Here is a 57,507-nt window from a genome sequence, read left to right on the forward strand (position 1 = left end):
CTGGCCTCTGGGGCCGCTATTTTCTGTGCCGGTGGCAGACTGTTGTGATTTTCAGGTCGGGGGTGTTGTACATTTGCCGCTGCTATTTTGTGTACCAATGGTACACATCTGTAATTTTCGGGCCGGGTGCTGGCCTCTGGGGCCGACTATTTTCTCTGCCGGTGGCAGACTGTTGTGATTTTCAGGCGGGGGTGTTGACATTTGCCGCTGCTATTTTGTGTACCAATGGTACACATTTGTAATTTTCGGGCCGGGGTGCTGGCCTCTGGGGCCACTATTTTCTCTGCCGGTGGCAGACTGTTGTGATTTTCAGGCGGGGGTGTTGACATTTGCCGCTGCTATTTTGTGTACCAATGGTACACATCTGTAATTTTCGGGCCGGGGTGCTGGCCTCTGGGGCCACTATTTTCTCTGCCGGTGGCAGACTGTTGTGATTTTCAGGCGGGGGTGTTGACATTTGCCGCTGCTATTTTGTGTACCAATGGTACACATCTGTAATTTTCGGGCCGGGGTGCTGGCCTCTGGGGCCGCTATTTTCTGTGCCGGTGGCAGACTGTTGTGATTTTCAGGCGGGGGTGTTGACATTTGCCGCTGCTATTTTGTGTACCAATGGTACACATCTGTAATTTTCGGGCCGGGGTGCTGGCCTCTGGGGCCGCTATTTTCTGTGCCGGTGGCAGACTGTTGTGATTTTCAGGCGGGGGTGTTGACATTTGCCGCTGCTATTTTGTGTACCAATGGTACACATCTATAATTTTCGGGCCGGGGTGCTGGCCTCTGGGGCCGCTATTTTCTGTGCCGGTGGCAGACTGTTGTGATTTTCAGGCGGGGGTGTTGACATTTGCCGCTGCTATTTGTGGTACCAATGGTACACATCTGTAATTTTCGGGCCGGGGTGCTGGCCTCTGGGGCCGCTATTTTCTGTGCCGGTGGCAGACTGTTGTGATTTTCAGGCGGGGGTGTTGACATTTGCCGCTGCTATTTTTGTGTACCAATGGTACACATCTGTAATTTTCGGGCCGGGGTGCTGGCCTCTGGGGCCACTATTTTCTCTGCCGGTGGCAGACTGTTGTGATTTTCAGGCGGGGGTGTTGACATTTGCCGCTGCTATTTTGTGTACCAATGGTACACATCTGTAATTTTCGGGCCGGGGTGCTGGCCTCTGGGGCCACTATTTTCTCTGCCGGTGGCAGACTGTTGTGATTTTCAGGCGGGGTGTTGACATTTGCCGCTGCTATTTTGTGTACCAATGGTACACATCTGTAATTTTCGGGCCGGGGTGCTGGCCTCTGGGGCCACTATTTTCTCTGCCGGTGGCAGACTGTTGTGATTTTCAGGCGGGGGTGTTGACATTTGCCGCTGCTATTTTGTGTACCAATGGTACACATCTGTAATTTCCGGGCCGGGGTGCTGGCCTCTGGGGCCACTATTTTCTGTATCAATGTTAGAAATATATGATTTCCGGGCATCGGGCATTGAGTGTTGACATCTGGGTGCGCTATTTTATGTGCCAAGCTTCTCCGTTTGAGGGGGTGCAGCTAGCTCCCAAACAAACTAACCGCCAATAGGCCACAGACACCCCAGCGGCTTGCCTGTTGGAGAGAGTATAAAATAATATCATAGAAATGGTGTATGTCAATAAAGAAAATATTAAAAAGTAAGGTGAAACCGGCAGTGCTGGTATTGCTGGTGGGGCTGTGGAGTGTGGCGGTGGGGTGGGGGCTGGCGCGAGCGGCAGAGATCCCGGCAGCCGGCACGGTGGACCCCATACCGGAGAGCTTCCAGCTGGGAGCCGAACTTTACCTGGAAAACTGCGCCGGCTGCCACGTTGGGCTGCCGCCGGAAGTCATGCCCAACGAAACCTGGCGGCGGCTGTTGCAAGACCCACAGCACTACGGGGTGCAGCTGAACCTGCCGGTGAACCCCCCGCGCGCGATCATCTGGAACTACCTGCGGGCGTTCTCCCGCCCCCAGGCCAAGGACGAAGAGGTGCCCTACCGGCTGGCCAAGTCGAGGTATTTCAAAGCCCTGCACCCGCGAGTCAAACTGCCCCAGACCAACCTAACCGGCAGCTGCGCCACCTGTCACCCCGGTGCGGGCCAGTACAATTTCCGCAGTCTCGCACCAGAGTGGCAAAATTCTCCATAATAAGAGAAAGATAGAAAATCCGGAATTCAGGAGCGAGCCCTCAGAATTCAGACAAGTCCTGACTTCTGAAACTTGACTTTTGGCTTCCTTATACAAAAAACAAGTCTCCCTCTCCTGCTATGCTGAAAAATTTGCTCGGCGATCCCAACGCACGCAAGCTCAAGAGATATCAGCCGCTCGTCACCGAAGTCAACATCCTGGAGGAAGACATCAAGGCGCTCTCCGATGAGGCATTGAGAGCCAAGACAGCGGAGTTCAAACAGAAGCTTGACACAGCCAAATCCCCCAGTGAAACCGCTGAAGTGCTCGACGAGCTGCTGCCGGAAGCCTTTGCCGTAGTTCGGGAAGCGGGGCGGCGAGTTTTGGGCATGCGGCACTTCGATGTCCAGCTCCTCGGCGGCACCATCCTGCACAAAGGGCAAATCGCCGAGATGAAAACCGGTGAGGGAAAAACCCTGGTAGCCACCCTGCCGTCCTACTTGAACGCGCTCACCGGCAAAGGCGTGCACGTCGTCACCGTCAACGACTACCTGGCACGCCGGGACGCCGAGTGGATGGGACAGGTGCACCGCTTCCTGGGACTGACCGTGGGCCTGATCCAGCAGGGCATGAGCCCGGACGAGCGCCGCAGGAACTACAGCTGCGACATCACCTACGCCACAAACAGCGAGCTGGGCTTCGACTACCTGCGGGACAATATGGCGACCTCGATGGCGGAAGTGGTGCAGCGCCCCTTCAACTACGCCATTATTGACGAGGTGGACTCGATTCTCGTTGACGAGGCTCGCACGCCACTGATTATTTCGGGCCAAGTAGAGCGCCCCACAGAGAAGTACATGGGAGCCGCCGACATCGCCGCCACCCTCAAAAAAGAAGAGCACTACGAGGTGGACGAAAAAGCCCGCAACGTGCTGCTGAGCGACGAAGGGTTTGCCGAAGCCGAGCGGCTGCTGGGAGTGAGGGACCTCTACGACCCCAATGACCCCTGGGCCCACTACATTTTTAACGCCCTGAAGGCGAAAGAGCTGTTTATCAAGGATAAAAACTACATCGTCCTCGACAGGGAGGTGGTGATTGTCGATGAGTTTACCGGGCGCGTGCTGCAAGGACGCCGGTGGAGCGACGGCTTGCACCAAGCGATTGAGGCCAAGGAACGGGTGGACATCCAGCCGGAAACTCAAACCCTAGCGACAATTACCTATCAAAACTTCTTCTTGCTGTACCCGAAGCTGGGCGGAATGACCGGCACGGCGAAAACAGAAGAGGCGGAGTTTGAGAAGATATACAGCCTGGAAGTGACGGCAATCCCCACCAACCGGTTCTCTGGACGCAAGGATTTGGCAGATGTGGTCTACAAAACGGAAAGGGGCAAGTGGCTGGCGGTCGCTCAAGAGTGCGCCGAGATGCACGAAAAGGGACGCCCGGTGCTGGTGGGAACGACAAGCGTGGAAAACTCGGAACACCTGTCGCAGCTGCTGCGCGAGCGCGGTATCCCCCACAACCTGCTCAACGCTAAGCCGGAAAATGTGGAGCGAGAGTCGGAAATTGTGGCCCAAGCGGGGCGCAAAGGCGCGGTGACGATCGCTACGAATATGGCGGGGCGCGGGACGGATATCATTCTCGGCGGGAACGCGGACTACATGGCGCGGCTGAAAGTGCGGGAATATTTCATGCCGGCAATTGTCCAGCCAGAAGATGAAGCGAATGTCAGCGTGCTGCGGGTTCCGGGAGCGGACCGCCGGCGCAACGCCCAAGGCTTCGCCCCCGGGAAGAAAGTCAAAACTTGGAAGGTGTCCCCCCAGATTTTCCCCACGGAGCTGTCTAAGGCGACTGAGCAAAAGCTCAAGGAGGCCGTGCAGTTCGCCGTCGGGCAGTACGGAGAGCGCTCGCTTGCGGAACTGGAGGCGGAAGATAAGGTGGCAACCGCTTCGGAAAAAGCGCCGACTCTAGACCCGGTGATTCAAAAGTTACGGGATGTTTACAATGGGATCCGCCAGGAGTACGAGCAGTACACCAAGCGCGAGCACGATGAAGTGGTGACGCTGGGAGGGCTGCACGTTATCGGTACGGAACGCCACGAATCCCGCCGCATTGACAACCAGTTGCGGGGGCGCTGCGGGCGTCAGGGCGACCCGGGCTCGACCCGGTTTTTCCTGAGCTTGCAGGATAATTTGCTGCGGATTTTTGGCGGGGACCGGGTGAGCCGGCTCATGGAGATGTTCCAGGTTGAGGAGGACATGCCCATTGAGTCGGGAATGCTGACTCGCTCTCTGGAAGGGGCTCAGAAAAAGGTGGAGACGTATTATTACGACATCCGCAAGCAGGTGTTTGAGTACGACGAGGTGATGAATAACCAGCGCCGCGCTATCTATGCGGAGCGCCGGCGGGTGCTGGAAGGTCTTGACCTCAAGGAGCAGGTGATTAAGTATGCTGAAAAGACGATGGATGACATCGTTGAGGCGCACGTTAATCCGGATTTGCCTTCGGAAGAGTGGGATCTGTCCAGTTTGGTGAGCAAGGTGAAGGAGTTTGTCTATCTGCTGGCGGATCTGGAGCCGGTGCAAATAGAGGAGCTGTCGATGGATGAGATTAAGACGTTCTTGCACGAACACGTGCGCATTGCCTACGATTTGAAGGAAGCGCAGGTGGATCAAATCCAGCCGGGGCTGATGCGCCAAGCTGAGCGGTTCTTTATCCTCCAGCAGATTGATACGCTCTGGCGCGAGCACTTGCAGGCGATGGACGCCCTGCGCGAGTCGGTGGGCTTGCGCAGCTACGGTCAAAAAGACCCGCTGATTGAGTACAAGAGTGAGGGCTATGAGCTGTTCTTGGATATGATGACTGACATTCGCCGGAATGTGGTTTACTCTCTGTTTCAGTTCCAGCCCCAAATGCAGCAGCCGGTGCAGGCGTCTACGTCGGAAATGGTTTGAGTGATATGGGAAGTGGGGACGCGACAAGTCGCGTCTCTCCCTACCGTATATGGCGGTTCGCTGTTGAGGAGTGAAGTTTATTTTTTTTATAAACCGCCCCCGTAAAGAAGCGCCAAGGAAAGAGAAGAGAGAGGGCTCTCACAGAGCATTTAGAGCTTCCAGGGTTCAGAAACCGGCTTTCTTTGCCATAAGTGACCTGTTTTTCTCGCTTCAGTCCCCAAAGAAAGCCGGTGTCTGCAAGAGGAGAGATCGCCTACCAGTAATAGTCGCTGTCATCCTCGTCATCCTCGTCATCCTCTTCGTTGATTATCTGCGCTTGGATGGTGGGCCACTCCTGGAAATAATCTGCAAAATTTTTAAAATCCAGGGATTTCAGGACGTCTGCGGCGTGGTGGCAGGGGATTTGGCCTTGCAAGATTTCGTTTTCTTGAATCAGCTTGTGCAGGTGGCGGGCTTCGCACCAAATGCGCCGATCGAGGCACTGGTATCGCATGCAATCGCATGTAATGCCGTGTTTGTCCAGTATTTGGTGGGATTTTTTCTTGGTATCGGTTTCTGATTGAATTTTGAAATAGTTCGCACTTATCCGATCTGTTTTTAGGCTAGTTGCCTTGGTAAAGGCTTCTTTGATATCATGTTCTAAATAGTCTTTGTAAGAAATAAAGGTGGAAATTCCCCAGGGGCACTCGCGCCGGATGACGTTCTTCTCCAGGCGGACGTAAACGACATTTGGCCACACCTCTACCGTTAGCTGCTGCCGGCAGGCGTCGAGCGGGCCCGCTACCTTGCCTTTGGCCGTCAGCAATGTCCAGGTGACAGCTTGCGAGAAGAGCTGATTTTGAAGGCTGGAGCTGATTTGGAACGCAGACATGATATAATCTCCTGTGTTATGATTTTTGTTCGCCCCCACCCGTGGTTCTAGCCACCAGGGGGCTTTGTTCGTTAACTGGGCTTTGGCCTGTCTGTAAACTACCTTACCGAGTCCGACTGGGATTGTCAAAAGTTTTTTTCGTCAGATTTGGATTATTCTTAAGTAAGAAAGGACAAGGATAGCGAAAAATGGCCAAACAGAAGGGAGCGCCAAAGGGAATTGTGCGGAATCCTCTTGGGAAAAACCAGTATGTCCAGGCAGCTGGGCTTGGGGAGTTCGACAAGCGCATTACACTGAGAGTTGAACCGGATATTTGGCAAGCGCTGTCTGAAATGCCGGCGGGGCAGCGTTCCGAGTGTCTCAGAAAATGGATTAGGGAAGGTTTGCAGCGTGATGGCAAGGTGGCTTGACCGCTCAATCTCTACGGATGATTGATTGGTGGATGACCGGGGCCGGTCTGCCGGTGCCTCAAGCGGGCCGGGTACTTCTCGCCCCCTGATGCGAGCTCGCCACCCCCCACAGTGACAGGATAGCGCAGTAAACTGCCCAAAAAGCTTGACTGACAAAAATTTACCCTGAAATCAGCGCTATAGTACAGTTGGACAGGTTGAGGAGGCAGAAGATGTCAGCGCCAAAGGGAAACAGGAATGGATCTGCTGCTTGGGTTGGCCAGTTTGCGCCGGCTGGAGAAAAGAAGGTGCAGGTGGGAGTGAAGGTGCCTGTCTCAATGGCTGAGCTGTTAGTTTCAATCCCGTTTCCGGGATTCAGCTGGCCAAATATCTTCTCTTCCTACCCCCTGCTGAAATCATTATCGCATTGATATGGGCTTCTTTGCACAACCGGGATGCTCCCTTCACTTGCGCCTGGGGAAACACGCGGGGAGTTTCTTCGGAGGGCCATAGCAACTGAGCTGGAAAGAAGAAAAAAAAGTGAAGTTGGTCAAGCGCCGGAAGCGAACTGAGTGAGTGTCGCTTTCAGGGCAGCAGCGGAACGACTGTTGAACCCGAGGGACCTGCCGGTGCCCTATGAGGGGCTGCCGGCTTCCAGGTCAGAAATACCGGCTCCTTTCCGTCTTGTGGCTTTCTTGACCCACTTGAACCATGTTTACATGTAGGTAATCGGTCTGTCAACTGTGTGAGCCGTTTTTTTACAAATCTTTACGTCCGGCTCACTTAATATAGCAGTATTCACGCTTGGTGACGAAATTAATCCCCGGGCCCTGGGCCTATGGCCTATGGCCTATGGCGCAGAGGGAAGACTCACAGCTTTTGCGTGATGCCCTTTTGCGTGATGCCCTTTTGCGTGATGCCCTTTTGCGTGATGCCCATGTTCTAACCTAACTGCATACTGCTATAACATTGGCTAGGATGAAAGCAAAGACATGGGGGGGATGAAAATGTCCACTCTTAAGGGCCGTGTTAAGGACCCGGAGACAGGCAAAATTAAATCGGGTTACAAGGAACCGCGAGGGAATGCCATAGCTCTGCGCTTGCCCTTGAGTTTGGACGAAGAGGTGCGCCGGCTGGCAGCGGAGCAAGGGGTGAGCGCAGGGGAGTGGATTCGAGCCGCCATCGCCGCCCACGTCAAAGAAATAGGCGAAAAAGCCAGCCCGCCAAAAAATGCCGGCCAAGACTCGGACGAATAGCCGGCCCCCACTAATACCAATTTTGGATTTTGGATGCCGGTATTTTGGATTGAAAAAGGCGGCATTAAAGCCTTTTCAGCCCCAGGAAAAAATACTGTCTATCCCAACTTGGAATAACCTGTTACGCTTTGAATTTGCTCAGTACAGAAAGGGGGCAGATCCTCCTGAACTGCGTTCCCAGGCAGAGCCTGGGAACGAGGAACTTGGGTGACAACTATCAATTAACTGTGAGCCAGAGGCAGGACAAACTGGCTCACCACCCGACCGTCATCCATCTGGGAGAAATGCAGCTCGCCGCCCATTTGCTGGAGCAAAGACAGACAAATAGCCAGATGAAGTCCCGGAGGCTGGTCCAAACTGGAGGGAGCCAGGACATCAGCAGAGCGACCGGTCTGGAGGTCGGCGAGTAGCGAAGGAGGCATCACCCCACTGTCGGTCACCGACAGATCGGCGCAGCGCAAGTCCAGAAGCCGGCACCAGATATCAATTCGCCCCCCCTGGGGCGACCGGCGGCACGCCGCCAGCAACACCTCATGGACAGCCCACTCAATTTTGAGGGCGTCGCCGGTAATATTAATCGAGCTCTCACCGTGCACCTGACACCAGAGCTGGTGCTGGTGAATCACCGGCCCCAAACGCTCCAGAACTCGCCGCAGCAGACTGGCAAGAGGAATAATTTCCCGCTCGGGCTGCAGACGCCAGCGCTCCTGTTTGAGTATGGGGTGGACCGATTCCAGGGAATTGTTTAACTGCCGCAGGATCTGTTCCAGGCGCATCACCTGCAGGGAACCGAAATTGCCCTTATGATTGGCGAGGTCCGCCAGTTTTTTCACCCCCGACGAGACGACCCGGTAGAAATCCTCATAGCGCCGGTGCTTGTACCAGTTGAGACATTCCAAATCTTGGCGCTGCGACTGGAGGGTTTGCGACAGCATCACATAGCGGCGGGACCAAGCCAGCTGCGACCCCAAAAAAGTCATCGCCTTGATCGCAGTTGCTGACCAGTGGCGCTCCGAGCCGTCCGCCACCAGGGCGATGCCGGTCGGCTGGTGTTCCGGGCCGGTGCGCAGGGCCATCACCAGAATCTGGCCAATACCGGGGCCAGAGAGCCAAGTTTTAGTTTCCAAAGGCAGATCGATCGCGCTCACCGGCAGAGGGCCTTCCGCTTGCAGCAGGGCCCACTGAATCAGGGCGTCCGTGTGCACCGGCACACTGGCCTCCAAGTTGAGCCCGTACTGCGAGCTGGCGGCGGCCTCAGCGGAGATGCGCGCCACCTTGCGACCGGCAGACCAGGTGACGAGGGCGGCGAGGGGGCAGGCGAGGAATTCAGCCAGCTGCTTGACGCCGGTGCGCTCCAGCTGCTCCAGAGTCAGAGAAGTCTGCTGCAGGGAAACAAGAGCCGACCGCACCGTATTCAGCAGGTGCTGGTCTTGCTCCCTGACGGCGTGCAGCTGCCACTGGTGCACGACCAAACCGATCTGCCGGCTGACTGTAGCGAGGAGTTCTCGCTCTGTGGCGCTCCAGGTGCGGGGAGCGTCGCAAGTCACCAACAACACCCCCTCCGGGGTGCCAGCGCTGCCGGTGGTGGCCGCCAGCAGCGATTTCGCCCCGCTTTCCAGGAGAGTGGAGCGCCAAGCCATCAACTTCAAATCCTCAGCCCAATTCTCAATGCCAATCCCTTCCGGACTGTCCAGCAGCAGCTTGGTGTCCAGATCGCTGAGCGGCAAAAGAGGCGCGGGCACCAGCCGGCGGGAAACAGGCTGGTTTTGATAGCAAATGTCATATTGATTGCGGTCGGCGCTGTAGAGCAAGACGAGAAACCGGTCAGCTTTCAGGCGCTCCAAGAGTCGCTCGCCAGCCGTTTTCAGAGTTTCGTGCCAGTCCGAGTCACTGTAGATAGCGCGGGCGATGCCGGCAGTTAAATCCCGGTCCAGCTTCACTTGCTCAATGGTGCGCTCCATCTGAGCCACAGGAGCGACCAGAGCCAGGAGTTGCGCCGCACCCCGGACGTAGCTTTTTTCTTCCTCCTGCCAGATGCGGGCGTCGCTGCCCTCCACCGCCAGAAATCCGAGGATTTCCTTCTGAAACACGATTGGAGCAGCCAGGAGGGAGCGAGCCCGAATCTGCTGCATCAGGCGAGCTGTGACCTCCGCCTTCAGCGACGAGTGAGCCTCCCCAATAGAAACGATTTGGTCGGAAAGAAGCGCTTGGTAGAAGCCGCCCAAGTCCGACACCATCAGCCCGGAAGCCGGCTGATTTTTGACACCCATTGGCGTCAATTTTTGATGATTGCTCACCCGGCACCAGAAGTAGCGCCGCTCTGGATTGTACCAGTAGATATTGGTTCGGTCAGGGGCTACGAATTTTTGGGTTTCCTCAACCGCAGCCGCCAGACACTGGTCGAGAGTGCTCAGGGCACCGCGCTCAGCGGAACCCAGCAGCTCGCGCAACTGGGCGAGCAGCTTGAGCAGGGACTGGTCGGGATGCTTAGTTTGCTGCCTGAGCCAGTCCGTCTCAATTTGGTACAGGGCTGCCGCCAGTCCGCCCAAGACGAGCGACAGCCGAGCCTTCTCCTCCGCTCTCGGCGACACCCCCCACAGGGCGGACCCCAACAGGGCGACGCCGAAACAGCGGTCTTTGTAGCGCATGGGAAAAATCAGCGTCCCCTGGATGGCAAATTGTTGAGCCACCTTGCGCCACTCCCCAGCGCGCAATTCTTCTCGCAAGTCCGGGACGCCTACGGGGCGCTGCTGGATCACCACCTGCTCCAAGAGGTCGCCTGGAGTGAGGGCAAACCGCTGCTTGAGCAGCGAGATATCGCCGTTTGGAGTCCGCCCCCCCTTGCCGAGCAGCCGGTGATCCAGGCGGTCGTAGAGGCCAATCCAAAGCAGTTTGCACTCAAACTCGGTTTCCAAGTAACTGAGGGTGGTTTCGATCAAAACATCGACATTCTCCTCTTCCCGGAGAGTCTGGAGGGTGCGCCCCAAGGCAACGAGCTGTTTTTCGTAGGACGGCGGCTGTTTTTGCTGACCCATTTTATCTATCGACCGGTACTGCCTTTCAGGGAACTTTGGATGCGTGGATTTTGGATGCGTGGATTTTGGATGCAAGGATTCGGCTTTGGGCATGGGGCAGTGGGCGATGGGGCACTGGACACTGCTGATTTCTCGCGCCGGCGCTTGCGCCTTGCGCTTTGAGCTTCTGCGTAAATCTTCCCCATGCCCTATGCCCTATGCCCTATGCCCCATGCCCCATGCGCCACGCCCCATGCCCGATACCCCACGCCCCATCAGCTGCCAGCATCTGTGATATAATTCCATCCTGGCTTGCCTACCGTGACTTTTGCCTCGACCGTTGGATATTTATCGCTCTGCTGTACGTCCTATTTTGTTTTCTGGATTGAAAGCCGATCCAGAGTTTTTGCACCATCAAACCCTAGAGACACTCAGCTGGCTGGACCGGCACCGGCTCACCCCCCCCGCCAACTGGATTCTAGCCCGTTTCCAGCAGTCCTGCTGCCTGCAAGACCCCCGCCTGGAACAAACCCTCTGGGGCGTGAGATTCCCCAATCCCGTTGGTTTAGCAGCTGGGTTTGATAAGGATGGTGCCGCCGCCAGTATTTGGCCCAATTTTGGCTTTGGCTTTGCTGAGCTGGGCACCGTCACCGAACACCCTCAACCCGGGAACCCGCGCCCCCGACTGTTTCGCTTGCCCCTCGACTCGGCTGTCCTGAATCGCATGGGCTTTAACAATCAGGGCGCTGCAGCACTGGCAGCAAAGCTGTCCTCTGTTAGGGGCTCCGCTGAGGCCGCCATTCCCACAGGCATCAATCTCGGTAAATCCAAGGTAACACCGCTCGAAGAAGCACCGGCAGACTATTTAGCTAGTTTTCAGCTTCTCAAAGACTTGGGGGACTATTTTGCTGTCAATGTCTCCTCTCCCAATACCCCAGGACTGCGCTCCCTGCAAGATGCCTCGCAACTGGCCGGCATCCTGGACGCCTTACAGCAAGAAAACCAGGGACTTAAGCCAATTTTAGTCAAGATCGCCCCGGACCTGGAGTGGGAGGCTATCGCTCAGGTCATAGAAGTGGCCCAAACCTACCGGCTGGCTGGGATTATTGCCACCAACACCACTATCAGCCGCGAAGGATTGAAGACTGACATTATACAGAAAACCGGCAATTCTGTCAAGGAGGAAGCCGGCGGCATCAGCGGAGCCCCACTGCGCCAGCGCTCAACAGAAGTCATCCGGTTTATCTGGCAAAAAACCCAGGGGAAGCTGGCGATTATTGGCAGCGGGGGCATTTTTACCGCTGATGACGCCTGGGAGAAGATTGCCGCCGGCGCTTCTGTTGTGCAGGTTTATACGGGTTTGGTTTACGAAGGTCCGTGGATGGTGCGCCGGCTTCTGGAAGGGCTGCTGCAAAAGTTGGAGGAGCGAGGATTGGGGAGTATTTCTGAGGCGGTTGGGATAGATGCGATGAATGTTTGAATAATGAACCGCCAAGACGCCAAGGACGCCAAGAGGGAAGAGGAAGGAGGATGAGGGATAGAAAAATTAATGGTTCGACAATCTAAAATCTAAACTATAAAATCGGCAGTTGTTTCGGATTTATGGTAGAGAAATGGTTGCTGCTGAACTGGCACTTTGCTCTCGGCTTTTTGACAGTGGGGGCTGTGTCAGTTCCGCTGGGGCTGAGTTGGTATATTCGGCGCAGCACAGCGCGCCGGCGTCACACAGATCCCGCCCTGGTTCCTGTGGGGGATGTGGGGATTGTGTTTGGGGCGGGGGTGTGGGAAGATGGGACTGCTACGCCGGTGCTGGCTGATCGGGTGCGGGCGGGTGTGGGGCTGTATAAGCTGGGGCGGGTTCGCAAGCTGCTGATGACCGGCGACAGCTGTCGCCCTGACTACAGCGAGGTTCTGGCGATGCAGCGCTGCGCTTTGGACCAGGGGGTGCCGGCGGAAGATATTCTGCTTGACGGTGCCGGTTTGAATACTTATGACAGCTGCTACCGGGCGAGAGCGGTTTTTGGGGTGAAGCGGGCGGTTTTGGTTACGCAGCGCTACCATCTGCCTCGTGCGGTGTATATTGGCTGCCGGCTGGGTTTGGACGCAGTGGGGCTGGGGACGCCAGACTGGGGCCGGTTGAGCAATGATGCCATGCTGTGGTATTGTCTGCGGGAGGCGATCGCTGGGTTTAAGGCGCTGTGGCGGATTCACGTCAGTCGCCCCCAACCAACTTTTACCGGCCCGTTTGAGGGGATTCAGTAGGGGCGGCATATTGCGGCTCCTTGACAAGTGTTGTGGGATGTGGTAAAATAAGATAGAAAGTTTGGGGAGCCGGTGATGCCGGTGGGGTTGGAAAGTCGGGGGGAAGCGTGTCGGCGACTGGGTTAAAAATGAACCGCCAAGGACGCCAAGAACGCCAAGAAGGACAAAGAAAGAGGAAGAGGGAGAGAAAAGTTAATTGCGGGCAATTGACTGGACAATATTGGTTCCCACGGGCAGCAATTGAGGCTGCACGACACGGCTAAGTTTTATGATATGCTGGTGAGGGGGAGGGTGCCGGTGATGCCGGTGGCTCTTTCTTCAGGTGGGTAGGGGGCGAGAGAAACCCCCGACAAAGGCAAAGCTGAATCTGAAAGAAGTCAAGTGCCTTCAGTTTCCAGATAGCTGTCAATCACAGACATAATGTTAACTTGTGTTAGGTTTAGATAGCCGTCGAGGTATTTGGGACCTAGACTGAATGCGGGTGAGTCTGGCGAATAAACTGGCAACCAAAATTCACTTGTTATGTCCCAGTCTTTTAGGGGGCTGTTAGAGTCTCGAAGATGCTTTTGGAGGAGATATTCATAAACAAATTGTTTCCTTATACTTCGCCTTTTGATTTCTTCGGCCTTCTCGGGATTGAGGTAATACTCTGGGGTTGAGTATTTAATATCGACGATCTGAAAGCGCAGACTTAATTTTTTTAAAAATAATAAGAATAGCTCGGCTATTTCGGAAATAGAACGGTTATCAATATCTTTACGAAACAGCGATTTTTCAAAAATCTTGGATTTTATACTCTGAATCCACTTACTAAACTCCTCCTTTGAAAATACTCCCATTTTCACGGCTCTGTAGAATAAATGATTCAAACAGCGCATCATGCGCAGCTCTTCAATGGTTAAATTCTCAGGCACATCCCAGAAAGAATAAAATTTATCTGGTAAAGGTGAATATCCAATCAGTGTATCTCTATTTGATGGCAAGTGCTTTTTGAGTTCATCAAAAGTGTGATCTCCTACAGGTTGAGCGGTATAACCAATTTTAATCTCACGATTCCCTGAAGGTAAAACAAGAGTAAGTTTAGTTTGATAGCCATAATCGTTCCACGTCATGTCCCAATAGTCAGCTGTTATTCTATATAAACCAAAACTTAAATTTTGGTCAGAATATAAAAGCATTTTTTCAGATAGAATAATAACAGCATCTGGGAAAACCTCAGTTCCATTTACCCTGAACACCTCTGAAAGGTCAATAATCTTATGGGCACTCTTAAATTTATTAATGATTCTGGTGGAGAGCAAACGCTCGTCCAAGTAGACAGGGAAACCCGGTTCTGTGTTTTTCACTAAATAAGTCAAACACATCGCTTCCCAAACCATGTGAAAGTTATTAATGCCCCAAATCGCGCCTTCTGCAGAATGCTCCAGTTCCCCAAACAAGAATGCCTCAATGGCATCGTAAAAATGCCAGTAGTCGGGGTCTTTTAACGGCGTGTAATTGTCAATGACTTCCAGAGCATCTTTTAAACAATTCAAAATGGGCTGATAAGATTTTTCGCTGAATAAACTGGACTCGGTTCCAATATACTGCTGTCTGAATTGTTCAGCTAGGGATTGGACTTCAGCTCGGACTTCTTCCTGTAACTGTTCCTTAATCTCAGTCAAGATATAACAGTACAACGATATCAGATGCTTCAAAGTGGATCTCCTTGCGAAGCACATCCATCGAATCAATATAGATCGCACCATTGTCCAGAAAAATACCTTTGTGCAAATAGCGATGTATCTTGCTATAATCCAAGATTTCGGATTTACCTAATCGGTGGACAAAGATAAGGATTTTTAACTCATCATAAGCATCGAGGATGCTTGTCAGGGCATCTACTTTGGAATAAAAAATTGTCTCCCCATCCTTGGAACTAATTTCCCCGCCGGCATCCTCCTTAACCACACCATCCCGATCGTCAGCTTTGGCGTCTCTCTCAAAATTCCCCTTTTCCAAGCTAGTTTGCTTAAAGACATTCAGCACCCTGTAAAATAAAAAGAATAAATCGCGCTTTGTGTCAAAGGTGTGTAAGGCGCAGATATCCTCTGGGGAGAATCCTTTAGGAAGGTGAAAGACTAACTGGCCATCCTTCTTTTCGATTCCGACGAAAGAATACTTTTCATTTATCTTGAGTTCTAACTTCCCAAAATGTATCATTTTTTTACTCTCCCTCAAACTCGTAATGTTACCATTTTTGCTCGTTTATGCCTTGTACGAACTCCTCCGCCAAGGCGACTAACTGAGAATATGTTATCAGTTTTACTTTCTCACCGCTAGTGTTTGATAAAAGAGATTCCAAAGGTCTTCTATCTTTCGATAACACACTATCCCAAAGATAGAACATGAGTTTATTTTTGATGGCATCTTCGGAAATCACGCTATCCTCTGGCTTTAAAAACCACCAACCAATCTGTTTGTCCTCAATTCTCCTTATAGCCTGATGATTGGACTTTATGAACTCATTGAGGTTTGTTACAAAATCTGACCAATCTACTTCAGTCTCTCCAACAACTAGCTTTGCCGTTTTTATTTTCTCGGGCACATCCCCAGAGTATTCACTTCCCGGAACATCCACATATTCCCAGTCCCACCGCCGCTTAAATGCACTGTCGAGGTAATAGATGGACTCGTAAGAGGTATTTATCGTTGCCAGGATTGACAAGTTGCTAGGAATGGCAATTTTATGCTCTCTTACATTGTTTAATACTCGCAAGCCACCGGCATTATTTTTTAGCTGTAGCTGTTTCTCTTCAATTTCGCAAAATTTCTCAAAGTTACTTCCATCGACTTGTATGCTGTCATGGGAGGTGGAAGCCTTATATTTCATGGCCTTCAAAAGGCCAACTATCTCCAGCTCAGACAAGTGAACTTCATATGTTGACCAATTATCCTCCTCTCTATCCAGAAGCTGAAAGACCGGGCCAAAAATAGCGGCTGCATTCCCCCTGTTTAACTCGTCGATGACTAAAAGAACATTCTCGTTAGTGCCATCGAGTAGCTGTCTGTACGCCAACCCTAACGCCCGCAGAAAATGTCCCTCATAAAATTTATAGATGACCGAACCGCTTCCCGTAGTTTGGGGTAAAAGCTTTCCCACAAAATCCGAATAAGTATATTCTGGATGAAAGACGGTTTTGATGGTATTGGTCAGAGATTTGCTTGACTCGTCCCACTGTATCCCCAGGGAGTTTATTGCCATCTCACGCACACGATAGCTTTTCCCTGTGCCTGGACTTCCAAAAAGAATTTTCTGAATGGGTTTTGTGGGCTGAGCGTCTTCGGACATCGGCATTCCAGAACTATCGGCTAAACTCTACTCCTTACGAGCCGGCCTAGAATTGACCGGCTCTGATTCCAGCGGTTTTCCACTTTCAGAAAGTATAGCATGCTCCCAGCATCAAGTCATCACAGGAAATTGTAACTTTTTGCTAAGATGTACGAGGGTGCGGCTAAGGTAATGTTGCTTTTCTATCACATTGCGAAACAGGGTGTGGGACTGAGTTGGCGAGACGTGGGAGCGATTCTCGTCCCGCCGGCAAGTGATGCCGGTGCCGGCGAATGCGGGCCATCAACATTGCCAAAGCATGCCAAAGTAGCGCCGGCACGTTATAATAGATATGCTGTGCCTTTGTCTGTCAAGCTTGTGTGCCCTGACAGCCAGGACGTGGGGGGCGATTTGTGGTTGGGGAACACCGGCACTAAACGCCAAAAGAAACTGCTGTCACTCTCAAACACTGTAACTTCCGGCGAAAGCACTCAGCATTGAGTTGGGATTGAATCCCCACACCTCTAGGCATACTGGATCGCCGCAAACTGTGCGTGACTCGACGGAGAAGTGCCCCCACCGGCGGCAATGGTTGCTGCGAAATGGTAGGGTTAGGCCAGCCGGCTGTGGCGGGCCGGCGCAGCTGTCGGACATAGAATTTGCGCTATCCATCTCTATCTTTGCGTTCCCAGGCAGAGCGTGGGAACGGGGCTGTGGGGGTAGAGCCTTATTTCGACCCTAAGTAAATTAAAAGCCTAACAGCTTAAAAGACTCCATTTTTTAGAATAAGGTGGTGCTTAGCATCTAAAATAATTTTGCCCTCTTGCTGTAACTGATTGAGGGTGCGCGTCACCGTGACGCGGGTGGTGCCGCAAGCGCTGGCGATCTCCTCATGCGTGAGGCGAACGCTCAGGCGAGTGCCTTCCGCCACCGGCTCGCCAATTTGCTCTTTGAGCAGGCGCAATAGAGTGTGCAAGCGGTCTTTGACTCGCCTTCGCCCAGAAATGGCGAGCAGCAATTCTGTCTGCCGCAGCCGCTGCTTGATTTGCGGTAAAATAGCGCGGGCAAGATTGGGGCAGGCTGCTATTTCTGGCAGGGAAACGCAGGCTAGATGAACCTCGTCCGAGAGGGCTGTGGCTTGGTAAACCGCCAGGGCGGTGAGGCTGGAGCCAAACAGCATTTCCGGGCCGGCCAGTCCGAGGAGCACCTCTTCCCCTCCGTCACAAAGTGTGCTAAGCTTCACAAGTCCCTCAGAGACGAGCCAGATAGCTTGCGGGTGGAGGGGAATGATTTCCCCTTTGGAATAAATGTGCGAAGGGCGGTCAAAGCTGGGGTGAGAGTGGGTTTGTCCTGCCGCCGCCGGTGCGGGCGAGCCGATCTCCCGCAGCAGCCAGCGCAAGGCAAAGGCATTGCCTTCCCGACCGCAGACAGCGGCTACCTTGATGGCCACCTCAACCGGATCGCCGTTGCGCGGCAGCAGGGGTCCGGCCCACTCGAGCAGCGGTTCCCCCTGCTGCAGCTGGCTCAGTTGAGAGTGAAAGCACTGGCGCTCTTGTTTGGGAATGAATACCGTCAGCGGTTTGCCTTGCAGGTATTGCTGCGAGAGGTTGAGCAGCGCCGCTGCGGCGCGGTTCGTTTCCCGGATCGTCCCTCGCACATCCGTTACCAAGTAGGCGTCAGGCGCGAACTCGAACAGGTCCTGGTAGCGCTGGCGTTCTGCTTCGAGCGCCGCTCGCGCCCCGGCGAGCTCCTCATTTTGCTGGCAGAGCTCTTCGACTGCCACCTGCAAAGCTTCCGAGGCAATGGCCAGTTCCTTGAAAGCCGCCGCCAGCAATTCTGATTGCGGCTGCACCCACCCTGCGGCTCCTCGGTACAGCTCACTCAGCTGCCCGTGGATTCCCTCTATTCTCTGGGCAAATATGTCCACCTTCACATCCAATCTCCAATTTTCGCCCTCCTCAAGTGACGATACATAACTTTCCATCTCTTTACACTGACCCATTGAGAGATTTTTCAAGGTAGACTGGTGGGAAGAATTATTTCAGCGGCAGGATTTCGCTTTGGCAGTGCTTTTGTTCGTGCCGGGAGTGAGAAATGAATCAGGAAAAGGCAAGACCCTCGCCACTGCCGGGCGGCTTGGCTGTATCCTTGAATACAGTCGGATTTTACATTATGCTGTTTCTTGAGGCAGATGATTCAAAGAAGCAGCAGCCTTAGCTTGTAGAAGATACCTAAAAAAGCTGAAAACGCGAGGAGTACAGTCATGGCAGAAAAAAGCAAGCGCGGATTTGCCTCTATGGACGTAGAGAAGCAGCGCCAGATCGCTAGCAAGGGCGGTCACGCGGCGCACCAGAAGGGAACCGCTCACGAGTTCACTCCCGAAGAAGCTAGAGAGGCTGGCCGCAAGGGGGGTGAAGCCGTGAGCAAAAATCGGGAGCACATGGCTGCGATCGGTCGTGTGGGAGGTAAGCAAAGCCACAAGAATAACAAGAAAAAGAAAGAGGAAGAGTCATCTGAGATGCAGAACTAGCTAGACCGGCTGCTTTTGTGGGTTGAGGGTTCTGTAGCCGGTGGGAAGACAGCTTAAATGGGGCTGTGCCAATTTCCACCGGCTTCCATTGAACCCTCTCACTGGAGAGGCTCTCCACCTGACAGAAAAGCGGCACCCCGGTGCGACAGCCGGGGTTCAAAAATTTTAAATTGAATATTTAAAAGGTGTCAGATATTGCATCTTAGATGTTTGGTGGCAGGAGTCGGGGCTGGGCGCAGACAGGCCGGAAACCGCCTGACCTGAAACGGCTTCCCCTCAACCGGCGCTGCAGTTCCGTTTTGCCCGCTGTCCTCCCCGGAACAGCCCGCCACCCGCCGGTGCCCGCACGCTCGTTCGGTAAAGCTGTCACTTAAGAGAGTGTCACAGAGCTCGACAGAACCGCCGCCTCAGGTGGCTTAAATTAGATCTGCGACAACCTGAGCTTGAGGGGAGGAAAGCGATGCTGGAAAAACTGCTGCAAGCCACAACAATCACCCTGTTACTCCACATGTTGGTGAGCGTTTCGCCAACCCCAACCCGCACCCCCTTAAGCTGGCAGCCCCCAGAAGCGCCGCAGGTGATTCTCGGCTATGGCCGCAATTAATGGCTTCTCCCAGGTTGGGCCAGATATCAGGCTACTTTTCTCCCAACTCCGCTTGATTTATTTAACTTTTATAAAGTTGGGTAGCTCGCGCCGCAGGAAAGCAAGGTTACAAAAATGAGAATTTATTAACCGGATATTAGGAGAGGCATTGCGGGCGCAACCCTTGCAGGCAAGGACGCTGTGGCGTCCTGCAAGGCTGGAGGGAGCAGGCATGGGGCAAAAGGCGAATCTCTGGTGCGGGCCAGTGGCGAGCCGGCGTGCCGGCCCTCGCGGCGTGTCAATTTTGCCAGCACCGGCAGCAGCCGCGAAAAAATTGGCCCTTCTCCCCTGCCCCCTGAGGGGTTTAACATTTTTTAATATTTCGTAATAAAATGTAAGTAAACCGAGGCGAGCGACAGACAGTCAAACCGCTGAGCGGGGTGGGCGACGCCTCAGACCTCGCGCAGAGTGAGGTTCGGGAGGGAGGCGTGTGCGGGCGCGCAAGCCGGCTCGCACCGGCACAGGCAGCCGCCGCACCCAGAGCGGGCCAGCCGGCGGCGGGCCTGAGCAATTCAAGCAAAAACAAGGGGAATGGGAATGGCTAACATCAAATTCGAGAGAGAAAATCGGGAAGTGGTGGCAGCAGATGGGGCGAACTTGAGGCTCAAAGCCGTGGAAAATGGGATCGATCTCTACACCTTGGTGGGCAAGATGATGACCTGCGGGGGCTATGGCCAGTGCGGCACCTGCATCGTGGAAATCGTGGAAGGGATGGAAAATCTCTCGCCCCGCACCGAAGTGGAGGAGCGCAAACTCAAAAGAAAGCCCAAAACTTACCGGCTAGCCTGTCAAGCCCTGGTCAACGGCCCCGTCACCGTAAAAACAAAGCCGTGATATTCTAGGATTGCAGATTTTTGAGAGCGTCTGGAGGCGGAGTTCTTATGCAAGTTAATGAGCTGGGGTTTGTAGCTAGCATCCTTTTCGTGCTAGTGCCGGCGGTTTTCCTGGTGATCCTGTATATTCAGACAGCAAGCCGGGAAGGGAAAAAAGATGCGTAGCGCGCACAGTAGGGGCGGGGTGGCGCAGATATCCTTCAGTGCAGCGCAGATATCTTGGGTGAGCCGGCCCCTACTGGGTAAATAGCGCCACAGGCACCGGGATGTTTTTCCCCTGGTGCCTTTTTTGTTTGCCATCTCTGGACCGGCGCGGCGCAAGCCGCACCGGCACGCTCAGGCGGCGCTGGCGCTGCGGGCCAGCAATACGGGGCAGTTGGCATACACCCGCACATAGTCCGACAGGGAACTGCCCAGCAGCCGGTCGAGATCCGGCAGCCCCTGGGCGATCGTTGGACGCCGGTCTGGCGAGCCCAGCATCAGCAGGTCAGCATTCGACTCCTCGGCGAGGCGGCAGATTTCCTCTCCCGCCCTGCCGGTGCTGGTGACACAGCGATAGGCAATGCCGAGCTTCTTCGCCTCTGCGACTGCCGGCGCTAAAACCGGGTCAGCTTCAGGTTTGGCATTCGGATCTTTCGGGTTGACGTGAGCGAGCACCAGCTGTCCGCCCTTAATGTCTCGCAGCAGGAACAGCGCCAGCTTCAGCGACTGCTGGGACGTCTCAGATCCGTCAAGCGCCACCATGATGCGGCTGATTTTCTTGAGGTAGAGGTCGTCTTTGACCAGCAGCATGGGGCGGGAGGTGAGCTGGAAAACGTACTGGCTCACCGAGTTTTCCAGGATGGACTTCAACCGCCCCAGCCCGCGCGAGCCGGTGATAATCAGGTCAGCGCCGATTTCGTCAGCCATTTCGCACACCGTCGTTTTCGGGTCGCCTTGCTTGAGTCTGGCTGTTACCTTGTTCGGGTCTAAGTTCAAAGACTTGACGGCTTCAGCGAGAATCTTGCCCCCTTCTTCGAGCTTGGCAGCCATCGCTTCGGCGGTGACTTGGGGTGGGACGACGTGCAAGACGGTGACGGACGCCCGCTGGATGGAAGGCAGTTCCATCATTTTCTTGAGCATCTCCTCACACAGCCCCCGACCGGCGACGGCTACCAAAATTTTTTCTATCATTGGTGAATCTCCTGGTTCCTATAGCAAGCGTGAGGGTGGGCCATTCAGCTCAGTTAAGATTTGTATGCCTTATTCAAGCCATAGAAACTGAGCGGCACACGAGCGCGAGCTATTTACGATTTAAGGATAAAACGGAGTGACTCACGATATTTTTTAGAAATATAGCGTTTTATAACAAAGTGTAACGTGTCTGAGAACAGCCAAACGCAACAGCAACAGCCACCGGCCCGCAGTGCTGGGAGGTGGTTTGAATATCCAGTGCGGGCGCAACCGCACCACACGGACTACGCCGGCAATGTCTGGCACGGTTCCTATATCGCCTGGTTGGAGGAAGCGCGGGTGGAGTGCTTGCGCTCCCTGGGTTTGGAGTTTGCCGACCTGGTGGCTTTGGGGTGCGACCTGCCGGTGGTGGAGCTGCAGGTGCGCTACCGCCGGGCGCTGCGGATGGGGGTGCCCGCTGTGGTGCGCGTGCGCTTGGAGCAGGTGGGGGTGCGCCTCAACTTCGAGTACCAGATTCAGTCCCCCGATGGCCAAGAGCTGTATCTCACCGCTCGGGTGACGCTGGTGCCGGTGGACCGGCACAAGAACAAGATTGTCCGCCAGTTACCGCCGGCACTGGAGGCTGTGCTGGCGCAACTTTAGGCGCACCGGGCATGGGGCACCGGCATTGGATGCCCGGATGCCCGGATGCCCGGATGCCCGGATTTTGGGTTGGGCATAGCGCATGGGGCATGGCGCATGGGGCGTGGGGAAGATTTTCAGCAATGCCCAATGCCCAATGCCCCATTCAAAGATATTACGGGGATTTCGCCGGCCCCGACCTGACTCAAATTTAGGCAGATCCGAAAGAATGGTTTTTACAACTTCCCGACTTTAGACAGGTTTTGTATATATGCTTTCTTCCGGAAGTCAGCAATGGCAGCGCTGCCGGTCAAAATATCTGCGGCAGCTGGCCCAATGCCCCGCGCCCCATGCCCCATGCCCAGCGCCCAGTGCCCAGTGCCCCATGCCCCATGCCCAATCCCGTTACCAGTGCTGCTCACTTACCGCTGGCTGGCTGCAAAAAGGTCTGGGGCAATTCGATGATTTGCTGCCAAAGCTCTTGAGGGCCAATGCCAAATACCAGCTGCAGCGCCAGAACAATGGCTGCAATTGAGATGGCCGTTTTCAGGGTTGTTTTCAGCACATTGAGCAAGGCGGTGAAAACCAGCCAGGACACAATTAAGGCAGCAATGATAAGAATCAGGTTGAGTGACATACGTCTTGTCTGGGTATTCTGGTAGGGTGCGTTCCTCGGGAACGCACCCTACAGCTTGCCGGTTTGAATCGCTCTGTTTTAACTGTTTACTCTCCGGCGTCCGCCAGTTCCGGCTTTTCCCACCGGCAGCGCTGAAGGGCGGGCGGCGCGCCCGACGAGCTGGGCAATATGAGCGAGCCAGGGAAAAATTTTTCAGGGCTGATGGGGGATTTTTGCATTTTTTCCCAGCGCCGGCGAGCCCGCCCCTGGCTCAACCGATTTGTGCTAAATCGGGGCGCACCGGCACTTCAAGTTTTTTGGCAGAAAGAGGATTGGGCAGAGTCACGGAACTCCCTAACTGCTTAGCCATAACTTCTTGCCGCGCCCATTTATCGGCTGCTAAAATATCATCTAAAGAAGGATTCGCGCAGTTATCTGCTTGGTGGCGATCGCAGGCATATTCAATTAAGCGCGGAATGTCTAAAAACTTAATTTTCTCTTCCAAAAACAGGGCTACAGCTTGCTCGTTGGCGGCGTTCAAGACTGCGGGCATGGAACCGCCGGCTCGCCCTGCGGCGTATGCGAGCTGCATGCAGGGATATTTTTGATGGTCTGGCTCCCGGAAGGTCAAACTGCCGGCTTTTACGAGGTCTAGCTGCTCCCAGTCGGTATAAATTCGCTCGGGCCAAGAGAGGGCGTACAGCAAGGGCAAGCGCATGTCGGGCCAGCCTAACTGGGCTAAAACTGAGGTGTCTTGCAGTTCTATGAGGGAGTGAATGATGCTCTGGGGGTGGATGACGATATCGATTCGGTCGTAATCTAGGCCGAAGAGGAAATGGGCTTCGATGACTTCCAGCCCTTTGTTCATCAGGGTGGCGGAGTCTACGGTAATTTTGCGGCCCATTGACCAGTTGGGGTGCTTGAGGGCGTCGGCTACGGTGACTTCTGGGAGTTTGTCCACCGGCCAGTCCCGGAATGCGCCGCCAGAGGCGGTCAGGAGTATCCGCCGCAACCCTCCTTTGGGTACGCCTTGCAGGCACTGGAAGATGGCGGAGTGCTCGGAGTCTGCCGGCAGCAGTTTGACGCCGTGCTGTTCGACGAGGGGCATGACGGCGGGCCCACCGGCAATCAGGGTTTCTTTGTTGGCCAGGGCGATGTCTTTGCCGGCTTTGATGGCGGCTATGGTGGGGAGCAGGCCGGCACACCCGACAATGCCGGTGACGACTGCTTCGGCGTCGCCGTACTGGGCGACTTCGATGATGCCGGCCTCTCCGCCGAGGAGAATGGGTTGCGGGTCGATATCCCGCACGGCTTCTTTGAGTTCGGGTAATTTCCGCTCGTCACTGATGGCTGCGATCGCCGGTCGGAACTGCCGTATCTGCTGCGCTAGCATCTCGACGTTGCGCCCAGCTGCCAGCCCGACGATGCGGAACTGGTCGGGGTACTGCGCTACGATGTCTAGGGTTTGGGTGCCGATAGAGCCGGTGGAGCCAAGGAGGGTAATCGCTTTCACAATTGTTTAACAATTTCAGGGCAACTCTACTATAAGAAATTATCGGGACTCGTTTTCACTCAGTTTTACCCGAAGTGGCCAATATGCAACAATCCCCCGGAGATGGCAGATATTTTAGCAAAAATTTTCCTAAATGGGTATTGACAAATGTGAGAGAAAATGCTATGGCTTGGATGGTTGGGGCGGCGGCGCTGATTTTGTTTGGCTGCAGCAGTTTGCGACACGCGCTGTTTCAATCTGGGGCGTTTGATTTGGGGATTTTTGACCAGGGGGTTTATTTGATCTCTCAGGGGAAGCCGCCGGTTTGCTCAATTATTGGGTTTCACATTTTGGGGGATCATGCGGCTTGGGTGCTGTATCCGCTGGCTTTGCTGTACAGGATTTATCCTGATGTGCACTGGCTGTTTGCTGTGCAAGCGGGGGCGCTGGCGGTGGCGGCTGTGCCGGTGTGGGGGATCGCCCGCCATGCGGGGTTGAGTGAGGGGGAGGGGGTGGCGGTGGCGGGGGTTTATTTGCTGTACCCGCTGGTGTTTAATGCCAATTTGTTTGATTTCCACCCGGAAGTGATGGCTGTGCCGGCACTTCTAGGAGCTATTTTAGCAGCTCGGCGGGGTCGCGCGGGCTGGTTTGCGGCTGCGATCGCTTTTGTTTTGGGCTGCAAGGCGGTGCTGGGGCTGACGGTGGCGGCGACAGGGGTATGGCTGCTGTTTTTTGAGCGGCGGCGTCTGTGCGGGGGGATGGCTATTGCGGCAGGTGTGGCTTGGTTTTTGATTGCCAGCAGAGTTATTATGCCTTATTTTAGCGGTGGGGAACCGGTTGCTGTGGGGCGCTACGCTTATTTGGGAAATGACTTGCCGGAGATTGCTGGCAATTTGGTTTTGAAGCCGGGGCTGGTGTTGGGAAATGTGTTTTCTGCCGGAAGTTTGGAATATGTGGGGTTGCTGGCACTGCCGGTGATTTGGGGGCTGTCGCCGCAGTATTTGGCTCCTTTAATTGGGGCGATTCCTGCGCTGGCGCTGAATGTGCTGTCGGAATCGGCTTCGCAGCGGAATTTGGTGCAGCACTATTCGCTGCCGGTGCTTCCTTTTCTGTTGCTGGCGGCGATTGCTAAGTTGAGTGCCGGTGGGGAAACCCGGCACCCAACCCCCTCCCTGCTAGCAGGGAGGGGGCAAGATTTCGGGATTAAAAAGAGGGTTTTTGGGAAGTTACCAAATCGGGAGACATTGCTTGTGGTGTGGGCGATGCTAGCGTTTTTAGCGCTGGGGAAATACGGTTATTTTTGGTCGATTTATCTGGATGAGCTGGATACCTGGCAAGCGACTCGGGAGGCGATTGCTGAGGTGAGAACAGGAGGGAGTGTGCTGACAGCGCATGAAATTGCGCCGCATTTAACGCACCGGCAAGTGGTGAGGTTTACGGATGTCAGCGCCCCGCCGCGCATTTCAGAGTTTGATTATATTTTGCTGAATGTGCGCCATCCGGGATGGAGGAGCACGGAGGAATTTGCTGCCGGTTTGGTGGGGGAGGTGAAAAACAGCCGGCAGTTTGAGCTTGTCTATCAGCGGGATGATGTGTATTTGTTTGTTAAATCTGGTGTAGAAACCGGGTTTCTGGGATAACCTTTATCTCTCACCCGAACCCTTGAATCAGAAACCCGGTTTCTTAGCCACCCGGTTTCTTAGCCCCGTTTCTTTGCCCCGCGAGAAAACGGGCTTATATCACGACCAAATTCGCCCCCGGCGGAAAGGTTTCTTTTCTTTCGGAGATGACTGTTGTTTGGCCATTTGCTGCCACCAGAAGCCGTAGTCTTCTAAGCCGGTTGCTAGCAACCGGCGCTGCGCTTCTGTTTCGGGTTTTACCTCGGTTTTGGGTTTGGCTTCAGGTGCCGGTGTTTCCTCGCTTTGGGGTTTGTCCGAGGCAGCAGGTGCCGGCACCGGTGCGGGTGCCGGCGTGGGTGCGGGTTTGTCTTCAGGTGCCGGTTTCACGGCACTTTCTGGGGTGATGGGCGCTTGGGGAATGGGTTGGGTTTTTGCCGTTGAGGCTTGCAATTTCAAGTAGTCAATGGCGTGTTTCCCACTTTTCCCGGCTGTGGTTATGGACAGGGTGTGTTTGCCTTTGGACAGGGCTTTCAGGGGGATTTCGTTTGACTGGACTTTCCCGTCTTTCTGTCCGGGGATTTTCTGGATTAGCTCGCCATCCAGAAACAGGCTATCCTCGGGTGAGCCAAAGCGTCTGTAAAGTAAAACTAGCTGTCCTTCTTCGTAGTTCCGCGTCAGGTTAAAATGAATGTTGAGTTGAGCGGTTGCAGCCTCTTTGGCTGTCTTCGTGGAGCGAATCTGGCTGAGAATCCCTGGGACTTGCGGGCGGTTGACGGAATCTGAATCAGCTTCGACATCGTAGTTGAATTCTTGACTCCACCCGCCGGTTTGGAGAAATTCTTGCTTTCCTCCTTTGGGTTTGCCAATTTGCCAAAGGATTTCCACCGGCGGTGGAGATGCAGATGCTGTCGGGGGGGTTGCTTTAGGCATTGGTGTGATGATATGCTAAGAGTAAATTATACTATCTCCGGTAGAAGACCCAACCGGATCATTGGGCATGGCGCATGGGGCATGGCGCATGGGGCATGGGGCCAACCCAATGCCCAATGCCCCATGCCCGATCCGAGTTTTGCATCATCCGGATGCGGCACCGGCGTGACTGGACACCGGCACGGCATGTTGCTGTGAATATGTTACCTCAAGACGACACGGACCAAGAGCGCACGTCGCCCAAAGTCACCGGCATGGGATCTCGGACATCGATGGTAAACAGGAAGACTCTTTTGGCTCGCCGGCTGTTTTCTGGGTCATAAAATTTCAGCTTCATATCCCAGCAGTCGCTGTCAATGCGGCAGAAGGGGCTTTTCTCGACTTCGATGCTGTGGAGTTCCATGCCTCGGGCGATGGCTTCAATAAAAGTGGATGCGGCTTGGAAAACGTTGGTGGAGGCGAAGTTGAGGGCGCGATCGCGCGAGGTTTTTCCCAAGTTGCTCAAGTCGTAGTAAATGCGCTTCAGGAAGCTGTTGAGAGAGCGCTGTATGGCTTCCTCGCTGGCGGTTGGAGCGGAGGCGCGAACACTTTCTGCAGCGGCGCTCACCAAGCTATTGACGTTCCAGCCGTACATCCCCCGCGTGGAACGCACTGTAACAACGGGAATCTCTTCACCTGAAAACAGTGTGACTGTCCTGTTGGTGAGGAAGCCGGGAAGGCTCATGCGCTCGATGTAGTCTTCGCTGCTTTCGGGTTCAATTTGTCCGGCTAGGATTTGGATGAGGGTTTCGTAAACATCGCCACCAAACGCTCCTTTGGGTTCAATGGCGTAAATGGGGTTGAGTTCCTGGTTGAATGTCCAGATCAGCGATTTGGCTTCTGCGGTGTTTTCTGCTAAATAGTCTACCATCTGGCGGGCGTCGTAAGGATTGGCGGGAATGGTTGCGCCGTCGATGGTGACTGCCGGCATTAGCTGTTTGAAGGTGTCGCGCCGCGCTTCAGATCCAAAGTCGAAGCCTACGGTTCCTAAGGCGTAGACTAGGTTTGAGACTGCGCTGGGATTGATGGCATTAGGGCTTTGGCTGGCTGTAATCAACGAGGGGTTGCGCGAGGGGGCTGTATTCCCCGGCGTTGCCTGGGAAGCCACCAGTGCGGGCTGCGCTACTTCCTTATTGTTCTGGTTGCCAGGGTTGTGTGTGTCACGAGATAATACGGTCGGATCTGCCTCTAGGTTGGCGTTTCCAGGCTGTGTCAGGGCATGAGTTAGGAGCGCGGTTGGCATAGCTTCTAGGGTTGCGCTATCAGCCGGCTCGCGCGCCACCGGCATCCCGTAGGATGCCTCGAAAGGAGATAGGGTTGGCTCCTCCTTTTCGGTTTCGCTCTCAGGTTGCTGCCGCGCCACCGGCATCTCGTAGGGTGCCGGGGAAGGAGGTAATAAGGGTTCGCCGGTGAGCAGTTGAAATGCGCCGGGAATGTTGAGTTTTCCTAGCAAGCAGCGTTCGGGTTCTTCTATTTCTTTAGGGTCGCACGGAAGGGCGCTGTTGAGAATAGCGGCGCGGACTGTTTCGGCATTGGGTTTTTCGCCCATCTGCAGTTGCAAACTCATCAGCAAGGCGGAAATGCCGGTGACGATAGGCGCAGCGCAGCTGGTGCCTTTTTCCCGGATGGGTTCGTCGGTTCCGGGCTGTGCGCCCAGGATATTTTCCCCGTTTGCCATCACGCCTTGGTTCTGATACTGTCCGCCATAGTTGCTGAATTTGAAGGGCTGTCCGTCGTCTCTCATGGCACCCACGGCGAGGACATTTGGCAGTATGGCGGGCACGCACCAGCATTCACCTTTGTCGTTGCCGGCGGGGGCGACGATTAAGATGTTATTGTCCTGGCACTGTTTGACGGCGCGGGCGAAAAGCTCTTGGGATATGCCGGTTTGTGTGGGCTGGCAGGCGGCAATGTGAATGATGTTGGCTCCCGCTTTGAAGGCGGTGTTGATGGCGTGGGTGAGGTTGACGGGGGAGATGAAGTTATCGTTATCGTAGGCGATGGGAATGTTGATGCCGGTGCAGTGGGGGGCGATGCCGGGTGCCGGTGTGCCGTGCTGCCCTAAGATGGTGCTAGAAATGTGGCAGGCGTGGGCGGCTAGCTGAAGGCGCGACAGAATCGGTTTGGGGAAGGTTTTATAGAAGGCTTCTTTTTCTTCTTTGGCTTCGTCTTTGTCGTAGTCCTCTTCCTCTTTTTTGGCTTGCTGCTGTTTCTCGAACTCTAAAAACAGGTGGAGGTAGTGCAGGTATTCGTCGTTAATTTCGATGTCTGTCGCCCAGTAGGGGCGCTGCTGGGTAAAATTGGCACCGGCAAAGCAGGCGCGTTCCATGTCAACGGGACCGTCGAGGATGGCGATGGTGATGCGGGGGTCGCCTTTGGTGTATGTCCACAGGTCGGGGATTCCAGGAATGGCGGTTAAGTCGGGCATGATGGATTGAGACTTCAGATTTACTCTGCTATCTAGTTTAATGGAAGATTGCGCACAAAATTTGGCTTTCTCAGCCCCCTCGCCAGGACGGAGGGCGAGCATCCCATTCAAACTGTACGCCCTCTGCATTATGTCCAACCACGTCTACTATCTCATCGAACCGGCGGGGAAGATTTGCCCAAAATTATGCACTTCCTCAACTGGGCACACCAACCTGTGTTTCAACCGCCCCCTCAAACGCACGGGCCATTTTTGGGAAAAGCGGTATTACTGCGACGGTTTTGCGCCCTCAGATAGGGAACGCGCTTTAAACACGCGCTCGTTATATTCACGGCAACCCTAAAGCTGCCAAAATGCGCAAAGGCTTTTTCTATGATTTCAGCAACTATGGAAGTTACGAACGCCTGACAGATGATGGACTCACCCAATGGCATCCAGCTTTCTTGCAACTGGGCAGCACTCTTGAGGAGTGTGCCCAGAAATACCGTAGATTTTGTCAAAAGTACAAACCCAAGGGAAAAACCCCTAGCAGCTCCCACTGGGGGAGCCGGCTTTTGGCTGGGGTTCATATTAACCTTTCTCCCGATAAGAAGCGCTCAACTAGGGCCAAGTTGGCTCATAATGTGACCGCCTCCCCGGGGTGCGGGGGATCGGGAAACGACCAACTGGCACAGGTTGTGCGGAAGTTTATCGAAGCAAATCGAGCGCCAAAGGAAGCGGGGAAAGACTTTTGACATTTTTTGAGGCCGGTGTTAAGATGAGAGTGTTACTCGGCATCATCGCCGGCAAAGGGACTACCACCAAATAATTTTCCTCCCCCTAAATATTCACCACTTGGAAGTTTAACTTGGGGCATCATCCCTCCCTTCTCGGCAGCACCGGCAGTTGCGGGAGAGAGGCGCTCAACGGGAGCGGCTTGCTTGGGCATAACAGTCTTGTTTTTCATTGGGTTAATTCTCCAAAAGTTACGATTGGCAAGGCTGTCGGCAATCGCTCCCTCTCCCCTCGTGATTTCTCCCTTGGGAGGTCGGGTGCTACTTCCGACTTACCTGCTGTGATTTTTGCACACACCTCCCCTCGCCGTCAAGGGGTTTGTGAGAAAATTTTGGGAATTTTTCTGCGGTCAATAGGCCAGAAAAGTGAGAGATCCTCCCCACGGCAATCACCCCTAACCCTGTGTGCTATTAGGGGTTTCCCCAGCTTTTGGCTGCCGGCAACTAATGCTTTTTCGCGTGATTTCTACAGGGCGCGGAAGCTACGAACGCCTGAGGTGCCGGGAGGCTATAAATGGCTGCCGCCGGGCGGCAACTGGGCAACACTCAAAGAGGAGTGCGCCCAGAAGTATCGTGGATTTTGCCAAAAGTACAAACCCCTTGGGGAAAACCCCAGCCCAGTCCCACGCTTGGGAGCCGGCTTTTAGCTGGGGTTCATATCAACCCTTCTTCCCGTAGGAAGCGCGTGTTAGGTTAGGGGAGTTACTCGGCATCATCGCCGGCAAAAGGGACTCCTCTACCTTCATATTCTCTAAATAAGGGCACCACCCCTCCCTTTTCGGCACCGGCACCGGCAGCAGTGGCGGGGGAATTGCGCTCTACGGGAGCGGATTGCTTAGGGCTAACAGTCCTGTTTTTCATTGCTTACTTCTCCTAACTTGACAGCGAGCGGCGATCGGAGTTACTCGGCATCATCGCCGGCAAAAGGGTGAGTATTCTCGGTGAACCACTTATCGCCCCACAGGGGCACAACACCACCACCACCGGCAGCACCGGCAGTCGCGGGGGAGAGGCGCTCTACGGGAGCGGATTGCTTGGGCATAAAAGTCTTGTTTTTCATTGGTTTATTCTCCTGGTTTTGATCGCAACCGGCAGTCAGACTAGCTCCGCTTCTCCTCCCGCACGACTTCCGCACAGGGGGCGTTCCTGTTGCCTGTCTGGCTTTACCTGCTTTAATTTTCGCACATAGATATCTAAATTGTCAAGCCCTTTTTGATAAGTTTTTTTGCTTATTTATTTTGGCACTCACCGGCTTTCAGGCATTATCGCTGACCCCGTTCTTCCCCCTTTCCGCATCAGGGGAAAGGGGGAAGCCGGCTACAAAGGCGGCAGGGTATATCACCCCTTATTCCTGTGGCCGGCTTTTGGCTGGGGGAACAGTCTACCCCTCTTCCGATTCTAGGCTGTGGGAGGCCAAACTACCTCAGAAAATGGCGGCTTTTGACACCTTGTTACAGGGAACTTTTAACCCCATAAAAAGTATAGGTTCTGCGGCAGTCCATCGAGGCGAATCAAGCGCCAAAGTCAGGGGAATTTGACTTTAGACTTGTTTTGAAGGGGGTGATAGAATGAGGGAGTTACTCCGCATCATCGCCGGCAAAAGGATTTGCCAAAGGAAAACACTCTTTGGTTTCAAGATCGCAATACGCGCTGGCCACAATACCGGCAGCACCGGTACCGGCAGTCGCGGGGGACAGGCGCGCTACGGGAGCGGCTTGTTTCGGCAGAAAAGTCTTGTTTTTCTTGGAGTTCTCCTGGATTTACGGATAATAAGCGTTGCTTTTGGACCGTCTTTTGCCAACATCCGAGATTTAGACTCGGCTAGCTAGACTGCCCTGCGAAAAATTTATCACAATTGACTGCCGGTGTCAAGCCTATCTTGGGGAATAAATAGCTATATCTTTGGGGAGAGCCGGTTGAGGCGCAAAGGCCGTTTTTGGGCCCACCCAAAGAAAGGGATTGTCCCCGAAAACAGCGATTAATTAGAAACAGCCGGTAGAGAGCGCTATTCCGGGGGATTATTTCACTTTTGAGCAACCCTTACGTCCCCCCTCTCCCATTTTGGGTTAGGGGGGTGAGGGCAATGGCAATTGGGGGCGATTCAGGGGCTGAATCTGCCCCGACATTAGAGTTGAACTCAATAAGGCGTAGACCAAGAGCGCACCTCGCCCAAGGTAACAGGGAGCTGGTCAATTACGTCAATGGTAAACCGGTAAACTTTCTTAGCTCGGCGGCTGTTTTCTGGGTCAAAGAACTTCAGCTTCACGTCCCAACAGTCGCTATCATACCGGCAGAAGGGGCTTTTCTCCACTTCGATGGTGTCAAGTTCCATGCCCCTGGCAACGGCTTCGGCAAAGGTGGAAGCCGCTTGAAAAGCGTTAGTGGCGGCGAAATTGAGGGCGCGGTCGCGGGCGGTTTGCCCTAAGTTGCGCAAGTCGAAATAGATGCGCTGCAGGAAACTGGCTAAAGAGCGCCGCATCGCTGACTCGCTGGCAGTTTCCGCTTCCGAACGCACCACTTCTAGGGCTGAGCTGACGAGGGTGTTGACTTTCCAACCGTACATCCCCCGCGTGTTTTGCACTGTAATCACCGGCACCACTTGTCCGGAAAAGAGTTTGACAGTGCGCTCAGCAAGGCGTCCGGGGACGCTCACCCGTTCTACGTAGTCTTCGCTGTCTTCAGGGAGCACCTGTCCGGCGAGCATTTGCTGGAGAACTTCGTAGACATCGGCACCAAACGGACCTACCGGCTCAATGGCGTAAATCGGGGTCAGTTCCAGGTTCAGCGTCCAAATCAGGGATTTGGCTTCCGAGAGGTTATTTTCCAAATAATCCACCATTTGGCGGGCGTCGTAGGGGTTGGCGGGAACCATTGTGCCGTCAATATTCACCCCAGGCATCAGTTGCTTGAACGAGTCGCGCCGCGCTTCCGTGCCGAAGTCGTAACCCAAGGTTCCTAAGGCGTAGACCAGCGTTGACCGGGCGCTAGCGGTCACCCCACCGGCAGCTTCTGTGGCGCTGAGGCCGGTGGTAGCGGTGTCCTGGAGGGCAGAGAGTTCTGAACTCGATGAGCTAATGTAGCGGATAGCGGTTGAAGTGGCTGCCGGTTTGTGAGCTTTAATGTCCCCACAAAATACAGGAGCGTCCGGCAGTAATTTGAAGATTAAAAATTCACTTAGATCGCGAGACTGGACATCCTGAAATCCAGCTCGCTCAATCGCTTCCCTCATTTCGCTTAGGGGGGGAAGGTTGTGAAGGGAAATCTGTTTAACATGTAAAAGTTTCAGCTCGTCTTCGGGTGACAGAGGGGTTTCTTTGGGGAATCCGTCTTTGATGTACAGGGTTCCTTGAGGGCGCAGCACCCGGTAAACCTCTGCAAAAACTCGTGGGAGATCCTCCGCGTATCCGAGGGTTTCAAAGAAAACCACAACGTCAAAAATGTTGTCTTCAAAGGGGAGATCGTGAAAGTCTCCTACCTGAATCCGAACTCGGTCAGCAAGTCCGGCTTCCCGCACGAGCTGCTGAGCTTTACTAACTTGAGCTTCTGACAGGTTTATCCCCTCTACCCTCACGCCTTCGATGGTCTGAGCAATAACAATGCTCGGCCCCCCCGTACCGCACCCGGCATCCAGGACATAATCTCCCGGTTTGATACCAGACTGGGCCGCCAAGAAAAGATTGGTAGCGTGAACAGGGTCAGCATCAGAGTCCGTCATCCGGAGTTGGCACCCTTGGTTAGTTGGAGAACCGCCAAGGCGATCGTAGTAATTGCTAACTCGCTCCCGGTATTGCAAATTTTCGGGAAGGTCTGGCATAGGAAAAAGTCCCCAATCAATATGAGTCTTTCTGTATTATAAATACAATAGGGCACTTCTGGACTTTTGCACTTCTAATAAATAAATACCCTCACGTTCCCCCTCTCCCAAAATGGAAGAGAGGGGTGAGGGCAATGGCAATTTGGGGCGATTCACCGGCTGAATCTGCCCCGACATTAGAGTTGAACTCAATAAGGCGTAGACCAAGAGCGCACCTCGCCCAGGGTGACAGGGATCAAATCGCTGACATCAATGGTAAAGCGGAAGACCTTGCGAGCCCGGCGGCTGTTTTCTGGGTCAAAGAACTTCAGCTTCACATCCCAGCAATCGCTGTCCAGCCGGCAGAACGGGCTTTTCTCGACTGTAATGCTGTCCAGCTCCATTCCCGCGCCCACCGCTTCGGCAAACGTGGAAGCCGCTTGGAAGGCGTTCGTCGCCGCAAAGTTGAGCGCCCGATCTTGGGAAGTGGTGCCCAAATTCCGCAAATCGTAGTAGATGCGGTTCAGGAAACTGCTCAACGTGCGCTCGATGGCTTCTTGGTTCGCTTCCCCAGTTCGCGCCCGCACGGTTTCCACCGCTGCGCCCACCAGGGTGTTCACCTTCCAGCCGTACAGCCCCCGCGTATTGGGAACGTCAATCACCGGCACCACTTGCCCAGAAAACAGCTTGACGGTGCGCCCGCTTAGAATCCCCGGAATGCTGACGCGCTCGACATATTCCTCGTTATCTTCTGGCTGAATTTGTCCCGACAGCAGTTCCCGCAACACCGCGTAGACATCTCGCCCAAACGACCCCATCGGTTCAATGGCATAGACAGGAGTCAGCTCCAGGTTCAGCGTCCAGATCAGCGACTTCGCTTCCGACAGGTTATCGTTCAAATAGTCCACCATCTGGCGGGCGTCGTAGGGGTTGGCGGGAACCATCGTGCCGTCAACGCTCACCCCAGGCATCAGTTGCTTGAACGAGTCGCGCCGCGCTTCTGTGCCAAAGTCGTAGCCCAAGGTTCCCAAGGTGTAGACCAGCGTTGACTGGGCGCTAGCAGTAACCCCACCGGCAGCAACGGGTGCGCTGGGGCCGGTGGCCGAGCTGGACTGCTCTGCAGAGAGTTCTGAACTCGATGAACGAATGTGGCGGATGGCGGTGGGAGTGACTGCCGGTTTCCGAGCTTTAATTTCCCCACAGAATACGGGATCGTCCGGGAACGATACGACGGTGAAAATTTCACTCAAATCGCGACACTGGATATCCTGAAACCCAGCTCGCTCAATCGCTTCCCTCATTTCGCTGAGGCGGGGAAGCTTGGTAAGGGAAATCTGTTTAATTTGTAAAAGTTTCAGCTCCTCTTCGGGTGACAGAGGGCCTTCTTTGGGGAATCCGTCTTTGATGTACAGGGTTCCCTGAGGGCGCAGCACCCGGTAAATCTCTGCAAAAAGCTGTGGGAAATTGTCAGAGTATGAGGCAGTATCAAAGAAAACCACCACATCAAAAATATTATCTTCAAAGGGGAGGTCGTGATAGTCTCCCAGCTGAATCCGAACTCGGTCAGCAAGTCCGGCTTCCCGCACGAGCTGCTGAGCTTTACTAACTTGACCTTCTGACAGGTTTATCCCCTCAACCCTCACGCCTTCGACGCTCTGAGCAATGGCCACGCTCGGCCCCCCCGTACCGCATCCGGCATCCAGGACATAATCTCCCGGTTTGATCCCTGCTTGGGCAATCAAGTAAACAATGGTAGCGTGAACAGGGTCAGCATCAGAGTCCGTCATCCGGAGCAAACACCCTTGGTTCGTTGGAGACTCTCCAAAAATATCGTAGTGATTGCGAATTCGCTGCTGGTATTGGAAATTGCCGGGAATGTCTGGCATAGGAAAAAGTCCCAAGTAAAATCTTAGTCTTTCTGTATAATATATCCACTAGGGCACTTGTGGACTCCTTTGCACTTCTAATAAATAGATTTATTCGGGATTAGCGGGCAGCGAAAAGCTTAGCTTTCTCTACTCCAATTATTCTCCCAATTCTCCGAAAATACTTTTCACTTTTCGGAAATAATTTTAAGGGAAAATATACATTTTACTGGTTGGCGTTTAATCCCAAAGGGGAAAAATGCTGGAAGGCGTTGGTGAGGGCGCAGTTAAGGGCGCGTTCTCCGAGAGGTTTGTCCCTTCGCCGGTGATAATAGATGCGAGGAAAGTGCTAAGGGCAAACCGCACGGGAGCGTGGCACTTTTGAATCCTGGCTCGCAGTCGAAAGCGCCTAAGCGCTCTCCCCAGCCCGCGCAGGCGGGCTTTGTCTGTATAGCCGCGATTTCTAATCGCCAGGCAACTAGCAAAAATGACATGATACTAACCGCACTGTCATCCACTAGGGAACGCACGCACAGTTTCCAAAGCAGGACTGACCGAGCTTTTTTCCATCCGTACATTCCCCCATTAATTGTCAGCAAGCGCCCTTAAAATCGGTGTTATAAGGCGCGAGCCGCCAATCAATCAGTCAGTCATCAAACAGTTGGTCTATCGCCACAGGGGTTTGAGCAGAAAATCAGCCAAGCAGATTGAGGTCAGGAATTGACTGAAATTCCCTCTTCCTAAGTTTTCTAATCTCTTCGTAGTTTTCTATCCCCAGTTGCCTGACACGTTCCATATCCGGCTCAGACCAATTTGGATCTGGGAAAATCACTAAGGTTGAAATAGCCGTCAGTACAGACTCTCCTAATTTGCAGATATGGACTCGCTTCATGCGAGGTAAAAATAGTGCGACTTGAGCTGCTTCGTAGATAACCGCTTCATGTTCGGCAGGATAGGACTCTAAAAGAGTTTCTACTAATAAAGCTACCCCTTTCTCAAGGCCCTCATATATTTTGCCTTGATAATCTGTTTTTCCAATTCCTCCGACTTGCCACAGCACTAGGGTACTTCGCCGGTCAAAGACGCGCCGATAGATTAGGAAATCAGTTGCTTCGTAGCTCTGACACCCATATATTCCCGGATCGATTCCCAGATCGGCAAACAGACAGTCTTCGGCGGATATACCGGGGAGCATCAGCGCTTCAAAACCCTCGGCACGGGCGATATTAATTGACTGGTGAGAGGGGAATGCAAAGACTCCCGGATGACCGTAGAATACGGCACAGACGTCCTGACCGGCCCGCACAGCGGTAATAATTCGCTCGACCATCTGCCAATAGGTAATATACCTGGCTTTATCCTTGGCATACAGATCGCTTAACGTTTCAGCATTCGGATTAAGGGATTTGATTTGATAAACAATGGGATAATTGCCCTCAGCATAAAATACTTTGTCCGCATTTTTAATGGCGGATTGTGCCTCAGGCGTGAGATGACCGCCTGCTTTAATGCCGCTGCCAACTACCAGCAGAGATCCTTTTTTTGTCATCGAGCGATACGCCTCCTATTTGGAATTAATAAAACGCACTAGGAAAGGCCAGTAATTTATGCCCTGAAAAGAGCGTCTAGTAAACTTGGCCTTATTGATTGGCGCTCATTCAAAAATGAAACTGGCCGCTATCCGAGCAGAGGTGTACCTTGCGCTGTTTCGCTTCCCCGTATCGCTTCTGCAATTCGCTTCAGATCGCCACTGGTGAGAATCTCCCGATCTTCCTCCGAAAGACCGGCTTCTTCCATGACTTCATCTGCATTTTCTTGCGCCGCTAGAAACTTGTAGGGATTCTGGCCTAGATAAAGTACAAATTCTTGGAAGTTCATATACACATCCCTCAATTAAGAGAGAGACAAAAATCGGGATTTTTTGAGCCAGTCCGGGGCCTACTTTTTACTCAGTCTCATCCCCTTAACTAAAGACAGGGAAAGATTAGAAAATTATCTTAACCTTTCCCTGTCAGGGCAAGAAGGGCGAACAGCCCTGTCAAGCCACAATTAGATGATCAAAAAGCTTGCCTCTACCGCACCACCGTCTTGGGCGTTGTTGATGATGCTATTCTTTCCTGTGATTTTGCGTTCCACAGGAGCAGACACTTGAGGCTTCAGATTTTTCTTGGTTTCCATATCAGGACTCCTTGTTGTTTTTCGCTTGATTTCACGACTGAGAGAGGCTGAAGTTCTTGTGAGAGCTGCACTCCTCTCTCTCTATTTTTAGTCTAGGGCGTTCAGGAGGAATTGTCAAGCCTTTTCAGGAACAATTTTATACCGGTTTTTTTATCCGAGCCCAGTTTTATATAAGCCCTTCTTATCAGACAGTCTTGTGGGCCGGCAGTTGAACCAAGGAGCCTTTTCCTAAAACCCGGCTTGACATAACTCCAGGGGGGCGTTGGGGCGAAAAAACAGCCCAAATACAGAGAGACATTTGAGTTGGGCCCCAACGCCCTTTACTTAATCGTTGCCCGCTTATAGCAACAGTGGGGAAAAAGTCGTCTCGTCACGCCCAAATGCGCCCCCGGCGGAAAGGCTTTCTTTCTCCCTGCTCAGCCTGAGCTTTGGCCATTTCTTTCCACCAGAAGCCGTAGTCTTCCAACCCAGTCGCCTCCAAGCGACACTTAATTTCTTCTTCCTTTTTTGTGGGGGGCGAACTGGCGGGTGGCTCGCCAGCTGCCGGCTGTTCCGGTTGGGGGGGATTTGCTTTCTTTGGCGGCATAGGTATAAACTCTCCTCGTGCGTTCAAATGGTAGAAATTGGATCGAATCTGAAACCCTTGCCTTACGGTTTCCCCTGGGGGAAGCCGCCCTTGGCGGCTGGGTCTGTCGAGCGTGAGTTCCCCTGCGGGAAGCCGCCCTTGGCGGCTACAATGGCCCGATCTGCAAAAATGGGACGCTCCCGATGGTTAACCTGTCAGAAGCGGAAGCAGTAGCCACCAGAGCAGGAAGTTTTCATTTGCTGGTAGCTTCTGTTCTGAAATGCCGCTGGATCGTTGTAGTTAGCCCCGTGCAACAAATCCATGCGGATGTGGACTAAATCTTCAACTCGGCCATTCACCACGTCCACCGCCCGGTGCGGATAAATAATATCGGGCCTTTTCACAGGAGCGGACAGATTTGGAAGTCTCATATTTCTCCTAATTGCCTGCAGAAATTGAATCAAATCGTGCCGGGTGGGCCATCGGTGAGGCCGCCTTTCTTGTAGAGACGCGATTGATTGCGTCTCCCCTGTGGGTGTCTCCCCTGTAGGCGTCTCACCTGTGGGGTCTCCCCCAGCTGTGCCGGCTCGATGGCCGGCAGCCCCCACCCACCGCATTTCTATCAATATCTTAATAAGGCGTAGACCAAGAACGCACCTCGCCCAGGGTGACAGGGATCAAATCGCTGACATCAATGGTAAAGCGGAAGACCTTGCGAGCCCGGCGGCTGTTTTCTGGGTCAAAGAACTTCAGCTTCACATCCCAGCAATCGCTGTCCAGCCGGCAGAACGGGCTTTTCTCGACTGTAATGCTGTCCAGCTCCATTCCCGCGCCCACCGCTTCGGCAAACGTGGAAGCTGCTTGGAAGGCGTTCGTCGCCGCAAAGTTGAGCGCCCGATCTTGGGAAGTGGTGCCCAAATTCCGCAAATCGTAGTAGATGCGGTTCAGGAAACTGCTCAGCGTGCGCTCGATGGCCTCTTGGTTCGCTTCCCCAGTTCGCGCCCGCACGGTTTCCACCGCTGCGCCCACCAGGGTGTTCACCTTCCAGCCGTACAGCCCACGCGTATTGGGAACGTCAATCACCGGCACCACTTGCCCAGAAAACAGCTTGACGGTGCGCCCGCTTAGAATCCCCGGAATGCTGACGCGCTCGACATATTCCTCGTTATCTTCTGGCTGAATTTGTCCCGAGAGCAGTTCCCGCAAAACGGCGTAGACATCTCGCCCAAACGACCCCATCGGCTCAATCGCATAGACAGGAGTCAGCTCCAGGTTCAGCGTCCAGATCAGCGACTTCGCTTCCGACAGGTTCTCGTTCAAATAGTCCACCATCTGGCGGGCGTCGTAGGGGTTGGCGGGAACCATCGTGCCGTCAACGCTCACTCCAGGCATCAGTTGCTTGAACGAGTCGCGCCGCGCCTCAGTGCCGAAGTCATAACCGAGGGTGCCGAGAGTGTAAACTAAAGTGGCGTTTTCCAGTTCGCTAGGAGCTTGGCTGGCAGTGACGGAACGGAGGGAACGATTCGACATAGGAGCAACAGTTGATTGAGAGGGAATGTTAACAGCAGGTGAAGTCGCCACCGGCAAAGGAGGGAAGTTCTGAGGCGCAACAGCTGGCGCGGGTTCGGCTTGTGCCGGTTCAGCAGCATCAGCGGCTGCCGGTGAAATGGATGTGGGGCGAGTCGGTTCGCTTTCCGGTATGGCTGGGCTGACGGGAGTTCCGCCGCAACCGCAGCCAGAGGCTTCCACAGATGCTAGTTCTTCGGACACGGTTTCTCCTATTAGATATTGAATAGCGCCTGGAATATTCAGCTTGCCCACCAAACACCGGCTCTCTTTATCCGTGCCGGCGAGAGAGCAGGGCAAAGCCGACGCCAGCAGGGCGGCTCGCACCTTTTGGGGGTTGGGCGTTTCTCCCCGCTTGATTTGCAAGCTCAGGAGCAGGGCGGCGACTCCCGCCGCCACCGGGCTGGCAAAGCTGGTGCCGGTGAGCCGAACTGTACCGCCTCCGGGCTTAGCTCCCAAGATGTTTTCCCCAGGGGCGAGAATCCCTTGGGTTTGGTAGGTGTCTCCCCAGTTGCTAAACTCGATGGGATCTGAGAGGTCATTCATCGCCCCCACGGCGAGGGCAGCCGGCAGGGCGGCGGGGACGTGCAAGCACTCGCAGCCATCATTGCCGGCGGCGGCCACAATTAACACATTGCTGTCGCGGCACAGTTCCACGGCTCGCTCTAGCCAGCCTTCCGCTTCGCCAAAATCTGTCAGCTGGCCGCCACTGATATTAATAATGTGAGCGCCGGCATTCACGGCTTGCTCAATCGCGCGCGAGAGGTCGAGTTGCGACAGCCGCCGCCGCCCCCCGTCGGTAAAGACGGGAACAATTAAACCTTTGCAACCGGGGGCAATTCCCGGCACCGGCGAGCCATGCTGGCCAAAAATAATGCTGGCCACATGGGTGCCGTGCAAGGACATCAAGCCGGAGGGGCTGGCTTCTCCCTGGACTAGGGTGGGCAGCTGGGTCAAATCCGCTCCCGCAAAACAGGGGTGAGTGCGATCGACCAAGCCATCCAATACGGCCACGCAAACCTGGGAGTCCCCTCGAGTAGAAGCCCACAACTGCTGTATTCCTGGGATTTCTGGAATGTTGGGCATTAGAGCTACTTCGGAGTGCTGGCAAAGTTAAATTTTGCACACTCCCTACAATACAGGGATTTTTTGCCGGCTGTCATATTCTTAATAAAATTTCACATAACTTCAGATACAGTTGCAATTCCAAAGGGTGCTGACAGAAGACAGTGTTGTGCTGTAAAAGCTTTGCGCCCTGTTGCGGTGACATAATTATTTTTTATCTCAGATATAAAGAAAGCAAATATAACAGCCGGCTCTCCCGCGCCCACCGGTAGGGCCGGTGGGGGGGGAAACCCCTCAATACTGTCTGCTGGTTCCCAAACAGGCAATCATATCACGTCCAGTAGATTGCCGGTAATGAATTTTTATGTCTTGCCCCCCGATTTATCTCCCCTGATCTTTCTGGCGTCAGAAAAGCCGGCGCAAGGGAACAATCGTGCCGGTGGTTTTTTGCAGAAGCTTTGGTAAATCTATCCTCAGATAGATACAACCTGGCGATTGCAGCCCCCCAAAGGCGGATTCCCGCATTGCAATCGAGGCTCACCAAACCCAGTCCGTCTTGAGAGGGACTTTTGAAAAAGACTTGGGCGGGCCACCGGCAGCCTCTTGTAGAGACGCGATAAATCGCGTCTCATCCCCTCTCATCGCCTCTCGATTTGTTTGCCGGCGCTAAACAATCATCCCTTGCAAAGCCGTTTGCAAATCTTTCGTCAAATCCGCAACAGCTGAGCGGCGGCTGGATTTATAAGCATCCCAGCGCTCGCTCACCGAAATCGGCTCGCCCACCGTCATCCGCACCCGCTGCTTGCCCAGCTGGGGGCGTCCGAAAGGATTCCCCCCCTTAATGCGAGTTATCATATCCGACAGCAGCAGCGCTGTCTCCGCAAACCGCTCCACAGAAGGCTTTTCCTGAACGTACTTGCCCGTCACCGCCACAAAAGTTTCCACAAGCCGCATGTGCCACATGCGGAAGGAAGCTTCCTCCGCAATCCGGTCCGCAAGTCCGCGCTCCAGAGGGGAGAGCGAGTCAAAATCCTTGATATCTTCCCGGTAAATCCGCTCCCAGCCCGCTTGCTCCAAGCGCCGGCAGCGGTCAATAAAACTCCCCTTCGGCGACAGGCCAAAATAGTCCTCCGCCACCTGTAACGCCACATTCAAAAGCGCTGACAGCCGCTCCGAAAAATCTTTATTTTCAGCAGACAGCGGCAGCTTTTTGTGATAGAATTGAGAGTAATATTCCTCCATGATTGCCAGTAAATGGCCGCCCAGCCGGATCAGACGCAAGTAGAAAGTGTGCTTGCTTGAAGTAGAGCTGTCGGTTAAAGATTGTCCCTTCCTGCCATCATACATCGGCTGCAGCCCGCTCTCCGCTTCCAACTCGCTCAACAGCTTGTCCACACCATCCCAAGGCTCCTCAACATAGCGGTACTGAATGCCAACCGGCACAATCAAAACCTGTTCGCTGCGCCCATCCTTATATAAATCCTCAGCACACCAGAAACCCAGCTGAGCGATACCCGGTTCCAGGGGGCTGATGATTTCATTGTGACCGTTAGTGGCACCTTCTGGAGCCGCCGCCATCGGAAACATGCCGGTGGAAAACAGCTCTCTCGCCGAGCGCAACCCCAGCCGGTCTACCTTACCGCGTATAATAGGAGTGCCGCCCATTTGGGAGTAGAGCCAGCCCACCCAATTTCCAGCCCACAGGGGAATTCCCCGGTCATAAACCGGGTGAAAATGAGTGGGGTACTGCAGCGACACACCCGTCTGTCGCGCCACCTGCGGCACCAGCCGCCAAACCAGGTGCGCCATGCAGAAGGGGTCATCCGTACTGGGGTGGCGAAACGCCATCAGAAAGCGAATTTTACCCTCTTGAAACTGGCGGTAAAGCTCGACCAGAGTCTCAACATTTTCCGCTTGAATGTCGGCAATAGACGTGCGATATTTCAGCCACACCGGCAGCAGTTGCTGGCAGCCCCGCAAGAGCCAAGGGTTGAACGCCGGTGGGATAAATTCCAGAGGCGGCTGAGCTTGAGTAATCGGATGAGACATAGGGTTTGACTCCTAAATGTTAAGATTGAGTTGGGCATTGGGCGATGGTTTGTAGTTGGGCTTTAGCCCAACCGACGCCCTCGCAGTAAGCCAAATGTTCAGGTTTGTAGTTGGGCTTTAGCCCAACCGACGCCCCCGCAGTAAGCCAAATGTTCAGGTTTGTAGTTGGGCTTTAGCCCAACCGACGCCCTCGCAGTAAGCCAAATGTTCAGGTTTGTAGTTGGGCTTTAGCCCAACCGACGCCCCCGCAGTAAGCCAAATGTTCAGGTTTGTAGTTGGGCTTTAGCCCAACCGACGCCCCCGCAGTATGCCAAGTTTTCAACCTAATTATCCCCGTTTATAGCGTCTCTCATATTAGTGAGGTACTGAGAAACCCGGTTTCTTAAAGAAACTGGGTTTCTGGCCATAGTTCATCCAACTGAGAGCCGCTATATCTGCGTCCATCTGCGGTTGCAAAATTTTAAACAATCATCGCTTCCAGAGCAGTTTGCAAGTCTTGCGTCAGGGCAGCGATCGCAGACCGGCGGCTGGCTTGATAGTTGGCCCAGCGGTCTGAAACTGAGATCGGCTCCCCTACAGTCAGCTTAACCCGCTGCTCCCCGATGCGGGGGCGCGGGAAAGGATGCTGCCCCTTAATGCGAGTCAGGGTGTCCCACAGCAGCAGCGCTGTTTCTGCAAACCGCTCTGCAGTGGGTTTTTCCCGCACATAGTTGCCGGTAACAGCGACAAAGTTTTCCACCAGACGGATATGCCACATGCGCAAACTCGCTTCTTCCGCAATCCGGTCAGCCAGCCCCCGCTCTCCCGCTGGTATAGTGTCAATATCTTTGATATCTTCGCGATAGATCCAATCCCAGCCGGCTTGTTCCAAACGCCGGCACCGGTCAATCACCCCGCCCTTGGGCGTGACGCCAAAATACTGCTCTGCCACGTTTAATGCCACATTTAGCAGCGCTTGCAGTCGGGCGCTCAAGTCCGGAGTGCGATCGCCTTCCGCCGGCACCTGCGGCAGCGACTGGTGATAGAACCGGCAGTAAAATTCTTCCATTAAGCAAAGCAGGCGCTCCCCGAGACGGTAAAGACGCAGGTACAGGGAGTGCTGGGCGGGAGTGGGCTCTTGCGGGAGCCGGTTTTGCGCTCCCTCACCCACCGGCAAGCCCAGGTCTGCTTCCAGCTGGCTCAATAGTTTTTCCAAAGCCTTCCAAGGCTCCTCAACATAATGGTATTCTATCCCCACCGGCACGATCAGAACCTGTTCCGTGCGTCCCGCCTTCAGCAAATCTTCAGCGCACCAAAATCCGAGCTGGGCGATACCCGGTTCCAGGGGGCTGACAATTTCATTGTGACCGTTTTTGGAGCCTTCCGGCGAGGCAGCTAAGGGGAAACAGCCATTAGCAAACAAATCGCGAGCGGCGCGCAATCCCTGCCGGTCTGCCTTACCGCGCTGGATAGGAGTCGCGCCCAAACGGGAATTGATCCAGCCCACAAACGAGCCGGCCCACAGGGGAATTCCCCTATCATACATGAAGTGAGCGTGAATCGGAGTCTGTAAAGATACATTTTTTTGTCGCGCCACCTGCGGCACCGCGCGCCACAGAAAGTGGGCCAAACAGAAAGGGTCATCTCCGCCAGGATGGCGAAACGCCAGCAAGAAGCGAATTTTACGCTCCTGAAACTGCCGGTATAGGGTGACAAGGGTTCCCACATTCTCCGCTTGAATGTCGGTGACTCGCGTCTGAAATCGCAGCCACAGCGGCAGCAGCTGCTGGCAACCGCACAAAACCAGGGGGTTGAGTGCCGGTGGGATAAATTCCAGCGCGGGCTGAGCTTGGTTAATTAAATGGGGCATGGGCAGCAAGCGTTTATTTGTACCGTGTCAGTTGTAGCAAGTAAAGAGGGGTGCCGGTGGGGCCGAACCCTCAATAGCTCTTTGTTTGCTTTTTATTCCCAACCCCTAATTGGCAATTCCGGAAACTTGAGTAATTCTTTTAAAAGCAACCGCCCCGTGAAGGAGCGCCAAGGAAAGGAAAGATTATAGCGGTTTTCATCTGAATGAGGTACTAAGAAACCCGGCTTCTTAAAGAAACCGGGTTTCTGGCATGTAATCCAACTGAAACCCGCTATAATAATTTCACCAACCATTTATAAATGCAATATATCATGTCGGGTTTATTGACTGCAATTCAGCAGCAAATGCCGCCTGCCCCCAGTCCCGCCGCCATGCCCCATGCCCTACTCCCACTCTTGAAACTCAACAATCCAGTTCTGCACCAGAGAGAGAATCTGTTCCCGCCGAGTTTCAAACGTAGCGCCAATCCAAATCAAGGCGCTGCCGAGTAGCAGGCCAATCACCCACTTGACAAAAGCGTATTCCTGGCTTAAAATAATAAGCTGATTGACGGCATTCAGTACAAACGCTGCAGTTCCCACATAGAGGAAAGCCCGCACCCGAAAGGCTAAGCCGGCAAAAATCGCCAGAAGACTCAAAGAGCCAGATACTAACCAGTTAGAGGTGAGCAGCGCCACAAAGCAAATCGCGCCCGCGCCGGTCAGGCGCAGGAAGTGGCGAGCCTGTTTCTGCTGGCGGGGCTGGAAACCGGCATCGACTTGGGCGATGTATAGCAGAGACAGAGCCGGTGGGACAGTGTACGCCAAGGGATCGGTGACGTTAAGATTTAAGAACCAGCGCAGGATCGCCCAGTTGATGAAAAATGCGCTCACATAGGTGATGCGAATTTGCCGGTTCAGCAGAGCCAGGAAAATGTAGAATGCGGAGACAATAAGCAAGCTAGCTGGGTTAATGGCCTGTGCGGTTTGCAGTGCGGCACCCACCGGCAGCACGACTGCGGAGCGCAGCCAGGGCTGTTTTGGCCAGCCCCAGCGCTCCCAGGGCAGAATCCAGAGAAAATAGGCGGCGACAGCGCTGAGCGCCGCTGCCCAAGGCAGCAACAGCCCCCCAAAATGCAGTTTGCTGCCGATATAAATGGCGATGGCGGCGGCTTCTAGGATGCCGGCATAAATCCAGATTTCTGCGAGAGCCCGACTGGGATTGTGACGCCCTTGCACGATGGCATAGCTGCTTAAAAAGATGCCGGTGCTCAACCCCACTAAGTCAGCGACTTCGATAGGGGCGCTGATAGCCGCCAGCAACAGCCAGCTGCTGGCAATCCAGTGCAGGTGCGCAACGACTCTCACTTCTTTCTCGGTGAGGCGCAAGTAGTCCAGCAGTGCCGGCGCTCCGGTGCGGTAGGCGGACATGGCGATCGCGCCCAGGGTGGCGAAGGCGATGAGCCGGTCGCCATCCGCCATAGGTGAGATTTGATAGGCGAGAATTTCCCAGGCGGAAGCGGACACCCCAATCAGGGCCATGTAGACGAGGGGTTTGAATTCCTCGCGCCGGCGTCCCACACCAATGGCAATCAGCGCCAGCCCCAAGGTGGTGAACCCTGTCCAAGCGGTGAGGGAGTCCCAGCGCAACAGGGCGGCGAACCCGCCGTAGAGCAGGGGCATCAGGTGCAGGCTGCTGGGCGTTCGGTTGCGGGAGTGCCGGTGCCACCAGTCACCGGCCAGCTGGGCAATCAGTCCGAGGGCAATGTTGGCAACCGCCACGTGCAGCGCCTCCGGACCGGCAAAGCCCAACACCTCTGCTGCCAGCACTTCCAGACTCCAGCCAAAGCAGTAAAGCGTGCGGTTGGAGGGTTGCGGCCAGCTGCGATAAGCGATCGCACCGGCTATCAGAGCGGCGGCGGCGGTGGCAGCAAGGGAGGGGTCAGTAACTTTCCAGTAGACGGCGAAAGAGTGAGACGTCAGGGCTGCAAGGGAGCCGGCAAACAGTGCGATCGCCCAGAAGTCGGCTGCCGGTGCGTAAAGAGCGCTGAGTGAGGGGCTCTCTATTTCCCATTCGGGGTTCGGCTCTGCCAGCCCAGAGTTGCGGACAAGCCAGCCTCGCCAGCCCCACAAAGCAGTGACAGCCGCCGCGACAGTGACAGCCCAGGCATCGGCGGACAGTGGGGGCAAACCGGGAATGCCATCCCACAGCAGCAGGAAAAAGAAACTCAGCGCCATTCCCACAGTGATGCGGGCGGCGCTCGACAGCCGCAAATATCGGGTGTTGACAGACATGACTGCAGTGGCGACGCCCAACGTAATTAAGCGGGCTCCCGGTACGGTGAGCGCCAGCAGTTGCGCCATGAGTGAGGCGGCCACACTAAAAGAGCTGGCTTGCCGGCGTCTTTGGGAATCTGACCGCCTGGCGGCGGCGGTGAGGGCGGCGGGTGCGGCCAGCCACAAGATGCCCCACTCTGGGCGGCTGTCAGGAAAATCGTAAAGGAAGTTGAAGTAATTGGCCAGCAGCAGGCCATAGCTGGCACTGGCAAGGATTAGCCCCAGGTGCCAAGCGCTCTGCTGCCAAATCAGTGCCGGGATTTGGGGATTTGGGGATGGGGGCTCGGGGCTAGAGGCTGTCCGATCCTCCCGGGGAGAGTCAGCAGAGGCGATAGATTGCGTCTGATTTTCCACCACAGCGTCTTCGGAGGCGATAAATCGCGTCTCTACTGGAGAAATGGCTCCTGCCGGTGTTTTATCTCTCTCGCTAGCTCTGTCTTGCGGGACAGGGCTGGGTGGGGGATTCGATGTTTTCTGGGCGGGGTTTGAGGGGAGGCCGGCGAATGACAGCTCTGCTAGCGCTAGGGCTAAATAAAAGGCGGCCCAGGCACCGAGGGGCAGGGAAGGCCAAATCCAGTTAATGGCTGAGCTGAGAGTGAGGGGAGCGCTGATGTGGGTGAGGTATACCAGGCGCACTCGGGTGGGGGTGCGCCGGCGGGTGACGCTTGCCAGGGTGAGGGTAGATGCCAGCAGGTTCAGGGTGCGCAAGCTCGGATAGGGCAAGGTGAGACAGGTCAGGCAGGTCCCAAATGCGAGAGCGAGCTGTTCGCTGAATGTGGCGAGTTCTGGGGGGACGGTTTGGCCCTCTGCGCACTGCCGGTGCAGCCAGTCGGCTATTGAGAGGGTGAGAAGCAGGTAGGGAAATAGTGCCAAGCCCAGCAAGGGGCGAGAGTCGGTTTCTGGAATGCCGGACAGCTCTGTGGCGGTTGCGAGCAGGGATTGCTGGAGTGCCGGTGGGACTAGCTGCCACGCCAGCCAGAGTGCTTGCAACCCAGTGATGAAGATGGCGGCTAAATCGGCACGCCGCCAAAAGCGCCACAAGCGTTCGGCTAGCCACCACAGGCCGAGTCCGCTGACTGCGATCGCCTGCTGGGGTTCTGCCGGCGCGGAAACCAGCCAGCCGAAAAATAGCAAGCTGCCCCCAATGTGCTGCGACAGGGAGTAGAGGCGCTCCTGTTTGCCGATTTCTCGCGCAGCGTAGCTGCTCTGGGGATAGAGTCGGGGAAACAGCCAGCCGCAAATTCCTATGGCCAACCCCAACTGGCTGATGTCCACACGAGCGAATATGGCCCGCAGTAGCAGGATTCCCAGGGCGTAGCCGACTACAGTGGCAGAGGGAAGGGGAAGGGGCGTAGCGGCGGGAGTGTTTTCTGGCCGGTCCTGTTCGGCATCTTCGGGTTTGGGGGTTTTGAAGGCGCGGGCGAGGGCGGTTCCCACGATGCCGAGATAAACCGCCAGCAGGGGAAATCCGGGCAAGTTCCAGCCCCAGTGCAGGTAACTCAGCGCCAGACTGTTGATGGAGTACCGGCGGGATAAGCTTTGCTGATTTTTGAACAGCAACACTGTGATGCCGGTGAGGGCAGCTGTTGCGATCGCTGCGGTGAGCCATCCGGGGGAGTCTCCCCACAGCCCAAACCCATCCATTGCCCAAAAATTCACCGGCACGAGGAGCAGGGTTACTAGCTGCAATGTCTGAGCGGTGAGTCGCAAGGAAGGCTGGGCTGCCGCCCAGTAGGACACGCCCCAAAATACTAAGGTGTAGGCCAGCAAAACCCCGTACTGTCCTGCTGCCGGAAATTTCTGCCACTGGCTGGCGGCTAGCAACCCTGATGACACGACTACCATGAACACGCCGAGAAATAGCAGCCACCTGACGCTGATCTCTGCCATCAGTGACTGCAGTCCTTTGGGCAATCGGGGTGCTCGGAGCTCTTTGCTGCTGAAAGCTAGTGCCGGTTCGGGTGCCGGTTTCGCTGCCGGTTTGGGTGCCGGTTTGGGTGCCGGTTCGGGTGCCGGTTCGGGTGCCGGTTCGGATGCCGGTTCGGGTGCCGGTTCGGGTGCCGGTTCGGGTGCCGGTTCGGGTGCCGGTTCGGGTGCCGGCTCGGGTGCCGGTGGGGCGACAGGTTCCGGAAGTGGAGAGGAGAGATATTGCCGGCAAAGCTGGCGAACCTGAGCGTCAGAAATTAGACCCAGACGCAACAGCGCATCCAGCCCCTCTAACAGCTCCGGCTGCGAAGCCTTAAGATAAAGTTCTATTCTGATTGAGCGCTCAGGTGGGAGTGACATGACTCAGCGACCGCAAACAGTCATACCCTATCATGCCCCATACCCGTTACACCGGCTGTCTGAGGCAGATACCGGCTCGCTCCCTCACTTCTTCGCTCTCGCTCCTCACTCTCCAAAGTTCTTAATATCCGCCTGAACCCTTCCTTAAATTCCTTTGCGCTCTCTGCGTCTGCCCAACGGGCAAGCCGCGCCGCGCGTCTGTGGCGGTTCTAGCACTAGCCACTTAGGGAACGGACATTAGATTTTGAGGTCGGAGGGAACACCTGCCCTCAAGGTCTCTGGGACAGGCGAGACGCCTGTCCTACGTCCTAACCTAACTGCTCACTGCTATATAAAATATATTACTATTCAACCAGATAAATTATCATTTAGCCCCGCAGCTCTTCAACCGGCTGGGCAATACCTTTTCAAATCCGCCTGAACCCTTCTTTAAATCCCTTGGCGCTCTCTGCGTCTGCCCAACGGGCAAGCCGCTGGCGGGTCTATGGCGGTTCAAATAACAGCGATTCACCCTGATAAAATCTCAGGCCGCCGGCAGGGTGCGCCGAAGCGCACCGCCCTCAGCTAGCTGCCGGCTGAGCTGCCTGAGCAACCATTTCTTGGAAGTGGATAATATCGGATCGGGGATCTGAGTGAGTCACTTTCAATTCCAGGCGCTCGCCGGGCTGCACCGAGCGCCGGAAGCGCATGGGCAGCTCCAAGCCCAGCTCCTCTAGCAGCACCAGTCCTAGGTTTTCATCCTCTCGCAGCCAGCGCAACATCAGGGCTTGCCAGACCTCATTTGAGTGACGGCGGAGGAATTCGAGGGCCCAGTAGCGGTTGGTTTGGCGCTCCACCAAGCTGGCTTCAGAGACAATGGAAGCAATGCTGAGCATCACGTCCAGGAGTTCTTGAGCTGAGAAGGGCAAGGGATCGCCTCGGAGGTGAGCTTTGAGCTGGAAGTGGGCGAGCAAGTCGGTATAGCGGCGGATGGGAGAGGTGACTTGGGCGTAGGTGTCCAAACCCAAACTGGCGTGGCGTGCCGGCATGGTGCTCATTTCGCTCTTGGGCATGCAGCGGCGAATGGCGCAGGCGCGTGCGGGACCGGCGGGAAGCTGCAGCAGCTCTTCATCCGAGGGCAGTTCGGGCTGGGGCTGGTTGCGGAAGGGCAGGGGGAGACTGTGAGTTTGACCGTAGCGAGCGCCAACTTCGCCGGCCAAAATCATCATTTCTGCAACCAGCTGTCGGGAGCGGGAGTCTTCCATCAGTTGAACTTGGACCTCATCTCCGCGCACTTTGATCACTGCTTCTGGCATGGAGATGCTGATCGCCCCTTGGGAGAGCCGCCACTGCTGCCGGCGTTTGGCCCACTCTGCCAGGGCGGAGATTTCTGGTTCGGCAGAGATGCCCAGCAGCAGCATTTCGTCCACATCCTCGTAGGTGAGGCGGTAAGTGGGCTTGATGGTGCTCGGGTGAATGGTGTACTCCTGAACTCCGCCGGTTTCATCGAGGATGATGGCAAAGCTGAGGGCGCAGCAGAGCCGGCCCTGCACCAGACTCATCGGGCCGGTGGCCAGTTCTGGGGGGAACATGGGGATGATGCCGGTGGGCAGGTATAGTGTGGTGCAGCGCCGGCGAGCTTCCAAGTCCAGCTCGTCTCCGGGGGAGAGCAAGCGGGTGGGATCGGCAATGTGAACCCAGACGCGCTGACGTCCATCTGGGAGATATTCCAAACTCAAGCCGTCATCAATTTCTTGGGTGGATTCATCGTCGATGGTGTACACCTTGAGATGGGTTAAATCCAGCCGGTTTGAGTCGGGATCGGGGGGCGTCGAATTCAAGCTGCGTTGGGCCACTTCCAGCACCTTGGTAGAGAACTGAATCGGGATCTGGCTGCGGCGGAGAAAGAGATTCTCGTGCTCAGTCCACACTCCTAAATCTGCCAAAAGCTGAAAAGCCCCTTGAGGAGTTTCGGGGCGTTTCAGGGCTGCTAGAGTTTCTATAGCGGGAGCTCGGTGATTGGCTTCTTCTCCGAGGGCGGCGAACCGTTCTAGGGCGTCGATGCGGGACTGATCGGTGTTGAGCCACTCCACCGGCTCGCCGGAGATCCGCTGCCCCACGCGACCTAAAAATTCCTGCCACTCTTGCTGGCGCTGGCGCTCCACCTCTTGCTGGTGTTTGAGTTCAGCTACCATCGCAGCTGAGCGGGGCTCGTAGCGCTCTCCCTTCTGCTTGAAATAGAGTTTGTCCTCACAGAGCAAGAGGTAAGCTGCGTAGCACTGCGCTGGACTCTGCTCGGAAAACAGCAGCTGCGCCATTTGCGCCGGCTCCACCGACTCCCCCTCCTCTGCCAGGAATTCCCAAGCGACTTCCAAGCTGGAGGGATCGAGGTACTGGTCTGCCTCTTGGCGGAACTTGGGGATGTCTGAGGGTTTGTAGGTTCCGCCGGCTACCTCATAACTGATTTGCTTGGGTGGGATGCTGTGAGATTGGTTATTCTCATCGATTACGATCCAGTTCTTTTTGCCATCTGGACGTTCTGCCACGGCGAGCCGTCTGTCGCCGTGCCACCGAAATTCTATAAGCGTTCCCTTATCCACAAGCTTATCTGACGAATGAACTATAAAATCTAAAGTATTGAGTGTGTGGTGTGAAGTGTCAAGGTTGAATTTTCAGCTTTCAGCCTTTCCACTTCAGCTTTTTGATTATCCTTCTTGGTTGATGAAGGGCAGCAAAGCCACTAGCCTAGCCTGTTTGATCGCTTTTGTCATGTCTCGCTGCTGTTTGGCAGTCAGACCTGTAATGCGACGCGGCAATATTTTACCACGCTCCGTGATGAATTTGCGGAGCAGTTCGACATCTTTGTAGTCGATAGGGTCCCCTGGTTTAATCGGTGAAACGCGGCGACGAAAGTAAGCCATAGCAGTTGTCGGTTGTCGGTTGTCTGTTGTCTGTTGTCAGTTCAAAGCGGTTAGTGGCCGGTGAGCCATCTTGGCCCATGAGCTGTGGCCCAATGCCCAATGCCCAATGCCCACTGCCCACTGCCCAATGCCCAATCCCTACTTGATTTCTTTGTGGACTGTGTGCTTGTTGCAGTGAGGGCAGTGCTTTTTGAGTTCCAACCGGGCGGTGGTGTTGCGCCGGTTCTTGGTGGTGGTGTAGCGGGATACGCCCGGAGTGCGCTTTGCGGTGTTTGAGCGACACTCGGTGCATTCCAAGGTAATGATAAGGCGGACGCCCTTAGCCATAACTTTGCCGGGTTAAAAGGGATACAGATTTAAACGCAAATAACTATTATTTCACAAAACGGCGCAATTGAGCAACCCATCGCTTGACTTTTAGATCGAGGGAGTAGCCCCGCCGGGTGGCGATGACGATAGTGCCGGCGATGCGGTCGTGAAAGGCTTGCTGCAGCTGGGGGTCGAAGTTGGCCACGCCGCAGTCGATGGCCACGGGGAGCAGCAGCAGCATGTACTGGGCGGTGGTGGGGCTGAGGTTGGTGAAGCCGGTGATGGCCCAGATGAGGCCAATGCCGGTGAGCCCTTCCCGTTTGAAGAGTTCGAGGAGTCCGGGGGTTTTGCCGGTGCGTTCGTCTACGACGCGCATATCGAAGGCCCAGCGCCCGAAGCTTTGGCCCTGGGTGCGGGAAACAATGACGATTCGGAAGATAAACCAAAGGATGAGTTGAACCAGCCAACTCCCTCCGAGGAGTGCGCCAATCAGGAACACCGGCAGTGCGTCGATGGAGAAGGCGCACCCCCTGCGCCAAATTTGAACCTTGGGCAAGCGGCTGGAGATGGGTTCGCTTTGCATGGGAGTTGGGGAATACTCAGGGCCTACACTATCTATATTGGCACGGTAGGGCATCGGGCATTGGGCATTGGGCATTGGCGGAAGAACCCCACCCCCTAACCCCTGCCCCTTATCCCCAGAGGGGGCCCCCCCTTCCCCGCGTGCGGGGAGGGGGGACAAGAGTGGCTAGCGTTCCTGGGCTGCCGGTTTGTAGTTGGGCTTCAGCCCAAAAGTTCGTAGTTGGGCTTCAGCCCAAAGGTTCGTAGTTGGGCTTTAGCCCAAAAGGTTCGTAGTTGGGCTTTAGCCCAAAGGTTCGTAGTTGGGCTTCAGCCCAAAAGGTTCGTAGTTGGGCTTTAGCCTGAGGTTAGGGGTAGGGGTAGGGTGCGTTCCCTAAGAGGGAACGCACCCTACGAGTTACTTTAGCCCAAAGTTCGCAGTTGGGCTTGAGCCCCACAGTCTTGCGCTCCAGTCTGCTGCCGGTAGGGCATAATAGAATTCAAAGTGGGTGAGTCAGAAAAACGCATGGCAATATGGGAAGGGATTGGCGGCACGGTGTTCAAGTCGGTGCTTGGGAGTGCTGCCGGCAACATTGCAAAGCAGTTGGTTAGCACAATCGGCAGCAAGTTAAACCCTACGGATGTCGAAAAAGCCCTAAAAGCCGGCATTCAGGCAGCCGTTGACTACGATGAAAAACTGCCCCTGGAACAGCATCTGTTCTTTCGCTGCGAGCCAGATTTCATTCCCGGCTTTCTGGCTGATGTCTTCAATGATGCCGGTGTTCAGGAGGAATTGGCAAGACCTCTGGCCAAGCAAGAACAGCCGCAAGTCGCTTATTTAGTCGAGGCTTTTAAAAAGATAGCACAAGAACACCCAAAAGTCAAGGGGAAACTCAACGAATCTCTGATTGAGCCTTGGCTGAAAGTGTTGGCGGACACTTATTTTGAGCGCACCGGCACGTATTTAAGGTTTAAGATTGCCCAAAAAGTCTATCTAAAGCAGCTGGCAAGCCGGTTTGATGATGTGAAGTTTGCTGGAGTTGCGGTAGAGGGGCAAGAAATAGATAAATCCGCCCTGCTGGAGAAAATTTTTGTCATGCCTGACGTGCGGGAGGAGATGCCGGCACAGCAATGGCTGCTAGAGAGTGCGCTCGAAAGTGCGCTGGAAAACCGTCAGGCAGAATTGCTCTGGGAGCAGCGCCAGCGAGCGCGACGGGAGGCGAACCTGCCCGCCGGCAGGACGTTTTCCGCACAGCAGCTGTTGCGGGAAAGCCAGTCTCATAAAGTGGTGCTGCTGGGAGATCCGGGCACCGGCAAAACGACTTTGATGAGTTACTTTGCAGTCATGCTGGCTGCGGGACAGCCGGAAAAACTGGGTTTCTCAGCCGAGACAGACTTGCTGCCTATTCTGATTCTGATTCGCGACTGGGCGAGACTGCTAGATAGTGCCGGCCTTCTCGATTATATCAAGATTTTTGCCGAGAAAAATCTATCCGTACCAAATTTGCCGGCAGGGTTCTTTGAGTATTGGCTGGAAGATGGGCGGGCGTTAATTTTACTGGACGGGTTGGATGAGGTGGCTGACACCGGCAGGCGGTATACGGCTGTGGAACAGATTGAGTCTTTTCTGGGCCAATTTTCGCAGAATCGGGCTGTGATCACCTCCAGACCGGCGGGCTACCGGCGAGACTTTTTCCGCACGGATGAGTTCCCGCACTTCACCCTCCAGCTGTTTGACGATACCAAAATCCAGCAGTTTATTGACAATTGGTATAGCAGCCGCATCTCAGACCCAGAGGAAGCCAAGCGGCGCAAAGACAGCCTGAAGCAAGCTTTGGAGGGGGGAGAGCGGATTAAGCTGCTGGCGAGAAACCCGCTGTTGCTGACAATTATTGCTCTGATTCACCGCTACGAAGCTTATCTGCCCAGACAGCGATACAAACTCTACGACCGCGCAGTGAAGACTTTATTAACTGCGTGGGACGACGGCAAGGAAATGAGGCATTGTCCTCTGGAATATCTCAATCGGGATGATTTGGAGCGCTTGATGCAGCGGCTGGCTTACTGGATTCACGCGCAGGGAGGCACCGGCGACAAGGAGGGCGGCACGTTAATCGACCGCGAGGAACTCATTCAAAAATTAGGGGAGTTCATTGCGGACGAAACGGGCGTGAAGCGATACCAGGCGGAGGGAGAAGCCAAGCGGTTTGTGGAATACATCCGCGAGCGCACGGGGTTGCTGAACGAACAGGGGCAGGACTGCTACGCTTTTGCGCACAAGACGTTTCAAGAATATCTCGCCGGTGAAGAAATCCTCTATCAGCAGCGAGATGATAGCGATGTAGTGCTGGAACACATCCGCAAATATCTCCACAACGCCCACTGGCGGGAGGTTTTGCTGCTGGTCATCGCGCAGCAAACCTCCAAAGGAGCGACGAAAGCCCTTCAGGAAATCCTCCGGCAACCCACACCTTACGAGCCTTGGCTGCACCGCAACCTTTTATTTGCCGGCATCTGCCTTACGGAAGATTTCAAGGTGGCAGATGCCAGTCTCGTGGAAGAAATTTTGCGGAGATTAGTCGATCTGGAAATTCAGGACGATCGCCGAGTGGGGTGGACAATACGCTCTCAGGTTTTTAAGATTCTGTGCGGTCTGAATGAGACTAAGTTGGAAGATCAAGCGCTGCAGCTGTTGAAAGATTCTGCAGAGCGGATGGATGAAGTGCGGTTGCTGGAATACCGTGCGGCGCTGGGGGAAAAAGAAGAGGTCATCGCAACTCTGTTGAGCCGACTGCAGGATGAGGATTCTCGGGTGCGTTTCAGTGCTGTTCAGGCACTAGGTCAGTTGAGAAACGCCTCGGAGCGGGTGATTGAAGCACTGTTGAGCCGACTGCGAGAGGATGAGAATTCTCGGGTGCGTGTCAATGCTGCCGCTGCACTAGGTGAGCTGGGAAACGCCTCGGAGCCGGTGATTGAAGCACTATTGAACCAGCTGCAAGATGAGGATTCTCTGGTGCTTTTCCATGCAGCTCGGGCACTGGTTAAGCTGGGCAAAACACCCAGCGAGATTGCCCCTGCTGTCGCCGAGTGGATTGAGCGGCACCAAGATTCAACACAGGTAGGGGATGGGATTAATGCGCTGTGGGATTTAGTGACAGGGGAGGACTCCATTTATAGCAATAGACAGTAAATTTAGGACAAGGCATTTCACTGGCTAGTAGGGATAGGGACAGGCGAGACGCCTGTCCTACGTCCTAACCTAAATAGCTACTGCTATAATACCCGGTTACGCTCAAGTGCCACTCTCAGCGATGTAAGCCTGACGCCACCGGCATTCCCACCGGCACTCCCCCCACACTCCTAACATCAATAGTGGGGTGCCGCACTCAGCACGCACCCCACAACTCTACATCGCATCTGGGTCAATCCCCAGTTCCCGGAGTTTAGCGGCTAATCGCTGCGCTCGCTCTTCAGCCTCCCGCCGCGCTTGTTCAGCTTCCTCATGCGTTAGCAGAAACTCACCCGTTCTGGGATTGAAGAACCGCAAGTTGCCATCTGGCAGAAGCCGCAAATCCAGTTCTAACACTTCACTCGCTAACGACACTGTGCCGTCGGGCAAAACAGTCCGGGCAATCGGGAAGTAATTCCCTTCTACTAAACGCAACCCCTGAAGTTGGGGATTCAGATAGTCGCCGGTTGGGTCATACTGGAAATATTCCCGCACCCCCAAAAAAGCATAGATCCCTTTCTTGGCACCCTGGTCTTGAGTCCGGGTACTCATTGACGTAATCTCTAAGACAAACTCAGGGGCTTTTCCTCCTTCATCCCACGTTTTGTAAGACCGGCGCTTGCGCTTCTCCACCCCAAACACCACAAAAACATCTGGAGATACTACCGACGCTGGATTGCCTTCTTCATAATAGATAAACAAATTTCCCGAAACGTAAACGTCTGGACGGTTCTGGAAGTAAATGCCCAGCCCTTTAACAGCATTCATTAAATCATCGCGCTGGAAATCACTCTCAGCCATTGGCAATCCATCCTCATCAGGGTATTCAATTTTCGTTGAGTTGAGCGCTGAAACTGTCATGGGCAGAAACCTCAACTGGGGATAGCATCAATCTAGCACTCTCAGGAGGCGTACAACCATCGCTTATCCAGCACGCCTACAATTCCTAACATGCAATCTGTCGCGGCAGGGGCGTTGCGCAGCGCGTGGGATGAACTCTTTTCTTTTCTATTCGAGAGCGATTTAAGCCTGACGCCACTGTTCCCACCGGCACCCCCCCACCTTTTGGGGGTGGGTTTTTTATCTCAGGACTTACCCAG

The 57,507-nt window shown here is 54.6% G+C and carries 51 protein-coding genes (1 of these 51 cut by a window edge); 19 read left to right on the forward strand and 32 right to left on the reverse strand.

Annotated features, from left to right (window positions below):
- The first annotated feature begins 1,632 nt into the window (after positions 1–1,632).
- Together OSC10802_RS0126230 and secA are read left to right on the forward strand one after the other, a co-directional pair.
- Positions 1,633–2,148, forward strand: coding sequence for a hypothetical protein (locus OSC10802_RS0126230; RefSeq protein WP_017719749.1), 516 nt, complete (start codon positions 1,633–1,635; stop codon positions 2,146–2,148).
- Positions 2,149–2,267: 119 nt separating this feature from the next.
- Entirely contained in the window at positions 2,268–5,081 is a 2,814-nt protein-coding gene (gene secA, locus OSC10802_RS0126235; RefSeq protein ID WP_017719750.1) for a preprotein translocase subunit SecA, read from the forward strand.
- A gap of 253 nt (positions 5,082–5,334) precedes the next feature.
- Here secA and OSC10802_RS0126240 read toward each other — a convergent pair whose 3' ends face one another.
- Positions 5,335–5,952 carry a hypothetical protein gene (locus tag OSC10802_RS0126240; protein WP_017719751.1) on the reverse strand — a complete coding sequence of 206 codons (618 nt, stop codon included), beginning with the start codon at positions 5,950–5,952 and terminating at the stop codon, positions 5,335–5,337.
- A 188-nt stretch (positions 5,953–6,140) separates the two neighbouring features.
- Here OSC10802_RS0126240 and OSC10802_RS0126245 point away from each other — a divergent pair, with 188 nt between their 5' ends.
- From OSC10802_RS0126245 to OSC10802_RS0126255, 3 genes are all read left to right on the forward strand, one after another.
- Positions 6,141–6,362: a hypothetical protein gene (locus tag OSC10802_RS0126245; protein WP_017719752.1), complete on the forward strand. Its 222-nt coding sequence runs from the start codon at positions 6,141–6,143 to the stop codon at positions 6,360–6,362.
- Between the two features lie 551 nt (positions 6,363–6,913).
- Positions 6,914–7,066: a hypothetical protein gene (locus tag OSC10802_RS51125; RefSeq protein ID WP_155968403.1), complete on the forward strand. Its 153-nt coding sequence runs from the start codon at positions 6,914–6,916 to the stop codon at positions 7,064–7,066.
- Between the two features lie 282 nt (positions 7,067–7,348).
- On the forward strand, positions 7,349–7,597 hold the full coding sequence (locus tag OSC10802_RS0126255) for a ribbon-helix-helix protein, CopG family (protein ID WP_198525194.1): 249 nt from the start codon (positions 7,349–7,351) through the stop codon (positions 7,595–7,597).
- Between the two features lie 221 nt (positions 7,598–7,818).
- On the opposite strand, the gene OSC10802_RS0126265 is transcribed toward OSC10802_RS0126255, so the two are convergent.
- The gene (locus tag OSC10802_RS0126265; protein WP_017719755.1) at positions 7,819–10,632 is read right to left on the reverse strand and encodes a GAF domain-containing sensor histidine kinase; all 2,814 of its coding nucleotides are present in this window, start codon (positions 10,630–10,632) and stop codon (positions 7,819–7,821) included.
- Between the two features lie 319 nt (positions 10,633–10,951).
- Between OSC10802_RS0126265 and OSC10802_RS0126270 the strand changes: the two genes are divergently transcribed.
- Both OSC10802_RS0126270 and OSC10802_RS0126275 read left to right on the forward strand, forming a co-directional pair.
- Positions 10,952–12,091: a quinone-dependent dihydroorotate dehydrogenase gene (locus tag OSC10802_RS0126270; protein WP_026098828.1), complete on the forward strand. Its 1,140-nt coding sequence runs from the start codon at positions 10,952–10,954 to the stop codon at positions 12,089–12,091.
- Between the two features lie 122 nt (positions 12,092–12,213).
- The gene (locus OSC10802_RS0126275; RefSeq protein ID WP_017719757.1) at positions 12,214–12,873 is read left to right on the forward strand and encodes a SanA/YdcF family protein; all 660 of its coding nucleotides are present in this window, start codon (positions 12,214–12,216) and stop codon (positions 12,871–12,873) included.
- 377 nt (positions 12,874–13,250) lie between these two features.
- On the opposite strand, the gene OSC10802_RS41865 is transcribed toward OSC10802_RS0126275, so the two are convergent.
- Genes OSC10802_RS41865 through OSC10802_RS0126285 form a run of 3 tightly spaced genes read right to left on the reverse strand, consistent with a single transcriptional unit; the run spans position 13,251 to position 16,204 of the window.
- Positions 13,251–14,537 (reverse strand): hypothetical protein, encoded by a 1,287-nt coding sequence (locus OSC10802_RS41865; RefSeq protein WP_198525195.1) that lies wholly within the window; start codon positions 14,535–14,537, stop codon positions 13,251–13,253.
- Positions 14,530–15,075 carry a hypothetical protein gene (locus tag OSC10802_RS53295; protein WP_198525196.1) on the reverse strand — a complete coding sequence of 182 codons (546 nt, stop codon included), beginning with the start codon at positions 15,073–15,075 and terminating at the stop codon, positions 14,530–14,532. The genes OSC10802_RS41865 and OSC10802_RS53295 overlap by 8 nt, the downstream gene beginning before the upstream one ends.
- A gap of 28 nt (positions 15,076–15,103) precedes the next feature.
- The gene (locus OSC10802_RS0126285; RefSeq protein ID WP_044171626.1) at positions 15,104–16,204 is read right to left on the reverse strand and encodes a hypothetical protein; all 1,101 of its coding nucleotides are present in this window, start codon (positions 16,202–16,204) and stop codon (positions 15,104–15,106) included.
- A 147-nt stretch (positions 16,205–16,351) separates the two neighbouring features.
- On the opposite strand from OSC10802_RS0126285, the gene OSC10802_RS0126290 reads away from it, so the two are divergent.
- Positions 16,352–16,684 (forward strand): hypothetical protein, encoded by a 333-nt coding sequence (locus OSC10802_RS0126290; protein ID WP_017719759.1) that lies wholly within the window; start codon positions 16,352–16,354, stop codon positions 16,682–16,684.
- 262 nt (positions 16,685–16,946) lie between these two features.
- Here OSC10802_RS0126290 and OSC10802_RS0126295 read toward each other — a convergent pair whose 3' ends face one another.
- Entirely contained in the window at positions 16,947–18,185 is a 1,239-nt protein-coding gene (locus tag OSC10802_RS0126295) for a helix-turn-helix domain-containing protein (protein ID WP_232731759.1), read from the reverse strand.
- Between the two features lie 261 nt (positions 18,186–18,446).
- Between OSC10802_RS0126295 and OSC10802_RS41870 the strand changes: the two genes are divergently transcribed.
- From OSC10802_RS41870 to psbM, 6 genes are all read left to right on the forward strand, one after another.
- Positions 18,447–18,713, forward strand: coding sequence for a KGG domain-containing protein (locus tag OSC10802_RS41870; protein WP_017719761.1), 267 nt, complete (start codon positions 18,447–18,449; stop codon positions 18,711–18,713).
- Between the two features lie 460 nt (positions 18,714–19,173).
- Positions 19,174–19,317: a QAALIT motif small membrane protein gene (locus tag OSC10802_RS51130; RefSeq protein ID WP_017719762.1), complete on the forward strand. Its 144-nt coding sequence runs from the start codon at positions 19,174–19,176 to the stop codon at positions 19,315–19,317.
- Positions 19,318–19,497: 180 nt separating this feature from the next.
- On the forward strand, positions 19,498–19,674 hold the full coding sequence (locus OSC10802_RS51135) for a hypothetical protein (protein WP_017719763.1): 177 nt from the start codon (positions 19,498–19,500) through the stop codon (positions 19,672–19,674).
- Between the two features lie 62 nt (positions 19,675–19,736).
- Positions 19,737–19,901, forward strand: a complete 165-nt coding sequence (locus OSC10802_RS51140; RefSeq protein ID WP_017719764.1) for a hypothetical protein — start codon at positions 19,737–19,739, stop codon at positions 19,899–19,901.
- Positions 19,894–20,190, forward strand: coding sequence for a 2Fe-2S iron-sulfur cluster-binding protein (locus OSC10802_RS0126325; protein ID WP_017719765.1), 297 nt, complete (start codon positions 19,894–19,896; stop codon positions 20,188–20,190). The genes OSC10802_RS51140 and OSC10802_RS0126325 overlap by 8 nt, the downstream gene beginning before the upstream one ends.
- A 47-nt stretch (positions 20,191–20,237) precedes the next feature.
- A complete protein-coding gene (gene psbM, locus OSC10802_RS0126330) occupies positions 20,238–20,354 on the forward strand; it encodes a photosystem II reaction center protein PsbM (RefSeq protein ID WP_017719766.1) in 117 nt (38 codons plus the stop codon).
- Between the two features lie 171 nt (positions 20,355–20,525).
- Here psbM and OSC10802_RS0126335 read toward each other — a convergent pair whose 3' ends face one another.
- Positions 20,526–21,362: a universal stress protein gene (locus OSC10802_RS0126335; protein ID WP_017719767.1), complete on the reverse strand. Its 837-nt coding sequence runs from the start codon at positions 21,360–21,362 to the stop codon at positions 20,526–20,528.
- A gap of 186 nt (positions 21,363–21,548) precedes the next feature.
- Between OSC10802_RS0126335 and OSC10802_RS0126340 the strand changes: the two genes are divergently transcribed.
- A complete protein-coding gene (locus OSC10802_RS0126340) occupies positions 21,549–22,004 on the forward strand; it encodes an acyl-CoA thioesterase (RefSeq protein ID WP_017719768.1) in 456 nt (151 codons plus the stop codon).
- A 215-nt stretch (positions 22,005–22,219) separates the two neighbouring features.
- Here the strand turns inward: OSC10802_RS0126340 and OSC10802_RS47990 are convergent, their stop codons facing one another.
- The 3 genes from OSC10802_RS47990 to dxr all read right to left on the reverse strand — a co-directional run bounded on the left by OSC10802_RS47990 (position 22,220) and on the right by dxr (position 24,112).
- Positions 22,220–22,405 carry a hypothetical protein gene (locus OSC10802_RS47990; protein WP_017719769.1) on the reverse strand — a complete coding sequence of 62 codons (186 nt, stop codon included), beginning with the start codon at positions 22,403–22,405 and terminating at the stop codon, positions 22,220–22,222.
- Positions 22,402–22,620, reverse strand: a complete 219-nt coding sequence (locus OSC10802_RS0126350) for a hypothetical protein (RefSeq protein WP_017719770.1) — start codon at positions 22,618–22,620, stop codon at positions 22,402–22,404. The genes OSC10802_RS47990 and OSC10802_RS0126350 overlap by 4 nt, the downstream gene beginning before the upstream one ends.
- Positions 22,621–22,870: 250 nt before the next feature.
- Positions 22,871–24,112 carry a 1-deoxy-D-xylulose-5-phosphate reductoisomerase gene (gene dxr / locus OSC10802_RS0126360; protein ID WP_017719772.1) on the reverse strand — a complete coding sequence of 414 codons (1,242 nt, stop codon included), beginning with the start codon at positions 24,110–24,112 and terminating at the stop codon, positions 22,871–22,873.
- Between the two features lie 164 nt (positions 24,113–24,276).
- Between dxr and OSC10802_RS0126365 the strand changes: the two genes are divergently transcribed.
- The gene (locus OSC10802_RS0126365) at positions 24,277–25,731 is read left to right on the forward strand and encodes a DUF2079 domain-containing protein (protein ID WP_369797100.1); all 1,455 of its coding nucleotides are present in this window, start codon (positions 24,277–24,279) and stop codon (positions 25,729–25,731) included.
- A gap of 99 nt (positions 25,732–25,830) precedes the next feature.
- Here OSC10802_RS0126365 and OSC10802_RS56195 read toward each other — a convergent pair whose 3' ends face one another.
- A complete protein-coding gene (locus OSC10802_RS56195; protein WP_082218356.1) occupies positions 25,831–26,640 on the reverse strand; it encodes a cyanobactin biosynthesis PatC/TenC/TruC family protein in 810 nt (269 codons plus the stop codon).
- A gap of 208 nt (positions 26,641–26,848) precedes the next feature.
- Complete coding sequence (locus OSC10802_RS0126375) at positions 26,849–29,107, reverse strand: S8 family peptidase (protein ID WP_026098832.1); 2,259 nt, start codon at positions 29,105–29,107, stop codon at positions 26,849–26,851.
- Positions 29,108–29,460: 353 nt separating this feature from the next.
- On the opposite strand from OSC10802_RS0126375, the gene OSC10802_RS48000 reads away from it, so the two are divergent.
- Complete coding sequence (locus tag OSC10802_RS48000; protein WP_017719775.1) at positions 29,461–29,841, forward strand: hypothetical protein; 381 nt, start codon at positions 29,461–29,463, stop codon at positions 29,839–29,841.
- A gap of 32 nt (positions 29,842–29,873) precedes the next feature.
- Here the strand turns inward: OSC10802_RS48000 and OSC10802_RS0126385 are convergent, their stop codons facing one another.
- The 19 genes from OSC10802_RS0126385 to OSC10802_RS0126490 form a co-directional block, all read right to left on the reverse strand.
- Complete coding sequence (locus tag OSC10802_RS0126385; protein WP_017719776.1) at positions 29,874–30,053, reverse strand: anacyclamide/piricyclamide family prenylated cyclic peptide; 180 nt, start codon at positions 30,051–30,053, stop codon at positions 29,874–29,876.
- A gap of 529 nt (positions 30,054–30,582) precedes the next feature.
- Positions 30,583–30,741 (reverse strand): anacyclamide/piricyclamide family prenylated cyclic peptide, encoded by a 159-nt coding sequence (locus tag OSC10802_RS46675; RefSeq protein ID WP_017719777.1) that lies wholly within the window; start codon positions 30,739–30,741, stop codon positions 30,583–30,585.
- Between the two features lie 40 nt (positions 30,742–30,781).
- Positions 30,782–30,940, reverse strand: coding sequence for an anacyclamide/piricyclamide family prenylated cyclic peptide (locus OSC10802_RS46680; RefSeq protein ID WP_017719778.1), 159 nt, complete (start codon positions 30,938–30,940; stop codon positions 30,782–30,784).
- A 517-nt stretch (positions 30,941–31,457) separates the two neighbouring features.
- Positions 31,458–31,640: an anacyclamide/piricyclamide family prenylated cyclic peptide gene (locus tag OSC10802_RS56740; protein ID WP_082218357.1), complete on the reverse strand. Its 183-nt coding sequence runs from the start codon at positions 31,638–31,640 to the stop codon at positions 31,458–31,460.
- Positions 31,641–32,017: 377 nt separating this feature from the next.
- Positions 32,018–33,694, reverse strand: coding sequence for a PatA/PatG family cyanobactin maturation protease (locus OSC10802_RS48005; protein ID WP_017719780.1), 1,677 nt, complete (start codon positions 33,692–33,694; stop codon positions 32,018–32,020).
- 188 nt (positions 33,695–33,882) lie between these two features.
- Positions 33,883–35,559, reverse strand: coding sequence for a PatA/PatG family cyanobactin maturation protease (locus tag OSC10802_RS48010; RefSeq protein WP_017719781.1), 1,677 nt, complete (start codon positions 35,557–35,559; stop codon positions 33,883–33,885).
- A 673-nt stretch (positions 35,560–36,232) separates the two neighbouring features.
- Positions 36,233–37,087, reverse strand: coding sequence for an SAM-dependent methyltransferase (locus OSC10802_RS0126420; protein WP_017719782.1), 855 nt, complete (start codon positions 37,085–37,087; stop codon positions 36,233–36,235).
- Positions 37,088–37,215: 128 nt separating this feature from the next.
- Positions 37,216–37,416, reverse strand: a complete 201-nt coding sequence (locus OSC10802_RS0126425) for a hypothetical protein (protein ID WP_026098833.1) — start codon at positions 37,414–37,416, stop codon at positions 37,216–37,218.
- Between the two features lie 171 nt (positions 37,417–37,587).
- Positions 37,588–37,716 (reverse strand): anacyclamide/piricyclamide family prenylated cyclic peptide, encoded by a 129-nt coding sequence (locus OSC10802_RS54875; protein WP_017719784.1) that lies wholly within the window; start codon positions 37,714–37,716, stop codon positions 37,588–37,590.
- Between the two features lie 370 nt (positions 37,717–38,086).
- Positions 38,087–38,302 carry a cyanobactin biosynthesis PatC/TenC/TruC family protein gene (locus OSC10802_RS48015; protein ID WP_017719785.1) on the reverse strand — a complete coding sequence of 72 codons (216 nt, stop codon included), beginning with the start codon at positions 38,300–38,302 and terminating at the stop codon, positions 38,087–38,089.
- Between the two features lie 194 nt (positions 38,303–38,496).
- Entirely contained in the window at positions 38,497–38,712 is a 216-nt protein-coding gene (locus OSC10802_RS0126440; protein ID WP_017719786.1) for a cyanobactin biosynthesis system PatB/AcyB/McaB family protein, read from the reverse strand.
- A gap of 199 nt (positions 38,713–38,911) precedes the next feature.
- Positions 38,912–40,933 (reverse strand): S8 family peptidase, encoded by a 2,022-nt coding sequence (locus tag OSC10802_RS0126445; RefSeq protein ID WP_017719787.1) that lies wholly within the window; start codon positions 40,931–40,933, stop codon positions 38,912–38,914.
- Positions 40,934–41,578: 645 nt separating this feature from the next.
- Positions 41,579–42,961 (reverse strand): 1-acyl-sn-glycerol-3-phosphate acyltransferase, encoded by a 1,383-nt coding sequence (locus tag OSC10802_RS0126455; RefSeq protein ID WP_017719790.1) that lies wholly within the window; start codon positions 42,959–42,961, stop codon positions 41,579–41,581.
- Positions 42,962–43,421: 460 nt separating this feature from the next.
- Positions 43,422–44,810 (reverse strand): lysophospholipid acyltransferase family protein, encoded by a 1,389-nt coding sequence (locus OSC10802_RS0126460; protein ID WP_017719791.1) that lies wholly within the window; start codon positions 44,808–44,810, stop codon positions 43,422–43,424.
- 383 nt (positions 44,811–45,193) lie between these two features.
- A complete protein-coding gene (locus OSC10802_RS44845; protein ID WP_017719793.1) occupies positions 45,194–49,411 on the reverse strand; it encodes a hypothetical protein in 4,218 nt (1,405 codons plus the stop codon).
- Between the two features lie 560 nt (positions 49,412–49,971).
- Positions 49,972–51,990 (reverse strand): ribonuclease catalytic domain-containing protein, encoded by a 2,019-nt coding sequence (locus OSC10802_RS0126475; RefSeq protein WP_026098835.1) that lies wholly within the window; start codon positions 51,988–51,990, stop codon positions 49,972–49,974.
- Positions 51,991–52,095: 105 nt separating this feature from the next.
- The gene (gene rpsR, locus OSC10802_RS0126480; RefSeq protein WP_017719795.1) at positions 52,096–52,311 is read right to left on the reverse strand and encodes a 30S ribosomal protein S18; all 216 of its coding nucleotides are present in this window, start codon (positions 52,309–52,311) and stop codon (positions 52,096–52,098) included.
- Positions 52,312–52,449: 138 nt separating this feature from the next.
- Positions 52,450–52,638, reverse strand: coding sequence for a 50S ribosomal protein L33 (rpmG, locus tag OSC10802_RS0126485; RefSeq protein WP_017719796.1), 189 nt, complete (start codon positions 52,636–52,638; stop codon positions 52,450–52,452).
- A gap of 46 nt (positions 52,639–52,684) precedes the next feature.
- Positions 52,685–53,203, reverse strand: a complete 519-nt coding sequence (locus OSC10802_RS0126490; protein WP_017719797.1) for an RDD family protein — start codon at positions 53,201–53,203, stop codon at positions 52,685–52,687.
- 501 nt (positions 53,204–53,704) lie between these two features.
- Here OSC10802_RS0126490 and OSC10802_RS0126500 point away from each other — a divergent pair.
- Entirely contained in the window at positions 53,705–56,368 is a 2,664-nt protein-coding gene (locus OSC10802_RS0126500; protein ID WP_017719798.1) for an NACHT domain-containing protein, read from the forward strand.
- A 216-nt stretch (positions 56,369–56,584) separates the two neighbouring features.
- Here the strand turns inward: OSC10802_RS0126500 and OSC10802_RS0126505 are convergent, their stop codons facing one another.
- Entirely contained in the window at positions 56,585–57,268 is a 684-nt protein-coding gene (locus OSC10802_RS0126505; protein WP_026098836.1) for a Uma2 family endonuclease, read from the reverse strand.
- Positions 57,269–57,358: 90 nt separating this feature from the next.
- On the opposite strand from OSC10802_RS0126505, the gene OSC10802_RS51145 reads away from it, so the two are divergent.
- A protein-coding gene (locus tag OSC10802_RS51145) for a hypothetical protein (RefSeq protein ID WP_155968407.1) crosses the window boundary here: on the forward strand, positions 57,359–57,507 show its 5' portion. Its footprint extends 52 nt past the window's final position; the window shows 149 of its 201 coding nt (coding positions 1–149); the start codon lies at positions 57,359–57,361; the stop codon falls past the right edge of the window.

The organism is Kamptonema formosum PCC 10802 (genome assembly GCF_000332335.1).
Lineage (GTDB): Bacteria > Cyanobacteriota > Cyanobacteriia > Cyanobacteriales > Oscillatoriaceae > Oscillatoria.

Coding starts and splice junctions, on each gene's coding strand:
- OSC10802_RS46680 (WP_017719778.1), bottom strand. CDS start 30,940: ATGAAAAACAAGACTTTTATGCCCAAGCAATCCGCTCCCGTAGAGCGC.
- rpmG (WP_017719796.1), bottom strand. CDS start 52,638: ATGGCTAAGGGCGTCCGCCTTATCATTACCTTGGAATGCACCGAGTGT.
- OSC10802_RS0126500 (WP_017719798.1), top strand. CDS start 53,705: ATGGCAATATGGGAAGGGATTGGCGGCACGGTGTTCAAGTCGGTGCTT.
- OSC10802_RS46675 (WP_017719777.1), bottom strand. CDS start 30,741: ATGAAAAACAGGACTGTTAGCCCTAAGCAATCCGCTCCCGTAGAGCGC.
- OSC10802_RS48000 (WP_017719775.1), top strand. CDS start 29,461: ATGCGCAAAGGCTTTTTCTATGATTTCAGCAACTATGGAAGTTACGAA.
- OSC10802_RS48010 (WP_017719781.1), bottom strand. CDS start 35,559: ATGCCAGACATTCCCGGCAATTTCCAATACCAGCAGCGAATTCGCAAT.
- OSC10802_RS0126290 (WP_017719759.1), top strand. CDS start 16,352: ATGTACGAGGGTGCGGCTAAGGTAATGTTGCTTTTCTATCACATTGCG.
- OSC10802_RS54875 (WP_017719784.1), bottom strand. CDS start 37,716: ATGGAAACCAAGAAAAATCTGAAGCCTCAAGTGTCTGCTCCTGTGGAA.
- OSC10802_RS0126230 (WP_017719749.1), top strand. CDS start 1,633: ATGTCAATAAAGAAAATATTAAAAAGTAAGGTGAAACCGGCAGTGCTG.
- OSC10802_RS51130 (WP_017719762.1), top strand. CDS start 19,174: ATGCTGGAAAAACTGCTGCAAGCCACAACAATCACCCTGTTACTCCAC.
- OSC10802_RS0126350 (WP_017719770.1), bottom strand. CDS start 22,620: ATGTCACTCAACCTGATTCTTATCATTGCTGCCTTAATTGTGTCCTGG.
- OSC10802_RS0126285 (WP_044171626.1), bottom strand. CDS start 16,204: ATGTCCGAAGACGCTCAGCCCACAAAACCCATTCAGAAAATTCTTTTT.
- OSC10802_RS0126440 (WP_017719786.1), bottom strand. CDS start 38,712: ATGAGACTTCCAAATCTGTCCGCTCCTGTGAAAAGGCCCGATATTATT.
- psbM (WP_017719766.1), top strand. CDS start 20,238: ATGCAAGTTAATGAGCTGGGGTTTGTAGCTAGCATCCTTTTCGTGCTA.
- OSC10802_RS0126255 (WP_198525194.1), top strand. CDS start 7,349: ATGTCCACTCTTAAGGGCCGTGTTAAGGACCCGGAGACAGGCAAAATT.
- OSC10802_RS44845 (WP_017719793.1), bottom strand. CDS start 49,411: ATGTCACTCCCACCTGAGCGCTCAATCAGAATAGAACTTTATCTTAAG.
- OSC10802_RS0126325 (WP_017719765.1), top strand. CDS start 19,894: ATGGCTAACATCAAATTCGAGAGAGAAAATCGGGAAGTGGTGGCAGCA.
- OSC10802_RS41870 (WP_017719761.1), top strand. CDS start 18,447: ATGGCAGAAAAAAGCAAGCGCGGATTTGCCTCTATGGACGTAGAGAAG.
- OSC10802_RS0126385 (WP_017719776.1), bottom strand. CDS start 30,053: ATGAAAAACAAGACTGTTATGCCCAAGCAAGCCGCTCCCGTTGAGCGC.
- OSC10802_RS0126505 (WP_026098836.1), bottom strand. CDS start 57,268: ATGACAGTTTCAGCGCTCAACTCAACGAAAATTGAATACCCTGATGAG.
- OSC10802_RS0126245 (WP_017719752.1), top strand. CDS start 6,141: ATGGCCAAACAGAAGGGAGCGCCAAAGGGAATTGTGCGGAATCCTCTT.
- OSC10802_RS0126460 (WP_017719791.1), bottom strand. CDS start 44,810: ATGCCCCATTTAATTAACCAAGCTCAGCCCGCGCTGGAATTTATCCCA.
- OSC10802_RS0126275 (WP_017719757.1), top strand. CDS start 12,214: ATGGTAGAGAAATGGTTGCTGCTGAACTGGCACTTTGCTCTCGGCTTT.
- OSC10802_RS0126335 (WP_017719767.1), bottom strand. CDS start 21,362: ATGATAGAAAAAATTTTGGTAGCCGTCGCCGGTCGGGGGCTGTGTGAG.
- OSC10802_RS0126455 (WP_017719790.1), bottom strand. CDS start 42,961: ATGTCTCATCCGATTACTCAAGCTCAGCCGCCTCTGGAATTTATCCCA.
- OSC10802_RS56195 (WP_082218356.1), bottom strand. CDS start 26,640: ATGCCTAAAGCAACCCCCCCGACAGCATCTGCATCTCCACCGCCGGTG.
- rpsR (WP_017719795.1), bottom strand. CDS start 52,311: ATGGCTTACTTTCGTCGCCGCGTTTCACCGATTAAACCAGGGGACCCT.
- OSC10802_RS0126420 (WP_017719782.1), bottom strand. CDS start 37,087: ATGACAAAAAAAGGATCTCTGCTGGTAGTTGGCAGCGGCATTAAAGCA.
- OSC10802_RS0126365 (WP_369797100.1), top strand. CDS start 24,277: ATGGCTTGGATGGTTGGGGCGGCGGCGCTGATTTTGTTTGGCTGCAGC.
- OSC10802_RS0126295 (WP_232731759.1), bottom strand. CDS start 18,185: ATGGGTCAGTGTAAAGAGATGGAAAGTTATGTATCGTCACTTGAGGAG.
- OSC10802_RS0126425 (WP_026098833.1), bottom strand. CDS start 37,416: ATGAACTTCCAAGAATTTGTACTTTATCTAGGCCAGAATCCCTACAAG.
- OSC10802_RS0126265 (WP_017719755.1), bottom strand. CDS start 10,632: ATGGGTCAGCAAAAACAGCCGCCGTCCTACGAAAAACAGCTCGTTGCC.
- OSC10802_RS0126240 (WP_017719751.1), bottom strand. CDS start 5,952: ATGTCTGCGTTCCAAATCAGCTCCAGCCTTCAAAATCAGCTCTTCTCG.
- OSC10802_RS0126490 (WP_017719797.1), bottom strand. CDS start 53,203: ATGCAAAGCGAACCCATCTCCAGCCGCTTGCCCAAGGTTCAAATTTGG.
- secA (WP_017719750.1), top strand. CDS start 2,268: ATGCTGAAAAATTTGCTCGGCGATCCCAACGCACGCAAGCTCAAGAGA.
- OSC10802_RS0126375 (WP_026098832.1), bottom strand. CDS start 29,107: ATGCCCGACTTAACCGCCATTCCTGGAATCCCCGACCTGTGGACATAC.
- OSC10802_RS53295 (WP_198525196.1), bottom strand. CDS start 15,075: ATGATACATTTTGGGAAGTTAGAACTCAAGATAAATGAAAAGTATTCT.
- OSC10802_RS48005 (WP_017719780.1), bottom strand. CDS start 33,694: ATGCCAGACCTTCCCGAAAATTTGCAATACCGGGAGCGAGTTAGCAAT.
- OSC10802_RS48015 (WP_017719785.1), bottom strand. CDS start 38,302: ATGCCGCCAAAGAAAGCAAATCCCCCCCAACCGGAACAGCCGGCAGCT.
- OSC10802_RS0126445 (WP_017719787.1), bottom strand. CDS start 40,933: ATGCCCAACATTCCAGAAATCCCAGGAATACAGCAGTTGTGGGCTTCT.